Annotated in this window: 38 protein-coding genes; 21 read left to right on the top strand and 17 right to left on the bottom strand. The window is 43.9% G+C overall.

Annotated features, from left to right (window positions below; all coding sequences use genetic code 11):
- Both Q0386_RS07895 and Q0386_RS07900 read left to right on the top strand, forming a co-directional pair.
- A partial coding sequence (locus Q0386_RS07895; RefSeq protein WP_299029473.1) for a hypothetical protein occupies window positions 1–2,143 on the top strand: 2,143 nt, incomplete at its 5' end.
- 594 nt (window positions 2,144–2,737) lie between these two features.
- On the top strand, window positions 2,738–3,430 hold the full coding sequence (locus Q0386_RS07900) for a cytochrome-c oxidase (protein ID WP_299029476.1): 693 nt from the start codon (window positions 2,738–2,740) through the stop codon (window positions 3,428–3,430).
- 50 nt (window positions 3,431–3,480) lie between these two features.
- On the opposite strand, the gene Q0386_RS07905 is transcribed toward Q0386_RS07900, so the two are convergent.
- Window positions 3,481–4,077, bottom strand: coding sequence for a DUF1440 domain-containing protein (locus tag Q0386_RS07905; RefSeq protein WP_299029478.1), 597 nt, complete (start codon window positions 4,075–4,077; stop codon window positions 3,481–3,483).
- Between the two features lie 295 nt (window positions 4,078–4,372).
- Here Q0386_RS07905 and Q0386_RS07910 point away from each other — a divergent pair, with 295 nt between their 5' ends.
- Window positions 4,373–5,407: a hypothetical protein gene (locus tag Q0386_RS07910; protein ID WP_299029481.1), complete on the top strand. Its 1,035-nt coding sequence runs from the start codon at window positions 4,373–4,375 to the stop codon at window positions 5,405–5,407.
- Window positions 5,408–5,828: 421 nt separating this feature from the next.
- Here the strand turns inward: Q0386_RS07910 and Q0386_RS07915 are convergent, their stop codons facing one another.
- The gene (locus tag Q0386_RS07915; protein WP_299029484.1) at window positions 5,829–6,668 is read right to left on the bottom strand and encodes an alpha/beta fold hydrolase; all 840 of its coding nucleotides are present in this window, start codon (window positions 6,666–6,668) and stop codon (window positions 5,829–5,831) included.
- 2 nt (window positions 6,669–6,670) lie between these two features.
- On the bottom strand, window positions 6,671–7,522 hold the full coding sequence (locus Q0386_RS07920; RefSeq protein ID WP_299029487.1) for a radical SAM protein: 852 nt from the start codon (window positions 7,520–7,522) through the stop codon (window positions 6,671–6,673).
- A 228-nt stretch (window positions 7,523–7,750) separates the two neighbouring features.
- Between Q0386_RS07920 and Q0386_RS07925 the strand changes: the two genes are divergently transcribed.
- Together Q0386_RS07925 and Q0386_RS07930 are read left to right on the top strand one after the other, a co-directional pair.
- A complete protein-coding gene (locus Q0386_RS07925; RefSeq protein ID WP_299029489.1) occupies window positions 7,751–9,340 on the top strand; it encodes an ABC-F family ATP-binding cassette domain-containing protein in 1,590 nt (529 codons plus the stop codon).
- A 328-nt stretch (window positions 9,341–9,668) separates the two neighbouring features.
- Window positions 9,669–9,923 carry a chemotaxis protein gene (locus Q0386_RS07930; protein ID WP_299029492.1) on the top strand — a complete coding sequence of 85 codons (255 nt, stop codon included), beginning with the start codon at window positions 9,669–9,671 and terminating at the stop codon, window positions 9,921–9,923.
- A gap of 292 nt (window positions 9,924–10,215) precedes the next feature.
- Here the strand turns inward: Q0386_RS07930 and msrA are convergent, their stop codons facing one another.
- Both msrA and Q0386_RS07940 read right to left on the bottom strand, forming a co-directional pair.
- A complete protein-coding gene (gene msrA / locus Q0386_RS07935) occupies window positions 10,216–11,328 on the bottom strand; it encodes a peptide-methionine (S)-S-oxide reductase MsrA (RefSeq protein ID WP_299029495.1) in 1,113 nt (370 codons plus the stop codon).
- 544 nt (window positions 11,329–11,872) lie between these two features.
- The gene (locus Q0386_RS07940) at window positions 11,873–12,493 is read right to left on the bottom strand and encodes a YigZ family protein (protein WP_299029498.1); all 621 of its coding nucleotides are present in this window, start codon (window positions 12,491–12,493) and stop codon (window positions 11,873–11,875) included.
- A 97-nt stretch (window positions 12,494–12,590) separates the two neighbouring features.
- Here Q0386_RS07940 and Q0386_RS07945 point away from each other — a divergent pair, with 97 nt between their 5' ends.
- The 16 genes from Q0386_RS07945 to Q0386_RS08020 all read left to right on the top strand — a co-directional run bounded on the left by Q0386_RS07945 (window position 12,591) and on the right by Q0386_RS08020 (window position 29,031).
- Window positions 12,591–14,174 carry a cyclic peptide export ABC transporter gene (locus Q0386_RS07945; RefSeq protein WP_299029501.1) on the top strand — a complete coding sequence of 528 codons (1,584 nt, stop codon included), beginning with the start codon at window positions 12,591–12,593 and terminating at the stop codon, window positions 14,172–14,174.
- A 55-nt stretch (window positions 14,175–14,229) separates the two neighbouring features.
- A complete protein-coding gene (locus Q0386_RS07950) occupies window positions 14,230–14,499 on the top strand; it encodes a DUF2470 domain-containing protein (RefSeq protein WP_299029504.1) in 270 nt (89 codons plus the stop codon).
- A gap of 306 nt (window positions 14,500–14,805) precedes the next feature.
- Entirely contained in the window at window positions 14,806–15,192 is a 387-nt protein-coding gene (locus Q0386_RS07955; RefSeq protein WP_299029507.1) for a TonB-dependent receptor plug domain-containing protein, read from the top strand.
- Window positions 15,189–16,883, top strand: coding sequence for a TonB-dependent receptor (locus Q0386_RS07960; protein ID WP_299029509.1), 1,695 nt, complete (start codon window positions 15,189–15,191; stop codon window positions 16,881–16,883). Before Q0386_RS07955 ends, Q0386_RS07960 begins: the two co-directional genes overlap by 4 nt.
- Before the next feature lie 176 nt (window positions 16,884–17,059).
- Window positions 17,060–17,689: a MotA/TolQ/ExbB proton channel family protein gene (locus Q0386_RS07965; RefSeq protein ID WP_299029512.1), complete on the top strand. Its 630-nt coding sequence runs from the start codon at window positions 17,060–17,062 to the stop codon at window positions 17,687–17,689.
- On the top strand, window positions 17,667–18,095 hold the full coding sequence (locus Q0386_RS07970) for a biopolymer transporter ExbD (RefSeq protein ID WP_299029514.1): 429 nt from the start codon (window positions 17,667–17,669) through the stop codon (window positions 18,093–18,095). Before Q0386_RS07965 ends, Q0386_RS07970 begins: the two co-directional genes overlap by 23 nt.
- 50 nt (window positions 18,096–18,145) lie before the next feature.
- Window positions 18,146–20,218, top strand: coding sequence for a TonB-dependent receptor (locus Q0386_RS07975; RefSeq protein ID WP_299029516.1), 2,073 nt, complete (start codon window positions 18,146–18,148; stop codon window positions 20,216–20,218).
- On the top strand, window positions 20,208–21,188 hold the full coding sequence (locus Q0386_RS07980) for an iron ABC transporter permease (protein WP_299029518.1): 981 nt from the start codon (window positions 20,208–20,210) through the stop codon (window positions 21,186–21,188). Before Q0386_RS07975 ends, Q0386_RS07980 begins: the two co-directional genes overlap by 11 nt.
- A gap of 1 nt (window position 21,189) precedes the next feature.
- Window positions 21,190–21,957: an ABC transporter ATP-binding protein gene (locus Q0386_RS07985; protein WP_299029520.1), complete on the top strand. Its 768-nt coding sequence runs from the start codon at window positions 21,190–21,192 to the stop codon at window positions 21,955–21,957.
- A gap of 30 nt (window positions 21,958–21,987) precedes the next feature.
- Window positions 21,988–22,809: an ABC transporter substrate-binding protein gene (locus tag Q0386_RS07990; RefSeq protein WP_299029522.1), complete on the top strand. Its 822-nt coding sequence runs from the start codon at window positions 21,988–21,990 to the stop codon at window positions 22,807–22,809.
- Window positions 22,809–23,582 carry an energy transducer TonB gene (locus Q0386_RS07995; protein ID WP_299029525.1) on the top strand — a complete coding sequence of 258 codons (774 nt, stop codon included), beginning with the start codon at window positions 22,809–22,811 and terminating at the stop codon, window positions 23,580–23,582. Before Q0386_RS07990 ends, Q0386_RS07995 begins: the two co-directional genes overlap by 1 nt.
- Window positions 23,583–24,806: a radical SAM protein gene (locus Q0386_RS08000; protein WP_299029527.1), complete on the top strand. Its 1,224-nt coding sequence runs from the start codon at window positions 23,583–23,585 to the stop codon at window positions 24,804–24,806.
- On the top strand, window positions 24,803–25,312 hold the full coding sequence (locus tag Q0386_RS08005; protein ID WP_299029529.1) for a flavodoxin family protein: 510 nt from the start codon (window positions 24,803–24,805) through the stop codon (window positions 25,310–25,312). Before Q0386_RS08000 ends, Q0386_RS08005 begins: the two co-directional genes overlap by 4 nt.
- 451 nt (window positions 25,313–25,763) lie before the next feature.
- Window positions 25,764–26,597, top strand: coding sequence for a UTP--glucose-1-phosphate uridylyltransferase GalU (gene galU / locus Q0386_RS08010; protein WP_299029531.1), 834 nt, complete (start codon window positions 25,764–25,766; stop codon window positions 26,595–26,597).
- Window positions 26,584–27,819, top strand: coding sequence for a glucose-6-phosphate isomerase (locus Q0386_RS08015; RefSeq protein ID WP_299029533.1), 1,236 nt, complete (start codon window positions 26,584–26,586; stop codon window positions 27,817–27,819). The genes galU and Q0386_RS08015 overlap by 14 nt, the downstream gene beginning before the upstream one ends.
- A 774-nt stretch (window positions 27,820–28,593) precedes the next feature.
- Entirely contained in the window at window positions 28,594–29,031 is a 438-nt protein-coding gene (locus tag Q0386_RS08020) for a DNA starvation/stationary phase protection protein (protein WP_297965433.1), read from the top strand.
- Between the two features lie 1,096 nt (window positions 29,032–30,127).
- Here Q0386_RS08020 and Q0386_RS08025 read toward each other — a convergent pair.
- The 12 genes from Q0386_RS08025 to napA form a co-directional block, all read right to left on the bottom strand.
- On the bottom strand, window positions 30,128–31,318 hold the full coding sequence (locus Q0386_RS08025; RefSeq protein WP_298791670.1) for a major outer membrane protein: 1,191 nt from the start codon (window positions 31,316–31,318) through the stop codon (window positions 30,128–30,130).
- A 178-nt stretch (window positions 31,319–31,496) separates the two neighbouring features.
- Window positions 31,497–32,060 carry a cytochrome c gene (locus tag Q0386_RS08030; RefSeq protein ID WP_241091646.1) on the bottom strand — a complete coding sequence of 188 codons (564 nt, stop codon included), beginning with the start codon at window positions 32,058–32,060 and terminating at the stop codon, window positions 31,497–31,499.
- 81 nt (window positions 32,061–32,141) lie between these two features.
- Window positions 32,142–33,329 carry a major outer membrane protein gene (locus Q0386_RS08035; protein WP_299029541.1) on the bottom strand — a complete coding sequence of 396 codons (1,188 nt, stop codon included), beginning with the start codon at window positions 33,327–33,329 and terminating at the stop codon, window positions 32,142–32,144.
- A 304-nt stretch (window positions 33,330–33,633) separates the two neighbouring features.
- Complete coding sequence (locus Q0386_RS08040; protein ID WP_299029543.1) at window positions 33,634–34,101, bottom strand: hypothetical protein; 468 nt, start codon at window positions 34,099–34,101, stop codon at window positions 33,634–33,636.
- Entirely contained in the window at window positions 34,088–34,723 is a 636-nt protein-coding gene (locus tag Q0386_RS08045; RefSeq protein ID WP_298791674.1) for a hydrogenase-4 component G, read from the bottom strand. The genes Q0386_RS08040 and Q0386_RS08045 overlap by 14 nt, the downstream gene beginning before the upstream one ends.
- A 69-nt stretch (window positions 34,724–34,792) precedes the next feature.
- The gene (locus tag Q0386_RS08050; RefSeq protein WP_002953138.1) at window positions 34,793–35,140 is read right to left on the bottom strand and encodes a chaperone NapD; all 348 of its coding nucleotides are present in this window, start codon (window positions 35,138–35,140) and stop codon (window positions 34,793–34,795) included.
- Window positions 35,137–36,108 carry a hypothetical protein gene (locus Q0386_RS08055; protein WP_299029546.1) on the bottom strand — a complete coding sequence of 324 codons (972 nt, stop codon included), beginning with the start codon at window positions 36,106–36,108 and terminating at the stop codon, window positions 35,137–35,139. The genes Q0386_RS08050 and Q0386_RS08055 overlap by 4 nt, the downstream gene beginning before the upstream one ends.
- The gene (locus Q0386_RS08060; RefSeq protein ID WP_299029548.1) at window positions 36,105–36,581 is read right to left on the bottom strand and encodes a 4Fe-4S ferredoxin; all 477 of its coding nucleotides are present in this window, start codon (window positions 36,579–36,581) and stop codon (window positions 36,105–36,107) included. Before Q0386_RS08060 ends, Q0386_RS08055 begins: the two co-directional genes overlap by 4 nt.
- Window positions 36,581–37,201: a nitrate reductase cytochrome c-type subunit gene (locus tag Q0386_RS08065; protein WP_297965414.1), complete on the bottom strand. Its 621-nt coding sequence runs from the start codon at window positions 37,199–37,201 to the stop codon at window positions 36,581–36,583. The genes Q0386_RS08060 and Q0386_RS08065 overlap by 1 nt, the downstream gene beginning before the upstream one ends.
- Window positions 37,198–37,998: a quinol dehydrogenase ferredoxin subunit NapH gene (napH, locus tag Q0386_RS08070; RefSeq protein WP_299029551.1), complete on the bottom strand. Its 801-nt coding sequence runs from the start codon at window positions 37,996–37,998 to the stop codon at window positions 37,198–37,200. The genes Q0386_RS08065 and napH overlap by 4 nt, the downstream gene beginning before the upstream one ends.
- Window positions 37,995–38,759: a ferredoxin-type protein NapG gene (napG, locus tag Q0386_RS08075; RefSeq protein WP_299029553.1), complete on the bottom strand. Its 765-nt coding sequence runs from the start codon at window positions 38,757–38,759 to the stop codon at window positions 37,995–37,997. Before napG ends, napH begins: the two co-directional genes overlap by 4 nt.
- 2 nt (window positions 38,760–38,761) lie before the next feature.
- Window positions 38,762–41,548 (bottom strand): nitrate reductase catalytic subunit NapA, encoded by a 2,787-nt coding sequence (gene napA / locus Q0386_RS08080; RefSeq protein WP_299029556.1) that lies wholly within the window; start codon window positions 41,546–41,548, stop codon window positions 38,762–38,764.
- Between the last annotated feature and the right edge of the window lie 414 nt (window positions 41,549–41,962).

Below are 41,962 nucleotides of genomic sequence, written 5' to 3' on the forward strand. Positions count from 1 at the left end.
AGACGTAAGCCTAATATCTACTACGGATAAAGAGGACTCTACGGTAACGTACGGACAAATAGGTGATAGCGCTACTGCTAAAGCCAACGACGTAAGCATAAATGCTACGGGACAAAAGACTCTAACGACGGGAAATATCTACGCAAACGGCGACGTAAATTTAACTACTAAATTTACGCAGGAGGGGTCAAGCGCGAGATACGCCAAAGAGACCGTATCGACCGATACTAGCGTAACAGGTGGCATAAAGGCTAGGAATTTCTCTTTAAACCATAGCGCAAATTCCGATATAACAGACGGCATTATACGAACTAACGGAAATTTAGATATCACTGGCAATCTAAACGTAAACGCTAGCGGCTATAAAACACTCAAAATGAGCGTAACGCCGATAACGGTCTTTAGCCCGATAACCGATTGGGAAAAGATCAACGTAGGCGGCGATGCTAAATTTAATATGACCGCAACCGTAGCTGGCGCCTCAGCTGAGATAGGCTATCAACCTAGTCCTAGTGTAATAACCCCTGACACAGTGGCCGTAAAAGCAAAGAGTCTAAGTATCAACGCTAACGCAGCTTCAGGTATAACAGATTCCACTCTAAAGCTAGCAAACTACGAGTCTTTAGGTGGAAACATCGACATAACGACAAATAATCAAAAAACAGTCGATATAGGCTGGCTAAGAGGATTTAATACCAATGATAACAGCAAGAAAAGCGATGTAAACATAAACCTAAATACGAACGTAGCTGATGCTAGAGTAAAGATAGGGACGCAAGACCTAACTCACGATTTTGGCATAGGCTCCGCCACCAGTACGACAGATAAAGTGGAAGTTAAAAATATAAACATAAAAGCTTACGGACAAAAAACTATAGAAACAAATAGTATCGAAAGCGTAGGCGACGTAAATATCGATATCAAGGGTAACGGGCCAGACTCCACAGCCGATTTCAAGTTTATAACGGGTCGCAATATTACGATTAACGCAAGCAACGTTAAGGAACTAAATTTAAAAACTCTCGCAGCGGACATAGAAGGCCATACTAAATTTGGCAACGTTACGATAAATACTGGAACGCACAACTATCTACAAAGTGTTACTCTTGACGGCTATATAATTGCTAAAAATATAACGCTTGAGATGTCAAATTTGACGGCGCCTATGACATTTGGAGGCGTTAGTAGCTGGAAAGTAGGAGAAAGCATAACGATCCGTTCGGGCAGTAGCGCTCCGATCACTTTTGATATGATAGATGTAGGTTGGGGTATGGATGGGGACAGAGCCAAGGACTTCGTAGCAAATCTAACAAACGTAATAACCGGTATAACGGCTTATTCCAACGATACAGTAGAGACTATCACCGTAAAAGGTGGAATAACAAATCCAGATAGCCTACTAGCGCTAGGTACGATTACGGATTTTTGGGTAGACGGGCTAAGTGCTAGCAATCTAAAAAGCATCGACCTGAGCGAATACGACAACGCAAGCGGAACTACAAGAATAACCACCATGGACGGAGCTGCCTATAACGATAACGTAACCACGGTAAAAGGCTCAAAAACCAAAGACGAGATAGAGATCGGCTCTAAAAACCTAAAACTAGTCGATAGTGGCAAGGGCGACGATAAAGTAAAATTTACGATAACCCAAACCAAAGATATAACCGTAAACCTCGGCGAAGGAAACGATACCGTCACTACTGCGGCATTAACCGCTAATAAGAAATTTGAAATCAGCGGCGGAGCGGGTAACGATACGTTTAATCTAGGAGCTTCTACGACAGATGCTAACGCTAGCAAATACGTAACGATAACCGATGCAAACAGAGGCGATAAGATAAGTCTAGGTAGCGCAGTTGCAAATTTCGTCAAGATAGATCAAAATGCCGCAAACAGCAAGACCGATCTAAAAGAAGCCATAAATGCAGCCCTAGACTCTCTAGGCTCTACCGACGCAAATACTATGTATGCAGTCTACTACAATAACGAAACATATCTAGTAAGAGATGTCGATGCTAATAAAACCGTAAGCAACGGAGACAATCTCGTAAAGCTTGCGGGATTGTCAAATTTCGACCTGCTAAACGGCAACATAATAACCGAAGGCGGCGATACGTATCTGCAAATAACCCATATGTAACATATGCACAACATACGGCCAAACCAAATCCGAAGCAGATCAGACCGATGATTTTTAACCCTGAAGCGAAAACTTCAGGGTTAAATTTAGCTCCAATTCAACCAACATCCCAATAAAACCAAATGACTTAACGGCTGTAAGCGGCGAAATTTATCTAAAAACGAGGATGGATTTATTTAAGGAAATTTAGTATGCGGCGACAAAAAAAGGCCAACGTCAAATTTAACGATGGGCTTAAAATTGACAAAAAATAAAAGCAAATACCAAAAGCGGATTTTTATAAATAAAATACCAAGCTTGGACCTAAATTTACTTAGCAAACCTAAATCCGAGCCGATAAAGTATATCAATAAGAGCAATCCATAAAAAATTAAATTTAGGCTTGCCGTGATCAGTCTAAAATCAAATGTATTACCGCGCACGCCGATTCCATTTGTCTATATCTAGAGATGACAAAACAAGAAAGCCGCTAGGTATCAAATTTTAGATACCAGCAAACAAATCTATATGATCCGCGTCCGCGCCGCACTCACGAATTTAAACATTAAACGACTTTTTGATAAACTACGCAAAATAAAATTAAAAGGAGAAAAAATGAAAATTTTACGTTTTTTAGCGGCGCTTTGTTTTGGCGCGGCGGTAGCATCGGCGGCTGGTGACGGCAAGGTAACGAGCATCGATATTTACGTGACGCCGTACTACTCGGCAAATGCCGGCAAGGCTGAACATGTAAAGGTTTACGACAAGATAGACGGGCTGCTAAAAAGCGGCACGCTAGAGGACTTTAGGAGCGCGGAAAAGATCGTGCAGGACGCTCCGCAGACGGTCACGCCAATGACTCTTTTCGTGCTTTCGGCCCGCGCTTACGACCTAGGGCTTCGCGACGAAGCGGTATTTTGGTTTTACAACGCCAAAAATCGCGCGATCTTGCTAAGGGAGGTTATAAATTTGGATGACGATAAATTTTTTGAGGTTAAAAGCGCGATAGGAGCATTTATAAAGCTAGTGGGCGACGTGGTAAATCCATACGCATTTTGCGATATCAAAAAGCAGCAAGATATCGCCACCAAATCACTTGAGTGGAGTAAGGCAAACGTTTACGAAGCTATGTTTTTACCGGAGTTTGCGTCGCCTCACGCAGATAGAAAAGCGGCTCTTGCAAAAGCAATAGAAGCTCTAGAAACACGCGCGCAAAAAGAAAAAGATTATTTTTTAAACGAGGAAAATTTAGCCAAATTTAAAGCTATGCGCAAGCAAAACAAAGCCGACGAGAGATTTTGTTTTTAAAAACCCAAAAAGCCGTTTTAGATTTTACTAAAACGGCGTAAATTTGCAAGCTATGCGTTGCAGCAGCAATCGCTCGGGTCTTTTTCTTTCGTGATCCTAGCTCTTAGGTCGTGGCGGATGATCTCGATCGACCAAAACCATATCATATGACCGACAAATTCAGACACATGCTCATACCAAGGTAGCGCCCAAAGCGGTGGCGTAAGACCCAAAATAGGCAGTGAGATCACGTGAACCGCGATGTTTGCTAGGATACCGGCTAGTACGCCTTGCCACATCGTAATCTTTGGAAATTTCTCAGCTACGATGCAGTATCCGACGGCAAAAACGATCGAAAAAATGATATGCATAAACATCACGTAGTTAAACGCATGCCCTGCAAATTCGTAGATCGCGGCATTTGGACCAGAGATACCTATGTAATCTCTTAAAAAGACATAAGGCGGATTTAAGAAATTCCTCGAGCAGTCGATCGCGTCAGCCGCTCTAATCGCGCTTTCTGGCCCGCAAGCGGCATTAAACATATCCATAGGGCTTCTTGGCGGAAGTGGAAATTCTGCTCCCCACTTAACAAAGGCTGAAACCACGCCTGCGATTAGGCCGATTAGAGCGGCTAAACCGAAACGTTCTTTAGTTTGTGAATTCATAATTACACTTTTCTAAAAAATAAGGCATGTAGCATTCTTTTTTTGCTTGAATAAATATTAATTATCTAGATTTGCATTTTAGACTGTTTTACAGTCGGTCTGGACCAAGCACGCTACCCTAAGTTAACTTTGCCATACGCGTCGCAAACATAACCAAACGATAAATTTACGACTGAGCGTAAAATTTAAATGCACTAAAATAAATCTATAAGATTCACAACCGAGCTGTACGTAAAAATTTAACATTAAACGACGTTTTGATAAACTACGCAAAATAAAATTAAAAGGAGAAAAAATGAAATTTCTACGACGGACGCTTTTTCTGGCTTTTTGCGTATTTCTTGCCTACGCAAACGCTAACGACGCGCAAAAATGGGCGAGCGAGATCACGGCGGGCAAACAGATACCTACGGGTAAATTTTTAGCCTTTTATCTCAATAAAGACGATTCAAAAAATGTAGTTTTCTCTGAAACGGTCGAAAAGATAAATTTAAATTTTGCTTACGACGAGTTTCATAAGATACCTTCCGAAAAATTTATCGCCTACTGGGTTGGAAATTTCGATTTCAAACAAGACGCGCAAAAGATGATTTTAGCCGATTTTAGCTGGGCAAATTTACGCATCGCGGTGGACGGCGAGCAGATATTCGATTCCGAAAACGCCGGAAGCAAAGCGCTTGTGCATAAATTTAATAAGGGACGCCACAAGATAGAAGTTTGGTTCGTCAACAACTGGCACACGACTAGCCTTTTAGTAGATTTTAAAGATGAACCGAAATTTCACAAACAAAGCGAAGTAGTCGCGCAACTAAAAGGTCAAAAATTTGATATCTGGCTCGCTGCCGTTTATGACAGCGACGCGCAGGATAATAAGGTAGTCGTAACGCTAGACAAATCGCAAAAACCGCTCGTGGTAATGTTAAGTTCCTATCACGCCGTGCGCTGGGAGGTATCAAATCCGCACGGCAATAGAATTTTGGCCGCACTAGTTTATAATCCAATCAGTAGTATAAATTTAAATAAAAATGTTTACTTTATGGACGAACGCATATACGACGAAGATATGGAGATAAAATGCCATTGTTCAAACGGCGGAGCGCACTTTCACTGCGAAGGCGGAGACATAAATAGCAAAAACGATCGCGTCAGAAAAGATTTCGGACAAAATTTAGGCGGTTTTAGCGGTTCCCATAACGCTATTATGCTAAATTTGCCGAGCGTTTTGATAGATGAAAGCGTATTAGCTAAGGGTGCAGAGTCAAAAAAGCTAATCGAAGCCGAGCGCGAAAAATGCCAAAAAAGCGGTAAAATAAACGACGCTTTTAAGTAGTTTAAAAGCTAAATTTTACGCCTAAAGGGTTACGGGCGAGCCAAAATACTCCAGCTCGCCTTTTTATCTATGCAAAATAGCCTTAAACTAAACATTGGTTTAAAATTATTTTGGGCACTTTATACGGTAAAATTTAATATTTATAGTCTTGATTTTAGGCTGCCGTTGCTATTTAGTCAAACATTTTACACTCCGCCTGGATTACTAAAATTTAACGAAAATCTTTGCCGCCATCGCCCACGCGGCGAGTTTAGCCTCGTCTTTTAAGCTTCCAAATATGTTTAGGATTTTTTATTTGTTTCCTTGCTCGTCAATATTTAGCCGTTGCGCTGCAAGGACAAGAATAGCCCAAGCGAGCAAATTCACCGTTAAACGGCCAAACTTCAGTCTACTTCGTCAAATTTACCGCCGCAGCCCCGCCCTACTCGCCCAGCTTCTGCGCTAATTTTTCCCAAAGCTCGCTTAGGCCTAGGATATCGTTGTGTCCGGCGTTTAGTTCGTAAATTTTATCTCCGGGCTTTAGAAATTTAAGCAACCTGCGCGAGTTATCCACGCCGATTAGCTCGTCATGCTCACCGTGAAATATCGTCACCGGCCCGCCAAAACTGCCGACAAACTCAAACGTAGGGATTTTGTATTTGATTAAAAACTTCGGCACAAAGGGCATTTTCTCCCGCGCTAGCTCCTCTAGGCTAAAATAGGGCGCGATCAAAACTAGCCGCTTAGCGCCGTATTTCTGCGCTGCGCGAGCCGCTAGCCCGCTACCCACCGAATAGCCCAGCACCGTGACCTCGCCCGCATCATACTCCCGCAAAACCGGCTCCATCATCAAGTCCGTATCCGCGTAAAGCTGCTCCTGCGAGCCTATCTCGCCGCCGCTCTTGCCGTAGCCTCGGTAGTCAAACAGATAAAAATCATAGCCCAAATCCGTAAAATGCCGCGCATACTTGCCCCAGCCTTGCAGATTGCCCGCATTACCGTGGAAAAATATCACCGCGCCGTTTTTCGCTTTTCGTTCGCCGTTCTCGTCGCTATAAATTTGCCCGCCGTCCCTACTCTGCGCTAAAAACTTAAGACCGCTTATCCACGTGCCGTTTGCGTCTAGTCTGATCTCCTCAAACGGCTGATCAAAGCTAAAATCATGGTTTGGCTCAAGCTTGCTCGGGAAAAATATCATCCGTTCCTGAAAAAAATAAAGCAGCGCCAAAACCGCAACGTATAATACGCAAAGCACGATACAAAGCCGAAAAATTACGTTCATTTTTACCTTTCAAATTTATCTGCGTCGGATTTTCTCCGCTCAAAAAATATCCTAACCCTATCGCCAAGATCGCTTCCAAATTTCTCCTGCGCCGCTAGCCTGATCTCATCCGCTAGCCGCTCGAAATAGCCATCATCGCCGAAAAGATAAATTTGCTTATAAAGCGGCAAAAGCGCGGGGAAATTTCGCCCGATGAAAGCTAAAATTTTATCCCTAAAATTTGGATAGAGATTTAGCCTATCAAACCAAATTTCATCCGCCGCGTCGCCGTAGCGGGATATGATATCAAAAACGGGCGTGATCTGCGGAAAAATCGGCGCGACGAATATATAGGTTTTCACTCCCGCGGCGCGTAGCTTTTTTATCGCCGCGATCCTTGCAGCGACGGGACTTGCTCGAGGCTCGAGCATGCGGCGCAAGCTTTCGTCTATCACGCTCAAACTCACGCCTACGCGGACGTTTGGCATGGTTTGCAGCAAATCTATATCGCGCGTCACGAGGCTTGATTTGGTTAAAATTTGCAGATTCGCATCCGAGCAGGCCAGCGTTTCAAGGACTTTTCGCGTAACTCCAAAGCGCGCCTCGTACGGGTTATAGCAGTCGGTAACCGAGCTCATAAATACGCGCTCGCCGCCGTGCGAAGCGGCAAATTTAACCAAGCTCGCCGTATCAAATTCCTTCACATCCAAAAACTCGCCCCACGCCTCCTCGTGCCCCGTGACGCCGCGCATAAACTCGGCGTAGCAGTAGATGCAGCTGTGCGGGCAGCCCACGTACGGGCTGATCGCGTAGCCGCCGCTACCGATTTTGGAGCGTGAGAGGATATTTTTGGCACGGATTTTTGCGACTTGCATTTGATTTTTGCCTTTAGTTGCTCGGATTTTAGTGGAGATTTTAGCGAAAATTTAGACTTTAAGCTAAAGCGACGCAGTTTTACCGATAAAAAGATAAATTTATCAAATCTAAGCTCGTTTTATAACCGGCCCAAATAGCACGCTACGCCTTTTTGCCGAAGTTTATACTGATTTTAAACGACTTTTTGGCAAAATCTACGATTTAAAAAGTCAAATTTAAGGAAAAATATGCTTGAAGTCAAAAATTTATTGATGAGATTTAACGCGCAGCTGCTATTTGAGGACGTAAATTTAAAGCTCACTCGCGGCAACCGCTACGGACTCATCGGCGCAAACGGCGCGGGAAAATCGACGTTTCTAAAAATCCTTGCAGGCGAGATCGAAGCAAACAGCGGCGAGATCGTGATCGAAAACGGGCTAAAAGTAGGCGTGCTAGGGCAAGATCAGTTCGCGTTTGAAAACTTTAGCGTCAAGGACGCCGTGCTATACGGCAACAAACGCCTATACGACGCGGTAAAAGAAAAAGAGCAGCTCTACATGAGCGAGGAGTTTACCGACGCTATAAACGACCGCCTAGCGCAGCTTGAGATGATAAGCGCCGAGGAGGATCCTAGCTACGAGTACGAGGTGCGTATAGAAAAAATCCTAAGCTCGCTTGGCTTTAGCGACTTTGAAAAGCCGATGAGCGAGGTCGAAAACTCGGATAAATTTAAAGTCCTACTCGCTCAAGTACTCTTTCCAAAGCCCGACATCCTTTTCCTCGACGAGCCGACCAACAACCTTGATATCGAGAGTATAAAGTGGCTGGAAAACGAGCTAAACCGCCACGAAGGCACGATGGTGCTAATCAGCCACGACCGCCACTTCTTAAACGCGGTTTGCACGCACATCCTAGACGTGGATTTTAAGAAAATCAGGCAGTTTGCGGGCAACTACGACGACTGGTACATCGCCTCGACGCTCGTAGCCAAACAGCACGAGATGGAGCGCGACAAAAAGCTAAAAGAAAAAGAGGAGCTGGAGAAATTTATCGCGCGCTTCTCCGCAAACGCGAGCAAAGCCCGCCAAGCAACCAGCCGCCAAAAGCAGCTAAACAAACTCGACATCGAGGAGATCAAGGTATCAAGCAGACGCGATCCTAGCATACTTTTCCGCATCAAACGCGACATCGGTAACGAGATCCTAGAAGTGCGCGGCGTCAGCAAAAAATACGACAAGGTTTTGTTTGAAAATTTTAGCTTCAAGCTCGAAAAGAACGACAAGGTCGCCATCATCGGCGCAAACGGCGTAGGCAAAAGCACGCTAGCTAAAATCATCATCGGCGAGGTCGCTCCAGATAGCGGCGACGTGCACGTGGGCGCGACGATAGAGCCTAGCTATTTTGCGCAGGACACGACAAATAAAATCACGGGCGAGCTAAAGCTCTACGAGTGGCTGCAAGACGAAAACAACAAAGACCTAGACGAGATCCGTAAGTGCCTAGGCCGCATGCTATTTAGCGGCGCCGAGCAGGAAAAATCGGTCGGCAGCCTAAGCGGCGGCGAGAAACACCGCCTGATGCTAAGCCGTCTGATGCTAGAGCGCGGCAATCTACTCGTGCTAGACGAGCCAAACAACCACCTGGATCTAGAAGCCATCATTGCTCTAGGCGAGGCGCTGTATAAATTCGGCGGCAACGTCATCTGCGTGAGCCACGACCGCGAGCTCATCGACGCCTTCGCCAACCGCATCATCCATCTAAAAGGAAACGGCGAAGTAGTCGATTTTAAGGGGACTTTTGAAGAATACGCCGCGATGAATGAGGGAACGACGGCTTAAATTTATATTTTTTGATTTTAGCTTTGATTTGGCGGGCAAATTTGATGCTCGCTAAATTTGAAATCAAATCCAAGCAGCAAATTTAGCTCCGTTTTACTGCTTGGATTTAAATTTTACCGCTTATCTTTTTAGCGACTATTTTTAAATTTACTCGCTAAAGCTTGCGCTACGAAAACGCCGACATATTTTTCAATTTTACTGCCGCGTATTGTTTCTTAAGAATGAGATAAATATTTCTATGATAACATTTATCCATATCATTTACTACTGCGAAAAACCAGCTAAATATAAAAGCAAATAGATGCGAGTGTAGCAGCATAAGGAGAGAATGCTAATGAATGAAGGCGTAAATAATTTACTGCAAAAAATCGATGAACTGATAGTAAATATGGTAAAAGAAGCTGGCGAGCTGGTTAAAAATTTTATTGAGCTATCAAAAAGCGACCCCAATTTTAAGGATTATTACCGCGATTTTACCGACGTCGGCGTGCAAATTTTTAAAATCCACGAAAAACTACACGCCGATTTTGCGGAACTAAAAGAGTGTGAAGGGATAAAGGCGCTAAAAGAGTATAAAGGATAAACTTCCGCCTAATTTAAATCTCTTAAATTCTTTCTTTAGGGACGAGGAAGGTTTTACTCGCAATAAGGCATAAAAAACAAAATCTAACGTTTTTGCGGTGCGGGTCTCGGTGTGTAAAATTTGAAGCCGAAATTTACAAATTTGACTTCAAATTTGAACCCAAAACAATAAGGCGAAGTATCGTGAGATGATTTTAAATGTTTTGAAGTAAATTTCGTCCCAAGGCTAGACATATAGTCTGTCGCAGGGCGAAATTTACGAAATCATTTAAAAGTACTCGCGAGACAAGCCGCTACTTTTTAGAATACTGCGCGTCGAGGTAAGGAATCAAATACCCATACCCCTGCTTCTCCATCTCCTCTTTTGGCACAAACCTCAGCGCAGCGCCGTTTATGCAGTATCTTAGCCCTCCTTTGTCGCTCGGACCGTCGTCAAATACATGCCCCAAATGCGAATCCGACATCGCGGTTTTGACCTCGGTGCGTACCATACCGTACGATAGATCGGACTTTTCGGCGATCAGGCTAGCATCTATCGGCTTCGTAAAGCTCGGCCACCCGCAGCCAGCGTCAAATTTATCGTACGAGCTAAAAAGCGGCTGACCGTTTGTGATATCGACGTAGATACCGATGCGCTCCTCGTCGTTTAGCTCGCTGCTGTGCGGACGCTCGGTCGCTGCGTGCTTTACGACGTCGTAGGATATGGCGCTGAGCTCATTTTTTAGCGCCGCGTCGTCTTTATTTTTATAGTTTTGCAGATTTTGCTTCATATCGCGCTTTTTGTCGCTCAAAATTTCGCCCTTTTTAGGCAGGCTCTCAAAGGTCACGTGGCAGTAGCCGTGCGGGTTTTTGTCCAGATAGTCCTGATGATACTCCTCGGCTTTATAGATATTTTCTAGCGGTGCGACCTCCGTCACGATGGGCGCTTTGTAGTTTTTTTGCTGCTCGGAGATAAAGGCTCTGATCGCCGGCTCGTCGGCCGCATCGGTGTAGTAAATGCCCGTACGGTACTGCGTGCCGCGGTCGCCGCCTTGCTTGTTTAGGCTGGTGGGATCGATGGTGTTAAAGTAAAATTTGAGCAAATGCGGCAGGTCGATCACGTACTCGTCGTATTCGACCCAGACGGCCTCGGCGGCGTTCGTATCGCCCGTGCAGACCTGCTCGTAGCTAGGATTTGGCACCCTTGAGTTTGCGTAGCCCGTGTAGGTGCTAACCACGCCCGGAAGCTGCTTTAGATAGGCCTCCGTGCCCCAAAAGCACCCGCCCGCTAGCACGATCGTTTTATTCGCGACCGCAGGCTCTTTTGTTTCATGTTTCATCTGTTCTCCTTGTAAATTTAAAAATATACCTAAAAATAGCGCTAAAGCGCCGACTATTCCTGCTGTTTTTAACGTTTTGCCAAGCATTTTCGCTCCTTTTGGCTTAAATTTAGAATAAATTTGATTCGGGCAAATTTGACTTCAAATTTGACGGTTTTGCATTTTACGCACCGAGACCCGCATCTTGAAACTGCTAAATTTGGTTTGGTTAAATTTAGCGTTGTACATTAAATTTAATCTTTCTTATTAAGGGGGGAAGGGGCTTGAATTACGAGGTCGCTCCCTTCCCCCTTAACAATCCCCCAACCCCTACGACGTGAGAGGTTGCTGCGCTACGTGCAGGTTTAAATTTGACGCTTACGCGTCGCAGGTTTAAATTTAGCACTTTCGCGGTACGGGTCTCGGCGAGTAAAATATTTGACTTCAAATTTGAACATAAAACGATAAGGCGAAGTATCGTGAGATGATTTTGAGAGTTGTGTAGAAATTTTAAGTCAAGGCTAGACAAGTAGTCTGCCACAGACTTAAAATTTCAAATCTCTCTCAAAAGCACTCACGAGACGAGCCTTAGCCAAAATCAGCGAAATTATAACCGCCCACTCTAAACCCAACGTGAATTTCGCCTCTTGATTTACCCTTTCGCGGCTAACGGCAAGGCGTAAAATTTAAACCCCTCTTGCTCAAACCCACTCGCAAATACCTGAAATTCGTCAAATTCGGCGTTGTTAAACTCCGCTCGCCAGATCGCGCCCCCCTCGTTAAATTCGCGCTCAAAGCTCAAATTTCTCTTTTCAAAATAGTGCTCAAAGCGCGAGCCCAGCGCGTACGGCGTAAAAAACACGCAAAGCGATTTTATCTCAAATTTAGCTAGCGCGCCGCAACCCTCAGCCTCCTCTATCGCCGCATTTACCGCCGCGCCGTAAGCTCGCACGAGTCCGCCCGTGCCTAGTTTTATCCCGCCAAAATACCGAACGATGAGCGCGCCTGCGTTTACGAGCTGGGCGCCTCTAAGCGCGTTTAGCGAGGGCTGCCCGCTCGTGCCCTTTGGCTCGCCGTCGTCGCTTTGATTTTCCACTATCTGGCCGTAGCCGTTTCGCTCGCGCAGCGCCCACACGACGTGCGCGGCCTTTGGATGTTCGGCCTTTAGGCGCTCGTGCAAGGCCTTAAACTCCGAAATAGGACACAAAAAGCATAAAAACGTCGATTTTTTGGCTTCAGTTTTGGTCGATACGACCCGCAAAACCGTTTGCAATTTTCTCCTTTAAATAAAGCCCGATTTTAGCGAAATTTTAAAAATATTCTTATAAAATGGCGGCTAAAATGAAATAAGCTCTCAAAAAAGAATGAAAATGTTTAAAAAAATCTCAAAAAAAATGCTTTGGCAAATCATCGCCATGATCGTTTCCAGCGCCGTTTTTAGCGGCTCAGGGATCTTGATACTAGCCTTTATCAACAAATACCTCTTAAATTTAAAAGAACAAGACGCTCAAATTTTACTTGCGTTTTTCGCGCTTTTGATTTTGTTTTTGGGCTTTTCGGTGCTCTCGCGCATCGCTCTTAGCGTGATCGGCAACGACTTTGTCTACGAGCTGCGAGCCAAAACGATAAAAAGGATCCTAGATACCGCAAACCAAAAAATCGTAGCCGCGGGCAAGTCAAATTTGATCGCCTCGCTCTCAAGCGACGTACGCAGCCTAACCGACGGCTTTATGCAGGTGCCAAGCATCATCCAAGGCGTACTCATCATCGGCGCGACGGGTGCTTACGTGCTTTATATCTCGGCCGAGATTTTCGTGTTTTTGGTGCTTTGGATGAGCGCGGCGACATGGATTTGCCGATACTTCATCAAGAATATCCACAAATACTACGAACAATGCCGTAACGGCGAGGATGCGCTATATCGCGACTACCAGACCTGCATCGAGGGGCATAGGGAGCTTAGCTTAAATTTAGCCCGCGCGAAGCGGCTTTTTTGGGACCGCTTTATCCCAAACGCAAAAAGCCTGCGCGAAAATATCGTAAAAGCCGAGATCCATCAATCCTTTATGAGCAACTGGCTAAACACCGTGATGCTAGGCGCCGTGGGCATCGAGATATATTTTTGCCTAGCCTACGACGCCGCGAGCCTGCAAGACGCGATCACGGTTGCGCTAGCGATACTTTTTTTGCGAGCGCCCCTCATGATGCTGCTTTACTCGGTGCCTAGCGTATTTCGTGCGCGCATCGCGTACGAGCGGCTAAAAAAGCTAGACCTAGCGCCATTTGAGCCCGAGTTTGAGCTAGGCGAGACGGCTCCGCAAATTTGGCAAAAACTGCGCCTAAAAGATATAAATTTCGCCTACGACGAGGGGAGCGAATTTGCGCTAAAAGATATAAATTTAGAGATTAGTCGCGGCGAGACGGTATTTTTGATCGGCAAAAACGGCAGCGGCAAAAGCACGCTATTTATGATCCTAGCGGGGCTTTTAGCGCCAAAAAGCGGCGAGATGTTCGCAGATGACGTCAGAATCACCGAGTCAAATTTAAAAAGCTACGCAAATACGATCAGCGCGGTGTTTAGCGACTTTTATCTCTTTGACGAGGTTATGAGCGACGATGGGGCGCTGATAGAGGGGCTACTAAAAAAGATGTCGATAGAAAATAAAGTAAGCGTCAAGGATGGGATTTTTAGCACGCTAAATCTCTCCCAAGGCCAGAAAAAGCGCCTCGCTATGGTCGCGGCGCTGCTTGAAAAGCGCAAATTTTTGATCCTTGACGAGTGGGCGGCCGATCAAGACCCAGAGTTTAGGCGGCATTTTTACACGGAGTTTTTGCCGGGGCTTAAGGCGCAAGGTTACACCGTTTTTGCGATCAGTCACGACGATGCGTATTTTGACGCGGCGGATAAAATTTACGAGATACGAAACGGGCAAATCGTGCTCGTTAAGGGCTAAAATTCAGCTAAAAACGGTTAAAATAACAAATATCATTTTTAGCTAAGGAGATAATATGAAGCTGGACGAAGAAGCAAGAGAAGCCAAAGAGATGGCGCTAGGAATGATGAACGATAACTTCATCGGCCTTACAGAGGATATGTGCGCGAAATTTGGCGGCTTTACGAACCCGCAAAACGTCAAAATGACCGATATCACCGAGGACGGCATGCATATCGCCTGCGACGAGGGCGATGTGTTCGTACCGTTTGAGAAAAAAGCCGAACTAACGGTCGAGAGCCTGCGCGACGAGGTCATAAACGTCGTAAACAGCATGGAGGGCTGAATCCTCCCTTGCGCCTCTTTAGCTGGAGCGCAAATTTACCGCGCCTGCTTGCTTTTATATCAAATTTAACTCTCAAATTTTACTCCACTTCAAATTTATTTTAAAACCTTTCAAATTCAGCTTTTAAATTTCACGATTTAAACGCGCAATATACTCCTTAAAATTAAATCTAAAATCTTGCGAATGTCGCTATAATCGTAAATCAAAATTATAAGAATTGATTTTTATTATTAATTAATACCAAAAATAGTAGAACAACGAAACTTTTTATCATTATTAACTATGATAAAACCAAAGGGAGTTAAAATGAGCAAAAAAAGATTAGGCGCGCAAGGCGGTAAATTTATACTTTTGTCGCTAGCCGCAGCCGCGAGCCTAAACGCGCAAACCCAAAACGTCACGCTAGATGCCGCCATAGTAACGGCGACGGGTTTTGAAAGCGCGCTAAAAGAAGAGACTAGAAATATATTCGTCGTAACCAAAGCGGACGTCGAGGCCTACGGCTACCGCTCGGTAAAAGAGCTCGTAGAAAAGATCCCTAGCGTCGATTTCGTCAGTACCTCAAGCCTAGGCGAAAACATAGATATGCGCGGAGACGGCGCGATGCCGACTATGGCCGTAAAAGTTATGCTAAACGGAGTGCCGATAAATATGGTCGATGCAGCGCACGGCATCATACCCCGCTTGAGATGATCGCGATCGAGGACATCGAGCAGGTCGAAGTGATGCCAGGAGGCGGAGCCGTACTATACGGCAGCGGCACTAGAGGCGGCGTGGTAAATATCATCACCAAGCAAAAGCCACGAGATTTTTTCGCAAACGTGAGCTCCAAGATAGGCTCGTATAGCTACCGCGACGCCGCAGCCACCGTCGGCGGAAACGTGAGTGAGGATCTGTTTTTAAAATTTAGCGGCAAAGCGTTCGGTCAAAAAGGCTACAGACACGACTACAAGGAGCGCGGATACTACCTAAGCGGCGGGCTAAACTACAAATTTAACGACTCTCACTCGCTAAATTTGACGCCTAGCGTATTTAAATCAAAAAGAAACGATCCAGGCACCCTAACCCAAGATCAAGTTTCGCAAAACCGCAGACAAAACGCAAATAACGGCCTAACAAAACTCTTTGAAAACGAGAAAATCGACGTTAGCGCCGTATACGAGGGGAAATTTAACGACTTTTATTCGGTAAATTTGATGCCGTATTATCAAAAAATAAAAATCAAAACCTCCTCGACCGAGTCGGCTCGCGGCGTGCGCTATCCGTCGCAAGGACTTTTTGGCGATAAAAAATACGGCGTAAATTTTAAGAACAAGCTCGACTACGGCAGCGGCGAGTTTATCTTTGGCTACGACTACGAGCAAAACAAAGGCGAGAGAGAGTCGCACTACGAGGTAAAAACATCACCCGTGATAAGCCTAAAGCACGACACGACGCTAGATCTACAAAAGACCACTCACGCGCTTTATTTTATGGAAAAGCATAAATTTACGCAGGTTTTTGATCTAAGCTTTGGGTATAGATTCGAGCGCGCGCAGTACGAAGCCAGCAGAGTTTCAGATATGAAGGGCTTTAGAAACGGCATACCTTTCCCTCCGATGACCAGCTACAACGCCATAAGCGACGGCAGAGATATCGACAACCACGCGTTTGAGTTTACGCCAAATTTCAGATACTCCGACACCGGAAACGTATATTTTAAATTTGAGCGCGGCTACATCTCACCCTCGCCTTCTCAGCTAACCGATAAAGATCAGATCACTAAACAGTACAAATTTAACGACCTAAAATCGGAAAAATTTAACACCTACGAGATCGGACTAAAAGATCACGTCGCAAGCATGCCGGTAAACGCTACCGTGTTTTTAACCGACACTAGCGACGAGATAGCCTATGCCGAGCTCGGGGCCAACCACGGAGACGCTTGGAAATACTATAACATCGCAAAAACTAGACGCTACGGATTTGAGTTTTTTAGCAGGCAAAATCTCTTTGATAGGCTGATTTTAAGCCAGTCCTACGCCTACATAAACGCCACGATCAAAAAAGGCGATAACGCCGGCAAAGAGGTGCCCTACGTCTCAAAACACAAATTTATATTCGGCGCGGACTACGAGATCGTGAGCGACTTGCAAGTGTTTGCGGACTATAAATTTTACTCAAAGAAAAAGGACGTAAACTACGACAATATCTCCTCTCGCAGCATCGTGGACGCAGGCGTTTCGTATAAATTTAAAAACGGATTTGGCATAACAGGGGGCGTAAAAAATCTCTTTAACAAAAAATACTATGACTACCAAGGCAAAAACAACCAAACCGGTATCTACGAGTATAGCCCGGCAAACGAGAGAAACTATTACGTAGAGTTTAAGTACACCTACTAAAACCGCTAAATTTAGGGCTCTGTACCCTAAATTTGCCTTTTTGGGCACTACGTTTTTCTGCAAAACGTTATTTGGATTTTGTTATCTAACGCTATGAAATCTTGCCGAATTTTATTACCGATTAATGATAGCGGCGGTATAATAAACCGCTTTTGATAATTAATATTAGGATTAAAATGTTTGAGTATATAGAAGTCGGCGGTATATTTATGTGGCCGATATTTTGCCTCTCGGTGCTCGGTATCGCGGTGCTTCTTGAAAAGGGAGCGTATTTTTTATTTACCGAGATAGACGCGACTAGTTCGTTTAAGATCAAGCTTTGCAATCTCATTTTAGAAGGCGACTACGGAAAAATCAAAGAATTTTGTAAAAGCTACAAAAACTCGCTTGCTAAAACCGCGCTTTTCGTCGTGGAAAATTTAGGCGAAGGCGCTAGCAAAACGCAGATCGACTACATCGCCGAGGAGGCCGTATCCATGCAGCTAACCTCGCTTGAGCGGCGCACGTGGATACTGGGGCTTTGCGCGAGCGCGAGCCCGCAGCTAGGGCTACTGGGCACGATAGTTGGTATGATAAAGGCCTTTAGCGGACTTAGCGGCGGAGTAGACGCTCCGCTCGTAGCAGTCGGTATCTCCGAGGCGCTTTATACGACGGCTTTTGGGCTTATAGTGGCGATTCCTTGCGTGATATTTTTTCTCATGATTAGCAAGAAAATAGATTTCATCCTAAACGACCTAAACCGCATTATGAGCCTGTTTGGTCGCAGTTTTGAAAGGAGAAGCTGTGAAGTATGTCCGCAGAGATAAGACCAGATACGCCGGCATCTCGATGTTAAATTTGATCGACGTGATATTCGTGCTTTTGCTATTTTTTATGGTTACGACCTCTTTTAACAAATTTGCCCACATCGACATCGCCCTGCCCCAAAGCGCGTCAAATTTGGACGAAAAAGATACCAAAAACGTCGAGGTTTTTTATCTGCTTAGCGGCGAAGTGCTTTTAAGCGTAGGCGGCGAGCAAAAGAGCCTAAATTTAAATTTAGCAGATCTTGGCGCGCAAATCGCAAATTTAACCCCAAAGCAAAAAGAGAGCGTCAAACTAAACGCCGATGAAGCGATAAACTACGGCGAGGTCGTAAATTTGATCTCTATTTTAAAAGATAACGGCACGCAAAATGTCGAGCTAAACATCAAGAAAAAGCCCAAAGGATAGAAAATGAACCCGGTTTTATCTCCCTGTAAATTTAATCAAGGAGAACAACTATGATTGCTAAATCAAGCAAAGGAGCTATCGCGCTTTCGCTGATAGCGAGTCTAAATTTATACGCCGCAGAGGATGGCTCCACGAGACTAGACGCCACCGTCATAACCACGACTGGCTTTGAGAGCGCGCTAAAAGACGAGGTTAGAAACGTAACAGTAATAACCGCCAAAGAGATAGAGGACAGGGGATACCGCGATATCAAAGAAGCTCTCGAAAAAGCTCCAGGCGTCAGCCTAAACGGCAACAACATAGATATGCGCGGACAAGGCTCCAGAAGGAGCTCGTCGGCTAGATCGACCACGACCGTAAAGGTGATGGTGGACGGCGTCGCGCTAAACATGATCGACACTACGCCTACTAGGATCCCCGTAGATATGATACCTATCGAGGACGTAGATAGGATAGAGATAGTCCCTGGAGGCGGCACCGTGCTATACAGCAGCGGCACGATGGGAGGCGTGATAAATATCATCACCAAAAAGAGCAAAAAGAAATTTTACGCAGGCGTCTCTAGCAAGCTAGCCTCCTACTCCTATAAAGACGTAGCCCTAAACGTCGGCGGCGGAGTAACCGACGCGCTATCTTTAAAACTAAACGCGAAAAAATCTGACTCAAACGGATATAGACGCGGGGATAAAACCAAAGAGGACTACGTCTCGGGCGGCCTAACCTATCAGATAACGGACGATCAGGCATTATCTATAAACTCAAGCTATTTTAAAGACAAAAGCCGCACCACCGGCGCTCTAAGCAAAGCTCAGCTAGAGCAGGATAGAAGGCAAGCAGGATCAAGCAAAACCGACTACCTAAACAAAAGAGTTAGCGTAAACGCCGACTACTCTATAAATTTAAACGACGCGCTGACGTTTAATCTATCGCCTTATTATCAAAAGCTAACCATGGACTCCTATAGCGCCTACAAAGACGGTGGCAGCGGAGCGCTAGGGCTAACCGATAAACAAGCCGGGGCTAAATTTAAGGGCAAATACGGCTACGGCAGAGGAGATTTTATATTCGGCTACGATTTTTTAAGACAAGAGGCCAAAAGATCTATACTCTCGAAATCTACGAGCAGACGCGGACCTATCACGGTAAGCGCCGACGTCACGACCAAATTTGACGTAGAAAAGAAAACGCATTCGTTTTACGTGTTAGAAAAGCACGACTTTACCGATATGTTTTCTTTGAGCGCGGGATATAGGCTCGAGCTAGCTAGAAACGATATGGATAGACGCTCAAACTCCGTCGTAAAGATGACGCCAGGCCGAACGATAGTTAACGATTCGTCCTTTAAAGGCAAGAAAAACTCGGACAACCACGCTTTTGAGATAACGCCTAGCTTTAAATACTCCGACACCGGCAACGTTTATTTTAAATTTGAGCGCGGATTCGTCTCGCCCTCGCCAGTTCAGTTTGTAGATAAGCCAAACAGAACCAACTACGTAGTAAATAATCTAAAATCCGAAACCTACCAAACCTACGAGCTTGGCGTGAGGGATATGATCTATGATAATTTCATAAGCGCGACCGTATTTTTAACCGATACAAAAAACGAAATTTACACCAGAACGCTCACGAACAACATAACCGACGGCTGGTTTTTTATAAATTTAGACGACGTCAGGAGATACGGAGCCGAACTCTACGCCGAGCAGCAAATTTTAGACAACCTAAAAACCAGCCAGACCTTCTCCTACGTAAAAGCCGAATTTAAAAAAGGCAACAACAAAGGCATGGAGGTGCCGACCGTACAAAAGAGCAAATTTGTCGCTAGCATCGACTACGAGCCGATCAAGGATCTAAATTTACTCCTTGACGTCAAATACCTATCAAAGCTAAAAAGAGCTATCTACTCGGGCGCGACCGATATCTCGGGCTACGAGACGCAAACCGTCTCTAGAACGCTAGTGGATCTTGGCGCGAAGTATAAATTTAAAGGCGGATTTTCAGTATCTGCGGGAGTTAAAAATTTATTCAACAAAAAATACAACTCCTATCAAAGCGAGCTAGAGGACATATACGAGCCCGCAGACGAGAGAAACTACTACGTAGAGTTTAAGTATGCCTACTAAAAACGGAGTTGCGGCGGTTTTGGCGGCGCTTACGGCGCTGCTTTTTATATTTTCGCTTAGTCTTGGCGGAGCCGATATCTCGTGGCAAGATATCATCAAATTTGCAAGCGGCGGCGAGATAGACGAGATAAAAGAGACGATCTTGCTTGAGATCCGCTTGCCGCGCGTCATCATGGCCTTTTTAATCGGCATGCTTTTAGCAAGCTCGGGCGTCGTCGTGCAAAGCGTGTTTTTAAACCCGCTAGCAGACCCCTACATCATCGGCATCGCCTCTGCTGCAACCTTTGGCGCCGTGGCGGCCTATCTTTTAAAGCTGTCCGATTTTTACTACGGAGTGTTTGCATTTTTTAGCGCGGCGATACTTTCAGTGCTTATTTTTAAACTCTCTAAAAAAGGCAAATCCATCGCCACGCTTCTTATCATCGGCATCGCGTTTTCGTCGTTTTTGGGCGCGTTTACGAGCTTTGCGACCTACCTCATCGGCGAGGATAGCTTTAAGATAGTAGCGTGGATGATGGGCTACGTGGGCTCGGCAAACTGGGAGAAGATCGCCTACATAAGCATTCCTCTTGTGCTATCTATGGCGTATTTTTACTTTAAGCGCTTTGAGCTAAACGTCATCTTAAGCGGCGACGAGGAGGCTCAAAGTCTAGGCGTGGACGTAGAAAAGATGAAAAAACGCCTACTCATCGTCTCGTCTTTAGCCGTGGCGTTTTCGGTAGCGTTTACGGGCATGATAGGCTTTGTTGGACTCATCATCCCGCATACGCTACGCATGATACTAAAAACCTCGAGCAACATCGTTTTGATACCAATTAGCGCCTTTGCGGGCGGGTTTTTCCTGCTAGCCTGCGACACGATAGGCAAAAGCGTCCTAAGCCCGACTGAGGTACCTATCGGCGTGGTTACGGCGTTTTTCGGCGCTCCGTTTTTTCTATTTTTAGCTATCCGCTCAAGCAGGAGCATATAAGGTGAAAGTAGAAAAACTATGCTTTAGCTACGGCAAAAGAGAGATACTAAAAAACGTAAATTTAAGCCTCAAAAACGGTAGGTTCGTAGGCATTTTAGGTCCAAACGGCTGCGGCAAATCCACTCTTTTAAAAAACATCCTAAAAATTTTATCGCCAAATAGCGGCGTAATAACTCTAGAAAACAAAAAGCTGGAGGATTATTCGCTAAAAGAGCTGGCTAAAATTTTAGGCTTCGTCCCTCAAAAAACGGTTCTAAGCATGCCTCTAACGGTCGAGGATATCGTGCTAACGGGGCGCTTTTGTCACCTAAAAAGCCAGTTTAGCGGATACGACGCAAACGACGTAGCCAAAACCTACGAGATCATGCGCCTGCTTGACGTAGAGCGGTTTGCTAAACGCAGCGCCCACTCCTTAAGCGGCGGCGAATTTCAGCGAGTGCTGCTAGCTAGAGCGCTAGTTAGCGAGCCTAAGATTTTGCTCCTTGACGAGCCTACGAGCGCGCTAGATCTAAACTACGGGGTTCAGATGTTAAAGATCTGCGAGGATTTGACTAGAGAGCTAAATTTACTCTCCGTAGCCGTGCTGCACGATCTAAATTTAGCCGCTATGTTTTGCGACGAAATCGTGATGCTAAAAGACGGCGAGATACGCTACGCAGGCACGGCAAAGCAGCTTTATACGAAAGAAATTTTGCATGAAATTTACGGGCTAGACTGCGAAATTTTAGAGCACGGCGGCATGCCGTTCGTAGTGCCCGTAAAGCGATAAATTTACAAATCAAATTTGAAAGGATTTTCTATGAAAAAAATAGCCGCACTTTTACTTGTAGCCAGTTGTCTTTTGGCAAATTTAACCGCAAACGCACCCAAAAAACTAGTCGTACTAGACCCATCAGTCGTCGAGATAGTCTATATGCTAGGCGCGCAGGATCAGCTAGCGGCCATCGCTACGCTTCAGTTTTCTAAAATTTGGCCCGAGGATCAAACCGTAAAGCTAAAAAGCGTAGGCACGTACACGAAGCCAAATATCGAGCAGATCGTCGAGCTAAAGCCTGATCTCGTTGTCACCAGCTTTCACTCGGCAAACGTAAACGAGAGCCTTGCTAAATTTAACCTAAAAACCCTCACGCTAAGAGCAGATAGCGTCGGCGATATCTACAAAAATATCGAAGAAATCGGCAAAGTAACGGGCAAGGAACAAAAAGCGAGCGAAGTCGTAAACGAGATAAAATCCAAAATCGACTCTTTTGCAAACAGCGGAGTAAAGGGCAAAAAGATACTCGCGTTATTTTCCTCGACGCCGCTTACGGGCTTTAGCTCAAAGACGCTGCCGGGCGATATCTTTACCAAACTCGGACTAAAAAACATCGCCGATAGCGTAGAGGGCTCGACTCCGATCGTATCGACAGAGTTTATCTTGTCGCAAAATCCTGACTTCATCGTCGTTATCGGCGGTATGGGCGGCGATGGCGAAAATTTCCTAAAACAAAATCCGGTGCTTAAAAAAACGAACGCCGCCAAAAACGGCAAAGTACTCACCGTGCCCTCATCGATGCTACTTAGAGGCACGCCTCGCATAGGCGAAGCCATAGATAAATTTTACGAGATGCTAAGTAAATAATGCGCTATTTTCTAGTCTCTCTCGTTTTAAATTTAGCTCTGCTTTTTTTGCCGTTAAACTCGCGCCAGATAGAGAGCGCAAAACCGCAAGAAACGATAAAGATAAAGCTAAATTTGACGCAAGAAGAGCCCAGCAAAGAGACTAGAGAGCAGCTCCCGCCTCAAAGCGCGGAGCCGCTAGAAAAACCTATGGAATGGCTGCAAGAAACGCAGCTCGAACCGGTCAAATTTGAGCCAGAGCCCGAAATTTTACAGCCCGAGCCAAAGCCGGTAGAGCCGGAACCCAAAAAGCCAAAGGAGGATAAAAAGCAACCCCCAAAACCCAAAATAAAAAAGCAAATCTTGCCAAAGCCGGCGCAAACGGTAAAAGAGGAGTCTAAATTTGAACCGACGCCCGCGCCGACTCAAATTTTACCCGCCGAGCAAAGCGCGCAGCCTAGCTCAAATTTAGTCCCCGCAAAGCAGTCCGCCGCGCAAGATAGCGGCGAAACAAAAGAGCAAAACGCGTGCAAAGAGGGCGTGGGCTTTACCGTGGCGCGCGAACCGGAGGCCAAATATCCCAAAAAAGCACTCATGCTGCGGCTAAGCGGGACGTTTAGAGTCGAGGTTGATTTTAAATTTGACGGGGAGATAAAGATAATAGCCGTTCGAGGAAAAAATAAAATTTTTAACGACGAAGCGGTGAAAATAACAAAGGAGTTAGAAATTAAAGCATTAAAAAATATTTCGCATTGTATAATTACCAAACCTTACGAGTTCAAAACGGAGGAATAGATGTTTGAAACCAGGCAAAAAGGGCACGCCGGACCGACGCGTCCTAAAAAAATAAAGATGGCGACTAACGCCGAGGTGGAGAAATTTTTAACCGAGGAGTTGCCGACGCAAAAGGACGGCGTGATCTATATCCACGTGCCTTTTTGCGATAATATCTGCTCGTTTTGCTCGATGAACCGCACGAAGCTAGAAGACGAGCTAGACAGCTACACGCAGTATCTGCTGGGCGAGACCAGGAAATACGGCAAATTCCCGTATCTACAAGCTAAAAATATCCGCAGCGTCTATTTTGGCGGCGGAACTCCTACGATACTAAAAGAAAAGCACCTAGAGCCCATTATCACAGCTCTGCGATCAAATTTTAATATCTCAGACGACTGCGAATTTAGCCTAGAAACCACGCTACACAATCTAAATTTAAGCAAAGTGCGCCTACTAGAAAGCCTAGGCGTAAACCGCTTTAGCATCGGCGTGCAGACCTTTTCGGACAAAGGCCGCAAGCTGCTAAACCGCGTCCACGACAAAAAAGGCGCGATAGAGCACCTAAAAATGATCAGGCAAAATTTTAGCGGCATGGTTTGCACGGATATTATATTTAACTACCCCGAGCAAACTATAGACGAAGTGCTAGAGGACGCCCGCCTAGTCGATGAGCTAAAGATCGACAGCACAAGTTTTTATTCGCTTCAGCTTTTTGAAAAATCAGAACTCGCAAAGACCGTGTCGCAGGATTATTACGACGTAAATTACGAACGCGAGCTGCATAACGCTTTCTTTGAAAAGCTACTAGGTACGGGCAACTACGAGGTGCTAGAGCATACTAAATTTAACCGCATCGGCCGCGACCGCTATCAGTACATCCGCCTAAGCCACGAGGGTGCCGATATCCTGCCGTTAGGTAGGGGCTCGGGCGGAAAGCTAGGCTACTACGACATCTATAACGCTAAAGAAAAAATGCGTATGATAAACAAAGTAGACGATAAACAGCGTGCCGAAGCGCGGCTAAAAAGCCTCTTTATGTACCCAAAAATCGACCTCGCGCAGGTAAAAAGCCTGGTTAGCGATGAGACCTTTAGCACGCTAATGGAGTTTTTCAAAAAATGCGAAAGCAAAGGCTATATGCTCATAGAAAACGGCTTTTTAAACTACACGACGGATGGCGTATTTTGGGGTATGTCGATCGGCACCGAAGTAGCAAATATCTCACAAAAGGACTTTGAATGAAAAAAATAGTTATCTACACGAGCACGACTGGAAATACCGAGAAAGTCGGTCTTGCCATCGCAAACGAGCTTGGCTGCGAAGCGGTCAAATTTAGCGAGGATCTGCATCTGAATTTGGACCGATACGACTTTATCGCGCTTGGTTTTTACGTCGATAAGGGCGACGCGGAGCCTAAATTTAAACGCTTTTTGCACGAGATAAAGGGCAAAAAAGTCGGCCTGTTTATGACGCTAGGTATGGATCCCGAGCACGAGCATGCGATGAACTGCCTAGAAAAGGCAAAAGTCGTGCTACGAGAGGGCGAAAATGAAATTTTACGAGAGTTTTACTGCCAAGGCGCGATCGATCCAAAAGTCATCGAGCAACTACGTAAAATGGGCGAAGCAGCACCCAACGACCCGCGCTACGCCGTAACTCCGGAGCGCGAAGCCAGATGGGCAAGAGCCGCGACTCACCCCGACGCAAACGACCTAGAAAACGCAAAAGCAGCGTTTAAAGGGATATAAATTTGCCGCCGCTTGGCGGTCAAATTTGCTCAAAAAGCGGGCGCGTTTTAAACTCATAAATTTGCGCCCTATTTTTTGGATTTATTTTAAATTTTACTCACCCAGGCCCGTATCTTGAAAGTGCTAAATTTAACCTGCACGCAGTTCAGCAACCTCTCACGTCGTAGGGGTTGGGGAATTTACTAAGGAGCAATGGAGCTCTTTTGCTTCGGCTTTGCCTTGCCTTATGCTTGCACTCTCTTTGAGAGCTGCAAAGCAGAGCGTAATTCAAGCCCCTTCGCCTAAACAAAAAAATGAACTTTTCTAAATTTGATTAAACCAAATTTTGCATTTTCAAGATGCGGGTCTCGGCGAGTAAAAAATGCTATCAAGACAAGCTGCAAATTTCTACCTTGATACTCCAAATTAGCCAAAACTCGCTATAATCTCCTAAAAAATTAAAAGGAAAATTATGATACAGACTTGTTTATTTCCGGCTGCGGGCTACGGCACGAGATTTTTGCCCGCGACTAAATCGCTACCAAAAGAGATGTTGCCGATCCTCACAAAACCGCTCATTCACTACGGCGTGGACGAGGCGCTGGAGGCCGGCATGAAAAACATGGCTTTCATCACGGGTCGCGGCAAACGCGCGCTGGAGGATTATTTTGATATCAGCTACGAGCTAGAGCATCAGATCTCAGGCACAAACAAAGAGCACCTACTCGTCGATATCCGCGAACTGATGGCGCGCTGCACGTTTTCATTCACGCGTCAAGAGAGCATGCGAGGCCTAGGAAACGCGATCCACACGGGTAAAGTCCTCGTGCGAGACGAGCCTTTTGGCGTGGTGCTAGCAGATGACCTCTGCATAAACGAAGAGGGCGAAGGCGTGCTATCTCAAATGGTAAAAATCTACGAAAAGTACCGCTGCAGCATCGTCGCCGTCATGGAAGTGCCGATCGAGCAAAGCAAAAACTACGGCATCGTCACGGGTCGCGCGATAGAGGATGATCTACTGATGGTGGGCGACATGGTCGAAAAACCGGACCCAAAAGAAGCTCCAAGCAACCTCGCCGTCATCGGTCGCTATATCCTCACGCCCGACATCTTCACGATCCTAGAGCGCACCAAGCCCGGCAAAAACGGCGAAGTGCAAATCACCGACGCACTAAAAGAGCAGGCCAAAGACGGCATGGTGCTGGCGTATAAATTTAAGGGCAAGCGCTTTGACTGCGGTAGCGTCGAGGGCTTCGTGCAGGCGACTAATTTCTTCTACGAGCTAGGCAAAAATGCTAAAAAATGAGCTATTTTTCGAGCGTACGCCGCTAAGCGCGATCGGCTCCTATGCCAAACGCATGAACGACGAGCTAAAAGGCGGCGAGATCGGCTACTATCACCTACCGGAAATCGGCGCAAATTTACTAAGCGAAATCGCCGAGTATGAGGCGACGCTCGCGCACATAAAAAGCGTCGTGCTAGTGGGTATTGGCGGTAGTAGTCTAGGCGTCAAGGCGCTAAAAACGATGCTTTCAGGCGCTAAAAGGAGCCGTGAGCGAGAGCTTTATTTCCTCGATAACGTCGACGCCTTTAGCTTTGAGAGCGTTTGCGAGAGCATCAAATTTGACGAAACGCTTTTTATCATTTCGTCAAAATCAGGCACCACGATCGAGACGATTACGCTATTTAAGTGCATCTTGGCGCGCTTTAAGCCCTCAAATTTGAGCCAAAATTTCATCGTCATCACCGACCCAGCCTCGCCGCTAGAAGCCTACGCCAAGCAAAACGACATCAAATTTTTTAATATCCCAAAAAACGTCGGCGGCAGATTTAGCGTGCTTAGCGCGATCGGTCTTGTACCGCTAATGCTGTGCGGATACGACGCGGCGGCGCTACTGGAAGGCGCGCGAGCGTGCAAGAGGCGATTTTTAGAGGACGGCAACGATACGCTACTGCAAAAAGCCTATCACTACGCGACGCACAAAAACGCCAAAATCAACGTGATATTTAGCTACGGCGATAGATTTTTGGAGTTTAACGACTGGTACGTGCAGCTGTGGGCGGAGAGCCTAGGCAAGAAAAAGGGCTACAAGCGCTACGGACTCACTCCGGTCGGACTCATCGGTTCGCGCGATCAGCACAGCTTTTTGCAGCTCATCATGGATGGAGTAAAGGACAAGACGGTAACCTTTATCAAAGTGGCCGCCGCAGACGCAAACACTGCGATACCAAACATTAGCCTAAACGGCCTTGAGGGCTGCGACTTCGTAAACGAGCTAAATTTGGGCGAGCTAATCAACGCTCAGTGCAGTGCCACTATGCACGCGCTCGTGCAAGAAGGCATCAGCGTAGACGTCATCGAGCTTGAGTGGCTAGACGAGGCGAGCGCGGGATTTTTGATTTATTATTTCGAGCTTCTCACATCTGCTACGGGCATAATGCTAGGCATAAACACCTACGATCAGCCGGGTGTTGAGGTCGGTAAGCGCATACTAAAGACGATGCTAACGGCGGGCAAGCAAGACTAAAGCGCGGCTCTAGAGAGTGCAAATTTGACGCGAATTTTGCTTTGTGAAAATGTAGCGTTAGCTCACGTAAATTTTTAATCTACAAGCTTGTGTTTGCAGTATCGCTAGTAATTTTGGATTTAAATTTGCACAGTTTTGTTTTAGCAAATTTGAGGTGGAAATTTAATGCGTATCCGTCAGTGTTGGCAAACAAAGTAATGAGCCGCCTCGCGACACGACTTTTTATTCGCTTTTATTTGCAGTGCTACAACGACTCTAACTATAAATTTGTGTAACATTATGCCTTTTTTTATCACTTTATAATGTTAGCAAACGGGCGTGTTTTGCAATAAATTTTTACCTCGCCTGCTTACCTACGCCAGAAAGCATATCGGAGATACTGTTTTAACACAAACCCGTAGTTAGTCAAATTTGTTTGTAAAATTCTAAAATTTTACTTATCAAAATGGCACTCAACAAACGCACTTGTAGGTAAATTTAGGCTTTCGTCATGTATCATCTTATGATTTTTCAAACCCATGCTATCTAGTTACAAAATTTACATTCTTACATACTCTAAATTTAATGCAAGAATTCTCAAAAGAATTAATTTTTCCTGATCAAAAGTTAAACTTGTTTTTCATACCGCATAGCAATGCTTGTCTATATCCGGCAAAACAGTGTAAACAAATTCCAAAATTTACTCACAAACAATAATTTTTATTATTTGCGAATTATTTTTTTTTAAGTTTTATATGCTATAATTTCACCATAAATCAAATCAAAGGAGACAAAATGTCAAAAGTTGTTACTCAATTAAATCAAATCCAAGCTGATGCTCATGCGTTATTCGTTAAATTTCACGACTACCACTGGTATGTAAAAGGTATTCAGTTCTTTAGCGTACACGAATACACCGAGAAAGCTTATGAAGATATGGCGGAGATATTCGACGACGTCGCTGAGCGTGCTATACAACTAGGCGGTAGAGCTATCACCAAAATAGAAGAGCTAAACAAACTAGCGCATCCAAAAACTGACAATAAAGATAGCTACACTCCGACCGAGGTTCTAAAAGGCGTTTTGGCCGAGTATGAGCACTTGCTGGGTGAATTTAAAAAGCTAGAAGAAGTAGCTGAAGAAGCAAAAGACAGCACGACCGTAAATATGGCGCAAGATCAAATCGCAAAATATGAAAAAGCTATCTGGATGCTAAAGGCTACTTTGGCTTAATTTTTGGGGCGCAAGCCCCTTTTTCTATTCTTTTTTCTTTCAAATTTTATTTTCTACAAAATATCAACTTAGTTATCTTTTTATCTTTAACATTTTCAAAACAAGCAGAAACTTAATATAAACATAAATAGCATTGAGTTGCAATGAGAACTATATTTTTAAAAAGTAACGAGCGTAGCGAAGTTAAAAAATAAGCATATGGTTCGTTTCAGAATTTCAGAGACGAAATTTAGAGAATTTTATAATATTTTTCATTTGGCATAGAAGATACTAAAATAGCGGAATTTACTAAAATCTTAGAAAAAAGAATCAATAAAATAACTAAAAAAATCAGAATTTTATTATCAAAAAAGTGCGAGCTCTTGAATAGTAACGAGCGTAGCGAAGTTAAAATAAGTAATTTTAGCCACAAGATAGAGATTGACTATAGCCATTTAAAAGCAAGAAAGGTAGGAGTAAATAAAACGCATATATTCGGAAAGCCAAAGCATGACGGCAAGATCTATACCCAAATAATTAAAAACTACTCTACAAATGAACTAATACCGATACTATAATTTATTGAGACCATTGGAAAAGCCTATGATGGTTAGATTGATTAGCGAGCAAAGATTCGTTGTAGAGTAAAATATTCAAAGAATGGACTAGCCTGCTATTTTGCAAGAAGTCAACAGTAAAACCACATAAAAGGTCGAGAAAATTTTTGGGATTATGTTAGGATTGTCTAAAATTAAAAGAATCTTCTCTAAAGCGTAGCAACACCATAGTGATACAGGAAGGCTAAGAGAAAGAGAGTTGTTGCTTCATTAAAAGAGCGTGAATTTGGGCTCAATAACAGTAAAAATACAAAAACTTTCTATCATATTTTACCAAAGATGACAAGAGAGAATCCTCCTTATCTTGAGCCTAAAATTAGTTTATCATATAATGCAGTGATTTGGATGTTTTATTTGGGTGTTTGGGCTTGCAAATTTTATCAAATACTTTCTAGATAACTTTAAAAGTCAAGTAAGGATTTGTGCCTTATTTTTTGAAAAGTATAACATAAAGACCTATAGAAAGGAGATATCTCGGGATAAACCCGAGATATTTAAAATTAGAATGTGTATTTAGCTTGGAATCTTAGCTGTTTAGTTTTATCTTTTGAGTCATCTTGGTGCTTGTTAATCTCATACGCATAGAAGCTTGAGAACTGAAGTTTAGCACTATAGTCATAAGTTAGTCTTGCTACATACTCTTGATATTTCTCTTTATCGCCTGAAGCAAGTTTAACTTTACCATTAGAATAATCGCCACCGACTCTAAATTTCTCAGCAAAAGTGTATCCTGCTTTCAAGAACCAGAAGTTAGCTTTACCTTCAAGAGCAGTATAATCAAGAGCAGATTTTATCTCACCTACATCTATAAATGAACCTTGATCCTCTAGGCTTACAAAACCTTTTTCTTTGTCATGAACTTTATATCCGATATAACCAGCAGCTACATCAGCGCCAAATACTTTTGTACCAAGTTCACCTGCATAGAAATCCGTATCTTTAAAGTTTACGCCAACATTATTGTCTATATCAGCATGTGCATACTGAACTTGAGCACCGATATTTACATCATCAGTAATATTAAGACTAAAGTTTACGTCACCTATGATGAGGTTAACAGAATCAACCAAAGATGCATACCATAGTTGGAAGCTTACCGGATCATAAGAGCCGATAGCGGCTACCGCATATAGGTTGTTATTAAAGATACCAGGGGCATTAGTGTAAATAGCACCATCGCTCTCGCCGTTATTTTCTAATGCATCAAAAGCAAATGCAGTTAGAGTCAAGCCTGTAATATCTCTATTTTCAACTCTGACGCCAGTGCCTACAGCATCATCAGTAAAGAATGAACCTATGGTTTGCTTACCTGCAGTTATTGTAGTGTTACCTACGTTATATCCAAGGTAAAATTCTTTTACGTTAAATGGACTTGTTGTATCTGTTCTATCGCTGCGTCCATCTGCATTAAAAGCAGAGCTGTCGTTGGAATTATATCTAAGTGTTAAAACACCAAAGAAATTATCATCTAAAGCAGCTTTAAAAGAAAATTCTGATTTAAATTGGTGATGTGCAGTCGTATTATCTTTTACACCGTTAGCTTTCTTAACTGTAACGTTATTATATCTATATCTTGCATATCCAGAAAGATCTACATTTTTGATCGCCTCTTCAAGCGGCGTAGCACTCGCTACAGTTGAAAAAGCACCTAGTGCAACCAAAGCAGCTAATGAAATTTTAGCAATTTTCATTATTTTCTCCTCAAATAAGATTTAATATTGTGGAATCTTAACATAATCTAGCCTTTAATAAGCTTAAAAATTTTATATTTCTTTGGAATATTACCGAGCGTTTACTAAAATATACTATAGGGATTTAAAATTTGAAATATTTTTAATATGCCGAGCCAAATCGACCCGGCAAATTGGATTATTTTAAGTAGCTTCCTTGAGTAGGAGTAGTAGAGACGTCAGAGTTTTCCTGTTCGCTTCCCTTGTATTGCAAAGCATCTTTGCCCTTTAAAAAAGCAATAATTGCCCCAAGGTCGCTATATTTTGTTTTGGCGGCAACGGTTTTCATTAGATTTCTCATATTTCCGCCATAGTCAGAATCGTTTAGATAACCAGAAAAAGCAGCCTCTATATCCTCTGCACTTACTTTAGTTAACTTTTTGGATGTGCCATAAGCTCTTTTATTCCCATCTTCGCCGTGACAAGAAGCGCAATTTTTAGCATACAGTTCGCGACCTTTTTCCACACTATACCTTCTTTTGGTATCTACGCCGATATTTAAAAACTTGCCGCCACTATCAGTCTCAGGAGCTTTTTCATAAACGTTTATACTTATATTTTCGTCTTTAGAATATTTTTCTACCAAACTTTTTAGCTCTTTTGCAAATTCACCCTTTGCCTCAAATATATAACTCGGCTCGTCTGCAGCATTTAAAGAAAAAGTCAAAAGACATGCTAAAAGCGAAAAATGCATAAATTTCATGAAAAACCTTTTTGATAAATTTAAAAATCCCAAGCAAATGGAAATTTGCTTGGGATTATAGCATAAAACTAGCTTTTTTGATTAGAAGCTGTATTTGGCTTCGAATCTTATGCGGTCGTGTTTATTTTTATGATCTCCGTCTTTTTCTTTAGCTGCTGCATAGAATGTAGAGAAATTAAGTTTTTTGCTGTAAGCATAGCTACCGCCGACGTTCCACTCGTCTCTATCAACTCTCTTGTTGTATCTATAGCTATAGCCTTTGCCATCGATATAGTTAGCATACAAGCCAAACTCGTTAATTTTATATGACGCTCCGATAAACCAATAATCGTTTTTGTCTTTGATATTGTTGTAGTATTGAGCGCTACCGTTCATTACCGAGTTAAGTAGTTTACCCGGATTGATTAACTTGCCGTTATCTTCAACAGTTACGAAAGATTTTTTATCGTCTTTAGCCTTATAGTAGATATAACCTGCATTTAAACCGACTCCAGCAAATCCTACATCACCTTTAGCTGCAAAGAAATTTGCATCACCAAAGTTATTGTCGTCTGACTCATTGTGAACATATTGTGCCTGTAAGCCTAGTTTTACTGCATCTAGGTCAAATTTCAAAGCCGCATCAGCTGCAAATAAATTTGCGGTATCCTCAAGATATGCCCACCAAGCTTTAAAGTTTACAGGATCATAGCTTCCCATTGCACCCACGCCATAGTAGTTAAGGCTTTTTGATCCTGCCAGGCCTGATAGTAGTCGACCGTCATAGTCAATGCTATCGGTTTCAAGTGCGTCAAAAGCAACACCAACCAAAGTAAGACCTGATATATCAGTGTTTTGTACTCTTAAACCAGTTCCTACCAAATCATCGTCAAAATATGTTTTAACAAATTGCTTGCCAGCTGTTATTGTAGTATTGTTTATATTGTAGCCAAGATAAAATTCTCTTACACCAAATGAGCTTGTAGTATTGGTGGTATCGCCATTAAATCCAGAACCGTCATTTGCTGCATATCTTAGACCCAAAACACCAAAGAAGTTATCGTCAAGAGCAGCCTTAAAAGTACCTACGAATCGGAAGTTATGATTTGCATTATTTTTGTTGAATGCGCCTGGCATACCATTCCAGCGGACTTTATTGTGAGTATATCTATATCTTGCAAATCCAGAAAAATCTACATCTTTAATAGCTTCTTCAAGCGGAGTAGCATTTAAAGTAGAGAAAGCGCCTAGCGCAACCAAAGCAGCTAAAGAAATTTTAGCGAGTTTCATAAGTTCTCCTTTATAAAAGTTTTATAGTCATAATTTTAGCACAAAATCGGTCGTGGTAAGCTTAATGCAAAAATTTAACATAAATAATCATAAAACACTAATATATCAAGCTGTTACAAGGCTATTTTTGATACTTAATATTATTAAAATAAGAATACTAGCAACAAAGCTTAAATATGAAAGCTTAATTTCGAGGATTTTTGCGAAATAAAAAGATAAAAAAGGGGACGCACATCCCCTTCTTAAAAGGAGTTCTAACTTTGATTGCTTGTAAGAATTATAAAATATTTCGGTAAATCAACGGCTAATCAAAGCTGATATTTTCACTTTTCGGAACTTCGATTAGGATTTTCTTGTTGTTTTCTTCTTGCTGTGAGCTTTTTGTGGAGCTTGGGCTTTTAAATTTCGGCGCTTTTTTTGCTTTATGCATAACATGATGGGTTCCGCTTTTTATGAGCAGCATTTCAGTGACGAGTCCGCCCGAAACGCTTGCATAGACGGTATCTCCGCTAGAAAAGTAAAATTTATCCGCACAGTACTTACCGCTAGGCAGTTTGCCGTTTGAAGTGTCGATTGATTTTATATCGTAGCAGTATTTGCCACCGTCGTAGGTTACGCTTGATATCACGCCACGCAATGAGCCTCTAACGGGCGCAGGTTTTTGAATAACTGGTTTTTGGACGACTTTTGGTGGCGGTTTTTGCTCAAAAAAAGCACAACCACTAAAAACCAGCAAAACGGCGGCTAAATTTAAAAACTTAAGCCTGAACACTGAGCACGTTCCCACCAAGTTCGGCTATTCTTTTATCTACGGCTTGCGTTGCTTTTTCTATCGTTTTTTGCGAAATTTCAGGTAGCTCGCCACCCCAAATTTTCTCAGCCTCTTTAAAGCCCCTTAGCATACCTTCTTTTCCGGCTTCTAGCTTTTGCAAGTCGTCTCCGGCGGCGCTAATGATAAAATTTGAAATCCTATCCGCAGTATTTGCGATACCGAAAAATCCATTCTCGCTAACTAGATCGCTAGCTTCGCTTTGGCTTAGTTGCGTTATAGGCTTGCCCTCGTAGCCGATAGATTTAAAATCGACACCGGACAAGATATCGTTTAGAGAATTTATACTTTTGCTTTGAGCGCCGAAAATATCGTTAAATTTTGCAGAACCATTAAAGGCCGAAACCTGAGACAAGAAATTTGAGCTCGCATTTGAGTCAGCCCTAGCCTGAAAATGCGACAAATAGCTATTCGTTAGCTGCTTTACGTCGATATTTGCATAGGCTTCTTGCATTCTTTTGATATTTTCATTTTGATCTACGCTTGCCGAGTTTTGGACGTTCTGCACGTCGTAGCGAGGTTGCGGGATGTATGGATTTTGGCTTAAACCGTTCATGCTTTGCATTTTTTATCCTTTAGATTTTATTCTGTATTATATATCGTCAAATTTAGGATAAAGTTAACGGGTAAAAATTTACTTTACCCTATCGCCGACGTGACCGTTATATACGATGTCTTTGGCATCGACGTTTTCGTCGAGTAAAATTTCGCTTATCTTGCCGCTTTTTTTAATGCTTTCGATATCTTGTTGCAAATCCTCTTGATAGCTGTATATCATCGCGGCTCCTGAGACGCCCTCTACACCCTCTAGCGCTTTAAATAGCTCTATCTCACCGTCTAAATTTTCCGCGCTCATCACGACTACGATCTTGCCGTCTTGCGCGGCGATGACCTCGCAGCCTTTTACTTGCTCGATTCTTTTAGCCACCTCGGCGGCTTCGTTTCCGTCTTTGGTATATACTATCGCACTTGATATGTTCATTTTACGCTCCAAAATTTAACCTCTTTTTCGTACGCGATGCTGATTAGCCTACCGTTATCGAAGAGGTAAATTTCATTTAAAATTTGCTGTCCGGTTTTTACGGTCGCGAGTTTTGTTTTGCTTGCGATGTCGTAGACCAGGATATCGCTCTCTTCGCCATTCATATACGCTAGTGTTTTGGCGTCGTCGCTAAGCCCCGTCGCATAAACGATAAAATCGGACTTAAAATAGCTCATAGCGCCGTTAAAAACGCCTGCTTGTTTGTCGATGCAGCCCACGGCTACGACGTCATTTTTGTAGTCGATGTCGTACATGTTGTCTTTAAAGAAATTTAGCGTTTGTTCGGTTTGGCGAGTTTTTAGATTATAGATATAAATCACGCCGCTTTCGGCTCCGATAGCGATTTTGTCGCGGGTTTTGTTGATTTCAAAATCAACGTAAAGCGCGATAGAAAATTTATGTTTAAAGACCGCTTTTTTGCTCTCTAGGTCGATGTAGTAAATTTCATTGCCGAAATCCGATACTACCGCCGTTTTTTCATCTATGAAAAAGGCTTTTTTGGCGGATTTGTTAGCTAGATGCATATTGCTAACCTCGCTCCAGCCGTCATTTTCTTTTTTAAAAACGTACAAATATCGCTCGTTGTAATCCATCTCGGTTAAAACCAAAAGCATATCGCCCAGCCGGTCGATGCTAAAAATCTTTGCAGGCTCTTCGTCGCTAAAGTGCGTTTTGACTGTGCGAAATTTGATCGGTTCTAAAAATTTATCCGCCTTTATGTCGTAGATATCAAGCTCGCTACCGTCCGTGCCCAGATATAAAATTTCATCTATCAAATTTGAGCTTATCACGTTTGCACCCGCTTTTATGACCTTGTACGGTTGCAAGATCTCAAGCGGTGCCGCCGCTAAATTTGCGGTCAAATTTAAGCAAAAAATCACCGTAAAAAATAAAATAAATTTTCTCATAACGCCTCCATTTTGATACTATTCGCGAAGCAAACTTCCATACATTGCGCGCAGCCCGTGCATTTTTGATTTATGCTCGGGCGAAAAACGCCTAAAAAATCGATCGCTCTAAATTTGCAAACGTCCTGGCAACTACAGCAAATCGTGCCGTTCCAAGCAAGACAACTATGCACGTCGATAAAAATTTTAGCTTCGATTTTAGCTGTAAATTTTAAATTTAAAACCTCTCGTCCCGCCTCTTCGCAAGCGAGCGCGCACTCTTTACAAAAGTTGCACCCCAAAGACTTAAATTTAAAATTTACTCTCTCGTTTTCAAGACTTAAAAGCTCTCTGTCGCAAGCGCTAACGCAAGGCGCTTCGCAATCCACACAGTTAAATTCGCCGCAAAAATAAGGCGGAGCGATAAATTTTTGAGCGGTTTTGCCGCCCAAAATTTTAGAAAAAATTTTACGCCTCGAAGCGTCCGCCGTCATTATCTGACGCCCTCGTTTAGCACGTCAAGGAGGTTTGAGCGACTTGTCGAGTTTGCGTCGCGATACTCAGGCTTAAAGTTATTTTTAAATTTAGCCTCTACGTTAGCCTGCGGTACGTGGCACGTAGTGCAGTTAAAGCGGTCGTCGCTAAGCTTGCCCTCAAGGTCCTTTTTATTCCTTATGCTATAAAGGTGCGATTTAGGGATCGGAGTCGCGCCGACATCTTTTGCGACTTCGGGCATATGGCAGCTAACGCACATATTATTATCCGCCGTGATAGGAATGAGTCCTTCTAAATCATGAGGGATTAGCGGCGGAGCGTTTTCAAAAGAGCGGTCGTATCTTTTTGATTCGCCCGCGGCCGGTTTGGTCCAGTTGATATCGGCTAGTTTTATATCGTCTTCGTCGATAACGTCGTTAGCGGCGCGCAAGATATTTAAGTCTTTGGCGTCTTTACCGTCTTTTAGCTTTACTTTTTCTTTTTTATCGGAATTAGTTTTTATCTGCTCCGTTTTTTGAGTTTGCGCGGAGCTAGATGATTTTTGCTCTTCTTTAGCTTCGGCACAGCCCGAAAATATGAGGACGGCGCATGCCAATCCCGCCAAAATTCTCGCCTTCATTGATTTTTCTCCTTTAGTAAATTTCTAATGTTAAATTTGAGCGCGTCGTCATCGCAAACGTCTATACAGCGTCCGCAGCTGATGCACTCGCTCGAGGTTATAAACCCGCTTTGCTTGCCGATGATGCCAAGCACTTGGTTTTCCGGGCAGATTAGTTTGCATTTCATGCAGTTGGTGCAGCTAGCCGCATCGTGCTTTACTCTGATAAGGGCAAATTTGCCTGCTATAGCATAAAAAGCGCCCAGCGGACAAAGCTTTGAGCAGACTAATCTATCGCCGATAAACGCGTCTATCGCAAACACCCCAAACGCCACGAATAGCCACAGCGTACCGCCGTAGATGACGCCGCGCTGAATAATGCCAATAAAGCTAACGCCCTCAAACGCCGGGGCCGAAGTGACTAACGAGATAAAAAGCGTAAATCCCAAAACGTAATATCTCGCGCTTCGCGTGAAATTTACGAATTTTTTATCTTTGTCGTAGCCAAGCTTTACTCTGACCCAGCGAGCGGTTTCGGTTATGATATTTACCGGGCAAACCCAGCTACAAAAGGCTCTAGGAGCGATAAAAGCATAAAAAGCTAGTATTATCCCCGCTCCTAAAACGGCGGTAGAGCCGATAGAAAAACCCGCTAAAAACAGCTGCAAAACCGCAAACGGATCGCTAAGCGGAACGACCCCAAATAGCAAAGACGAGCTAAGATTGCCTTGTAAAATTTTAACTCCATAATAGTTGCTCGCAAAAAATAGAGCCAAAATAAAAATTTGACTTATTCTTCTTAAAATCAAATATTTCATAGCAAATCTCCGCCGTTTAGATAGTCGTTTAGCTTTTTCTCGTCGGTTTTAAACTCTTTTGGCTCAGCGTCTTTTAGCTTTTTATCCGCGCCCTCAACCCAGCCTTTTACGTACTGTTCGTTGCTAGAGCCCAGCCCTATTTCGCGCGGAAGTACGAAGATAGAGGCCTTAGGCGTCACGCAAACTTGCTCGCACATACCGCAGCCGGTGCAGTAGTCGGCATCTACGACTGGTTTAAAAAACGCATGCTTTTGCGTTCGCTCGTTGCGAACGTATTCAAGCTTTAACGCCTTGTCTATCAAAGGGCAAGCGCGGTAGCAAGCGTCGCAGCGAAGTCCTTCGTAAGCGATGCAAAAATTAGGATCTAGCACCGCTATACCCATTTTGGACTTATTTATATTTAGCTTGCCGTTATCTTCGCTTACCAGCTTCACGTCTAACGCACCCGTCGGACAGGCGACCGTGCACGGGATGTCCGGACACATATAGCACGGAATTTTACGCGGCGTAAAAAACGGAGTGCCGTAAGGCAATCCGTCGTCTAAATCCGCAAGCTTAAGCGTATCCCAAGGACAGGCTTCTACGCACAGCCCGCAACGTATGCACTCACTAAGGAAATTTTTCTCTTTTAGCGCGCCGGGCGGTCTGATGAGTAGAGTTTGGGCTTTAGCCGTCGTTTGCGTACTCCAGATGAAACCGCCCGCGAGAACCAAACTAATCGCTTTTAACCCGAATTTTAAAGCCTCTCTTCTATTTTGCATTATTAAGCCTTGTAAATTTTAACCGCACATTTTTTATAGTCGGTCTCTTTTGAGATCGGGCAAGTCGCATCTAAGCAGACTTTGTTGATATATACGTTTTCATCGAAAAACGGCACGTACACTAGGCCCGAAGGGGTTTTGTTTCGTCCGCGAAGATCAATTCTTGCTTTTACCTTGCCGCGGCGAGACTCAACCCAAACTACGTCGTTATGTTGTAAATTTAGCTTTTGCGCATCGCCTTCGTGCATGTAGCAAAGCGCTTCAGGTACGGCGCGGTAAAGCTCAGGAACGCGCATAGTCATAGTGCCTGTGTGCCAGTGCTCCAAGACGCGGCCCGTGCATAGCCAGAAAGGATACGTAGTATCAGGCATCTCGCACGGATCCATATAAGGACGGAAGAAAATTTTGGCCTTATTAGCGATAGAAAATTTCTCGTCTCCGCTAGTTACTTTGGTCAAATCGCCTTTTTGCAACTTGGCTTTTTTATTGCCGTAGAATGCAAACTGCTTGCCGTCTTCGGCGTATTTTTTGGCATACGGATCGTATTTGGCGTTAAATCTCCACTGGGTTTCTTTGCCGTCTACTACAGGCCATCTTAGGCCGCGCACTTTGTGATAAGTATCAAAGTCCGCTAGATCGTGTCCGTGACCCGAGCCAAATTTGCGGTAGTCTTCCCAAAGATATTTTTGAACGAAAAATCCGTAGCCCTCAAACACTTTGCCGTCCGAGCCGACGATTTTTCTACTGTCGCCGAAAACTTCAGAGTTATCAAAATCTTCCATTATAGCGTCTTTTGCAGGATAGCTCTTAGCCTCTTCGTTTGCGAAAAGCACGTCAAATAGCGTATCTTCTTCGCTATAACCCATGGCTTTTGCCTCGTCTAGCACGCTTGGAAGCGTTAGCTTATCGTCCACTTTTTGTTCGCCCCAAACCTCTTTTAGCTTAAAGCGCTTAGCAAATTCCAGCATTTGCCACGTGTCGCTCATCGCTTCGCCTACCGGAAGGACTTGCTGACGCCAGTGCTGCGTTCGGCGCTCGGCATTACCGTACGCGCCCCATTTTTCGTATATCATCGCAGTTGGCAGGATCAGGTCGGCAACCTTAGCCGAGATGCCCGGATACGGGTCTGAGACGATGATAAAGTTATCCATCTCGCGAGCGGCTTTTATCCAGTGGTTTGCGTTTGCGGTGTTTTGCCATGGGTTATTTACCTGCACCCATGCCCATTTCATCTTTCCGTCTTCCATGTCGCGCATCATTTTTACGTAGTGGGAGGCGACTTTCGGATTTAGCGTGTTTTTAGGAAGTTTCCAAATTTTCTCGCTTATTTCGCGGTGTTCGGCGTTATCTACGACCATATCCGCAGGCAAGCGATGAACGAAAGTACCGACCTCGCGTGCCGTTCCGCATGCGCTTGGTTGTCCAGTTAGCGAGAAAGCGCCCTCGCCCGGTTTTGCTTGTTTACCAAGAAGCATATGTACCATATAGGCTTGCTCGTTTACCCATGTACCGCGTTGGTGCTGGTTAAAGCCCATTGTCCAAAAGCTAACTACTTTTCTACCTTTTTCGATGTACCAGTCGGCTAGTTGCTTTAGTTTTTTCTTAAATTCTTCCAAATCCTCGTTTGGATCGCCTTTTATTAGCGGAGCGGAGAAGTCAAGCGTATAAGGTTTAAGAGCTTCTTTAAATTCCTCAAACGTGATTTGCCAGTGTTTGCCCGCGGTAGCCGTATTTTTATTTTCCATCACGTCACCCTCTTTATAGCCTAGATAGCCCAGAGTCACGCCCTCGTTTTTGCTTAAAGTCTTTTTAAGTTCGGTCTCGATGACGTCTTTTTCGGCATTGTAGTTAGGATGATTTGGATTATTTCTAAGCCCGTAGCCGATATCTACCGGTCCCGTCGCAAATACGCAGTGGCTATTTACGTAGTCCCAATCGATGGCTTCAGGATGATTATAAACGATCTCGTGAGCGATATAGTTCCAGATAGCGACATCGCTTGAAGGAGCGAAAATAATCTCGGAATCGGCGATATTTGACGTTCTAGTCGAATACGTGCTTAAATTTACGACCTTTACGCGCTCAGGGTCGCTTAGCTTTTTATCGCTGACGCGCGCCCAAAGTATCGGGTGCATCTCGGCCATATTAGCGCCCCAAGCCACGATAGTATCGGTTAGCTCGATGTCATCATAGCAGCCTGCTGGCTCGTCTATACCAAATGTCTGCATAAAGCCAGTGACCGCGCTTGCCATACAGTGGCGAGCATTCGGGTCAATAGAGTTGCTTCTAATACCCGCTTTCCATAGTTTGACGGCTGCATAACCCTCTAAAATAGTGTATTGACCCGAGCCAAAAACGCAGGCTGAATGCACGCCGTTTTTCTTCATGGTCTCTTTATATTTTTCAGCCATGATGTCAAAGGCTTTTTCCCAGCTAATAGGCTTAAATTTGCCTTTTTTATCAAATTCGCCCTTTTCGTTCACGCGTAAAAGCGGCTGAGTGATGCGGTCCGCGCCGTACATGATCTTGGCGTTAAAATAGCCTTTGATGCAGTTTAGGCCACGGTTTACTGGTGCTTCAGGGTCGCCCTTCACTGCTACGATTTTGCCCTCTTTGGTTGCGATCATTACGCCGCAACCCGTTCCGCAGAACCTACATGCCGCTTTATCCCAGCGCCAGCCCTTTTCAGCTGTGTTTTGCGCAGCTGCCATAGAACTAGGCAGCGCTATGCCCGCACTCGCGCACGCGGCTGAAGCGGCGGCGCTTTTTATAAAATCTCGTCGATCCATTTTCTCTCCTCGTTTATTTTTTAAGATAGTTCTTAAAAATTAAGCGGATATTAACCGTTACAACCTAAATTTAAGTTGATTAAAAATAACTAATTCTTTGGCAATATTTGGAATTCAAATTAAGACCAAAATTATCTTTATTTTGCCTATTTTAGGTGTAAAGCTTAAAAGTACGAATAAATATAAAACTTTATATTTACTAAATCTGATATGCTTTTTGATAACAAAACCCATAATATCCCAGAAACTTTTTTTAAAATATAAATTTAACGTGTAAAATCGTAACATTTTTTCATTGTAAATATAAAGCTATATATCAAGTAGAAAAACAGTAGTCTATTTTTAAATTTAACCTTTTAAAAGCGCTAATTTTAAAAATTATATCAAATTTGACGTAGCAAAGCTCCTAAATTT

Origin of the sequence: uncultured Campylobacter sp., from assembly GCF_938045625.1 — a bacterium.
Classification (GTDB): domain Bacteria; phylum Campylobacterota; class Campylobacteria; order Campylobacterales; family Campylobacteraceae; genus Campylobacter_A.

Excerpts from the sequence above, each read along its gene's own strand:
- Q0386_RS08025 (WP_298791670.1), bottom strand. The coding sequence starts at position 31,318 with ATGAAAATTGCTAAAATTTCATTAGCTGCTTTGGTTGCACTAGGTGCT.
- Q0386_RS08060 (WP_299029548.1), bottom strand. The coding sequence starts at position 36,581 with ATGACGGCGGACGCTTCGAGGCGTAAAATTTTTTCTAAAATTTTGGGC.
- Q0386_RS07980 (WP_299029518.1), top strand. The coding sequence starts at position 20,208 with ATGCCTACTAAAAACGGAGTTGCGGCGGTTTTGGCGGCGCTTACGGCG.
- Q0386_RS07950 (WP_299029504.1), top strand. The coding sequence starts at position 14,230 with ATGAAGCTGGACGAAGAAGCAAGAGAAGCCAAAGAGATGGCGCTAGGA.
- Q0386_RS07920 (WP_299029487.1), bottom strand. The coding sequence starts at position 7,522 with ATGCAAGTCGCAAAAATCCGTGCCAAAAATATCCTCTCACGCTCCAAA.
- napH (WP_299029551.1), bottom strand. The coding sequence starts at position 37,998 with ATGAAATATTTGATTTTAAGAAGAATAAGTCAAATTTTTATTTTGGCT.
- Q0386_RS08015 (WP_299029533.1), top strand. The coding sequence starts at position 26,584 with ATGCTAAAAAATGAGCTATTTTTCGAGCGTACGCCGCTAAGCGCGATC.
- Q0386_RS08050 (WP_002953138.1), bottom strand. The coding sequence starts at position 35,140 with ATGAACATATCAAGTGCGATAGTATATACCAAAGACGGAAACGAAGCC.
- Q0386_RS07925 (WP_299029489.1), top strand. The coding sequence starts at position 7,751 with ATGCTTGAAGTCAAAAATTTATTGATGAGATTTAACGCGCAGCTGCTA.
- Q0386_RS07945 (WP_299029501.1), top strand. The coding sequence starts at position 12,591 with ATGTTTAAAAAAATCTCAAAAAAAATGCTTTGGCAAATCATCGCCATG.
- Q0386_RS08035 (WP_299029541.1), bottom strand. The coding sequence starts at position 33,329 with ATGAAACTCGCTAAAATTTCTTTAGCTGCTTTGGTTGCGCTAGGCGCT.
- galU (WP_299029531.1), top strand. The coding sequence starts at position 25,764 with ATGATACAGACTTGTTTATTTCCGGCTGCGGGCTACGGCACGAGATTT.
- napA (WP_299029556.1), bottom strand. The coding sequence starts at position 41,548 with ATGGATCGACGAGATTTTATAAAAAGCGCCGCCGCTTCAGCCGCGTGC.
- Q0386_RS07965 (WP_299029512.1), top strand. The coding sequence starts at position 17,060 with ATGTTTGAGTATATAGAAGTCGGCGGTATATTTATGTGGCCGATATTT.
- Q0386_RS07905 (WP_299029478.1), bottom strand. The coding sequence starts at position 4,077 with ATGAATTCACAAACTAAAGAACGTTTCGGTTTAGCCGCTCTAATCGGC.
- Q0386_RS07915 (WP_299029484.1), bottom strand. The coding sequence starts at position 6,668 with ATGAACGTAATTTTTCGGCTTTGTATCGTGCTTTGCGTATTATACGTT.
- napG (WP_299029553.1), bottom strand. The coding sequence starts at position 38,759 with ATGCAAAATAGAAGAGAGGCTTTAAAATTCGGGTTAAAAGCGATTAGT.
- Q0386_RS07995 (WP_299029525.1), top strand. The coding sequence starts at position 22,809 with ATGCGCTATTTTCTAGTCTCTCTCGTTTTAAATTTAGCTCTGCTTTTT.
- Q0386_RS08045 (WP_298791674.1), bottom strand. The coding sequence starts at position 34,723 with ATGCAAAGCATGAACGGTTTAAGCCAAAATCCATACATCCCGCAACCT.
- Q0386_RS07900 (WP_299029476.1), top strand. The coding sequence starts at position 2,738 with ATGAAAATTTTACGTTTTTTAGCGGCGCTTTGTTTTGGCGCGGCGGTA.
- Q0386_RS07990 (WP_299029522.1), top strand. The coding sequence starts at position 21,988 with ATGAAAAAAATAGCCGCACTTTTACTTGTAGCCAGTTGTCTTTTGGCA.
- Q0386_RS08055 (WP_299029546.1), bottom strand. The coding sequence starts at position 36,108 with ATGAGAAAATTTATTTTATTTTTTACGGTGATTTTTTGCTTAAATTTG.
- Q0386_RS08005 (WP_299029529.1), top strand. The coding sequence starts at position 24,803 with ATGAAAAAAATAGTTATCTACACGAGCACGACTGGAAATACCGAGAAA.
- Q0386_RS07975 (WP_299029516.1), top strand. The coding sequence starts at position 18,146 with ATGATTGCTAAATCAAGCAAAGGAGCTATCGCGCTTTCGCTGATAGCG.
- Q0386_RS07930 (WP_299029492.1), top strand. The coding sequence starts at position 9,669 with ATGCTAATGAATGAAGGCGTAAATAATTTACTGCAAAAAATCGATGAA.
- Q0386_RS08030 (WP_241091646.1), bottom strand. The coding sequence starts at position 32,060 with ATGAAATTTATGCATTTTTCGCTTTTAGCATGTCTTTTGACTTTTTCT.
- Q0386_RS08000 (WP_299029527.1), top strand. The coding sequence starts at position 23,583 with ATGTTTGAAACCAGGCAAAAAGGGCACGCCGGACCGACGCGTCCTAAA.
- msrA (WP_299029495.1), bottom strand. The coding sequence starts at position 11,328 with ATGCTTGGCAAAACGTTAAAAACAGCAGGAATAGTCGGCGCTTTAGCG.
- Q0386_RS07910 (WP_299029481.1), top strand. The coding sequence starts at position 4,373 with ATGAAATTTCTACGACGGACGCTTTTTCTGGCTTTTTGCGTATTTCTT.
- Q0386_RS07960 (WP_299029509.1), top strand. The coding sequence starts at position 15,189 with ATGATCGCGATCGAGGACATCGAGCAGGTCGAAGTGATGCCAGGAGGC.
- Q0386_RS07955 (WP_299029507.1), top strand. The coding sequence starts at position 14,806 with ATGAGCAAAAAAAGATTAGGCGCGCAAGGCGGTAAATTTATACTTTTG.
- Q0386_RS08020 (WP_297965433.1), top strand. The coding sequence starts at position 28,594 with ATGTCAAAAGTTGTTACTCAATTAAATCAAATCCAAGCTGATGCTCAT.
- Q0386_RS08065 (WP_297965414.1), bottom strand. The coding sequence starts at position 37,201 with ATGAAGGCGAGAATTTTGGCGGGATTGGCATGCGCCGTCCTCATATTT.